Source organism: Sporosarcina sp. BP05 (assembly GCF_014282005.1).
GTDB lineage: Bacteria > Bacillota > Bacilli > Bacillales_A > Planococcaceae > Sporosarcina.
In genome coordinates this window covers 1-57,671 of the sequence record NZ_JACFTD010000017.1, presented here as the reverse complement: position 1 = coordinate 57,671, position 57,671 = coordinate 1, and the positions used below count along the sequence as shown (strand labels likewise).

Annotated in this window: 49 protein-coding genes; 34 read left to right on the top strand and 15 right to left on the bottom strand. The window is 37.7% G+C overall.

The genetic code is table 11. The features are described 5' to 3' along the window. Positions 1-202 precede the first annotated feature (202 nt). The 6 genes from H2672_RS15600 to H2672_RS15575 all read left to right on the top strand — a co-directional run bounded on the left by H2672_RS15600 (position 203) and on the right by H2672_RS15575 (position 6,904). Complete coding sequence (locus H2672_RS15600) at positions 203-1,015, top strand: serine hydrolase domain-containing protein (protein WP_186672884.1); 813 nt, start codon at positions 203-205, stop codon at positions 1,013-1,015. 27 nt (positions 1,016-1,042) lie between these two features. Continuing rightward, complete coding sequence (locus H2672_RS15595) at positions 1,043-2,077, top strand: hypothetical protein (RefSeq protein WP_186672882.1); 1,035 nt, start codon at positions 1,043-1,045, stop codon at positions 2,075-2,077. A gap of 218 nt (positions 2,078-2,295) precedes the next feature. Then, complete coding sequence (locus H2672_RS15590) at positions 2,296-2,889, top strand: class I SAM-dependent methyltransferase (protein WP_186672881.1); 594 nt, start codon at positions 2,296-2,298, stop codon at positions 2,887-2,889. A gap of 322 nt (positions 2,890-3,211) precedes the next feature. Then, positions 3,212-3,661: a hypothetical protein gene (locus tag H2672_RS15585; RefSeq protein WP_186672880.1), complete on the top strand. Its 450-nt coding sequence runs from the start codon at positions 3,212-3,214 to the stop codon at positions 3,659-3,661. A 290-nt stretch (positions 3,662-3,951) separates the two neighbouring features. Continuing rightward, positions 3,952-4,722: a metal-dependent hydrolase gene (locus H2672_RS15580; protein ID WP_186672879.1), complete on the top strand. Its 771-nt coding sequence runs from the start codon at positions 3,952-3,954 to the stop codon at positions 4,720-4,722. A 688-nt stretch (positions 4,723-5,410) separates the two neighbouring features. Continuing rightward, the gene (locus H2672_RS15575) at positions 5,411-6,904 is read left to right on the top strand and encodes an S-layer homology domain-containing protein (protein WP_186672878.1); all 1,494 of its coding nucleotides are present in this window, start codon (positions 5,411-5,413) and stop codon (positions 6,902-6,904) included. A gap of 1,035 nt (positions 6,905-7,939) precedes the next feature. On the opposite strand, the gene H2672_RS15570 is transcribed toward H2672_RS15575, so the two are convergent. Further along, positions 7,940-8,680 (bottom strand): SH3 domain-containing protein, encoded by a 741-nt coding sequence (locus H2672_RS15570; protein WP_186672877.1) that lies wholly within the window; start codon positions 8,678-8,680, stop codon positions 7,940-7,942. A gap of 666 nt (positions 8,681-9,346) precedes the next feature. Here H2672_RS15570 and uvsE point away from each other — a divergent pair. The 5 genes from uvsE (at position 9,347) to H2672_RS15545 (ending at position 17,749) form a co-directional block, all read left to right on the top strand. Further along, entirely contained in the window at positions 9,347-10,312 is a 966-nt protein-coding gene (gene uvsE / locus H2672_RS15565) for a UV DNA damage repair endonuclease UvsE (RefSeq protein ID WP_186672876.1), read from the top strand. A 164-nt stretch (positions 10,313-10,476) separates the two neighbouring features. After that, positions 10,477-13,521: an efflux RND transporter permease subunit gene (locus H2672_RS15560; protein WP_186672874.1), complete on the top strand. Its 3,045-nt coding sequence runs from the start codon at positions 10,477-10,479 to the stop codon at positions 13,519-13,521. 671 nt (positions 13,522-14,192) lie between these two features. After that, positions 14,193-15,431 carry an NADH:flavin oxidoreductase/NADH oxidase family protein gene (locus H2672_RS15555; RefSeq protein WP_186672872.1) on the top strand — a complete coding sequence of 413 codons (1,239 nt, stop codon included), beginning with the start codon at positions 14,193-14,195 and terminating at the stop codon, positions 15,429-15,431. Between the two features lie 915 nt (positions 15,432-16,346). Beyond that, positions 16,347-16,526, top strand: a complete 180-nt coding sequence (locus tag H2672_RS15550) for a hypothetical protein (protein ID WP_186672870.1) — start codon at positions 16,347-16,349, stop codon at positions 16,524-16,526. A gap of 632 nt (positions 16,527-17,158) precedes the next feature. Beyond that, positions 17,159-17,749: a hypothetical protein gene (locus tag H2672_RS15545; RefSeq protein WP_186672869.1), complete on the top strand. Its 591-nt coding sequence runs from the start codon at positions 17,159-17,161 to the stop codon at positions 17,747-17,749. Positions 17,750-18,448: 699 nt separating this feature from the next. Here H2672_RS15545 and H2672_RS15540 read toward each other — a convergent pair. The 3 genes from H2672_RS15540 to H2672_RS15530 all read right to left on the bottom strand — a co-directional run bounded on the left by H2672_RS15540 (position 18,449) and on the right by H2672_RS15530 (position 20,243). Continuing rightward, a complete protein-coding gene (locus H2672_RS15540) occupies positions 18,449-18,667 on the bottom strand; it encodes a DUF2922 domain-containing protein (protein ID WP_186672868.1) in 219 nt (72 codons plus the stop codon). Between the two features lie 112 nt (positions 18,668-18,779). Further along, positions 18,780-19,001, bottom strand: coding sequence for a DUF1659 domain-containing protein (locus tag H2672_RS15535; RefSeq protein ID WP_186672867.1), 222 nt, complete (start codon positions 18,999-19,001; stop codon positions 18,780-18,782). Between the two features lie 453 nt (positions 19,002-19,454). After that, the gene (locus H2672_RS15530) at positions 19,455-20,243 is read right to left on the bottom strand and encodes a helix-turn-helix domain-containing protein (RefSeq protein WP_186672866.1); all 789 of its coding nucleotides are present in this window, start codon (positions 20,241-20,243) and stop codon (positions 19,455-19,457) included. Between the two features lie 786 nt (positions 20,244-21,029). Between H2672_RS15530 and H2672_RS19990 the strand changes: the two genes are divergently transcribed. Both H2672_RS19990 and H2672_RS15520 read left to right on the top strand, forming a co-directional pair. Beyond that, positions 21,030-21,116 (top strand): topoisomerase DNA-binding C4 zinc finger domain-containing protein, encoded by an 87-nt coding sequence (locus H2672_RS19990; protein WP_370569676.1) that lies wholly within the window; start codon positions 21,030-21,032, stop codon positions 21,114-21,116. 363 nt (positions 21,117-21,479) lie between these two features. Continuing rightward, positions 21,480-21,680, top strand: a complete 201-nt coding sequence (locus H2672_RS15520) for a cold-shock protein (protein ID WP_025783429.1) — start codon at positions 21,480-21,482, stop codon at positions 21,678-21,680. Between the two features lie 318 nt (positions 21,681-21,998). Here the strand turns inward: H2672_RS15520 and H2672_RS15515 are convergent, their stop codons facing one another. The 3 genes from H2672_RS15515 to H2672_RS15505 all read right to left on the bottom strand — a co-directional run bounded on the left by H2672_RS15515 (position 21,999) and on the right by H2672_RS15505 (position 26,640). After that, complete coding sequence (locus H2672_RS15515; RefSeq protein ID WP_186672865.1) at positions 21,999-22,562, bottom strand: hypothetical protein; 564 nt, start codon at positions 22,560-22,562, stop codon at positions 21,999-22,001. A gap of 235 nt (positions 22,563-22,797) precedes the next feature. Next, entirely contained in the window at positions 22,798-24,741 is a 1,944-nt protein-coding gene (locus H2672_RS15510) for an alkaline phosphatase family protein (protein ID WP_370569675.1), read from the bottom strand. A 297-nt stretch (positions 24,742-25,038) separates the two neighbouring features. Continuing rightward, complete coding sequence (locus tag H2672_RS15505; protein WP_186672862.1) at positions 25,039-26,640, bottom strand: BCCT family transporter; 1,602 nt, start codon at positions 26,638-26,640, stop codon at positions 25,039-25,041. 759 nt (positions 26,641-27,399) lie between these two features. On the opposite strand from H2672_RS15505, the gene H2672_RS15500 reads away from it, so the two are divergent. Both H2672_RS15500 and H2672_RS15495 read left to right on the top strand, forming a co-directional pair. Continuing rightward, on the top strand, positions 27,400-27,720 hold the full coding sequence (locus tag H2672_RS15500) for a PadR family transcriptional regulator (RefSeq protein ID WP_186672860.1): 321 nt from the start codon (positions 27,400-27,402) through the stop codon (positions 27,718-27,720). Continuing rightward, complete coding sequence (locus H2672_RS15495; protein ID WP_186672859.1) at positions 27,713-28,912, top strand: DUF2812 domain-containing protein; 1,200 nt, start codon at positions 27,713-27,715, stop codon at positions 28,910-28,912. The genes H2672_RS15500 and H2672_RS15495 overlap by 8 nt, the downstream gene beginning before the upstream one ends. Before the next feature lie 350 nt (positions 28,913-29,262). Here the strand turns inward: H2672_RS15495 and H2672_RS15490 are convergent, their stop codons facing one another. Beyond that, positions 29,263-29,733, bottom strand: coding sequence for a peptide-methionine (S)-S-oxide reductase (locus tag H2672_RS15490; RefSeq protein WP_186672858.1), 471 nt, complete (start codon positions 29,731-29,733; stop codon positions 29,263-29,265). 1,567 nt (positions 29,734-31,300) lie between these two features. On the opposite strand from H2672_RS15490, the gene H2672_RS15485 reads away from it, so the two are divergent. From H2672_RS15485 to H2672_RS15450, 8 genes are all read left to right on the top strand, one after another. Next, a complete protein-coding gene (locus H2672_RS15485; RefSeq protein WP_186672857.1) occupies positions 31,301-32,284 on the top strand; it encodes a ring-cleaving dioxygenase in 984 nt (327 codons plus the stop codon). Between the two features lie 17 nt (positions 32,285-32,301). Then, positions 32,302-32,898: an NADPH-dependent FMN reductase gene (locus H2672_RS15480; RefSeq protein ID WP_186672856.1), complete on the top strand. Its 597-nt coding sequence runs from the start codon at positions 32,302-32,304 to the stop codon at positions 32,896-32,898. A 140-nt stretch (positions 32,899-33,038) separates the two neighbouring features. Next, on the top strand, positions 33,039-33,980 hold the full coding sequence (locus H2672_RS15475) for a ring-cleaving dioxygenase (RefSeq protein ID WP_186672855.1): 942 nt from the start codon (positions 33,039-33,041) through the stop codon (positions 33,978-33,980). A gap of 120 nt (positions 33,981-34,100) precedes the next feature. Beyond that, positions 34,101-35,039 (top strand): ring-cleaving dioxygenase, encoded by a 939-nt coding sequence (locus tag H2672_RS15470; protein ID WP_186672853.1) that lies wholly within the window; start codon positions 34,101-34,103, stop codon positions 35,037-35,039. Positions 35,040-35,059: 20 nt separating this feature from the next. Beyond that, positions 35,060-35,665 (top strand): flavin reductase family protein, encoded by a 606-nt coding sequence (locus H2672_RS15465; protein WP_186672851.1) that lies wholly within the window; start codon positions 35,060-35,062, stop codon positions 35,663-35,665. 236 nt (positions 35,666-35,901) lie between these two features. Then, the gene (locus tag H2672_RS15460) at positions 35,902-36,321 is read left to right on the top strand and encodes an organic hydroperoxide resistance protein (protein WP_186672849.1); all 420 of its coding nucleotides are present in this window, start codon (positions 35,902-35,904) and stop codon (positions 36,319-36,321) included. 14 nt (positions 36,322-36,335) lie between these two features. After that, a complete protein-coding gene (locus H2672_RS15455; RefSeq protein ID WP_186672847.1) occupies positions 36,336-36,815 on the top strand; it encodes a glutathione peroxidase in 480 nt (159 codons plus the stop codon). Further along, positions 36,812-37,261 carry a MarR family winged helix-turn-helix transcriptional regulator gene (locus H2672_RS15450; protein WP_186672846.1) on the top strand — a complete coding sequence of 150 codons (450 nt, stop codon included), beginning with the start codon at positions 36,812-36,814 and terminating at the stop codon, positions 37,259-37,261. Before H2672_RS15455 ends, H2672_RS15450 begins: the two co-directional genes overlap by 4 nt. A gap of 573 nt (positions 37,262-37,834) precedes the next feature. Here the strand turns inward: H2672_RS15450 and H2672_RS15445 are convergent. The 4 genes from H2672_RS15445 to H2672_RS15430 all read right to left on the bottom strand — a co-directional run bounded on the left by H2672_RS15445 (position 37,835) and on the right by H2672_RS15430 (position 43,370). Then, on the bottom strand, positions 37,835-39,226 hold the full coding sequence (locus H2672_RS15445; RefSeq protein ID WP_186672845.1) for a polysaccharide deacetylase family protein: 1,392 nt from the start codon (positions 39,224-39,226) through the stop codon (positions 37,835-37,837). A gap of 261 nt (positions 39,227-39,487) precedes the next feature. Beyond that, the gene (locus H2672_RS15440; protein WP_186672844.1) at positions 39,488-40,795 is read right to left on the bottom strand and encodes a Spo0B domain-containing protein; all 1,308 of its coding nucleotides are present in this window, start codon (positions 40,793-40,795) and stop codon (positions 39,488-39,490) included. Between the two features lie 903 nt (positions 40,796-41,698). Next, positions 41,699-42,397 (bottom strand): ankyrin repeat domain-containing protein, encoded by a 699-nt coding sequence (locus H2672_RS15435; RefSeq protein ID WP_186672843.1) that lies wholly within the window; start codon positions 42,395-42,397, stop codon positions 41,699-41,701. Between the two features lie 4 nt (positions 42,398-42,401). Further along, the gene (locus H2672_RS15430) at positions 42,402-43,370 is read right to left on the bottom strand and encodes a glycine-rich domain-containing protein (RefSeq protein ID WP_186672842.1); all 969 of its coding nucleotides are present in this window, start codon (positions 43,368-43,370) and stop codon (positions 42,402-42,404) included. Between the two features lie 421 nt (positions 43,371-43,791). On the opposite strand from H2672_RS15430, the gene H2672_RS15425 reads away from it, so the two are divergent. The 10 genes from H2672_RS15425 to H2672_RS15380 all read left to right on the top strand — a co-directional run bounded on the left by H2672_RS15425 (position 43,792) and on the right by H2672_RS15380 (position 54,295). Continuing rightward, entirely contained in the window at positions 43,792-44,841 is a 1,050-nt protein-coding gene (locus H2672_RS15425) for a FecCD family ABC transporter permease (RefSeq protein WP_186672894.1), read from the top strand. Positions 44,842-44,844: 3 nt separating this feature from the next. Continuing rightward, complete coding sequence (locus H2672_RS15420; RefSeq protein ID WP_186672841.1) at positions 44,845-45,606, top strand: ABC transporter ATP-binding protein; 762 nt, start codon at positions 44,845-44,847, stop codon at positions 45,604-45,606. Positions 45,607-45,616: 10 nt separating this feature from the next. After that, complete coding sequence (locus H2672_RS15415; RefSeq protein ID WP_186672839.1) at positions 45,617-46,627, top strand: ABC transporter substrate-binding protein; 1,011 nt, start codon at positions 45,617-45,619, stop codon at positions 46,625-46,627. Positions 46,628-46,930: 303 nt separating this feature from the next. Continuing rightward, positions 46,931-48,517 carry a helix-turn-helix domain-containing protein gene (locus tag H2672_RS15410; protein ID WP_186672837.1) on the top strand — a complete coding sequence of 529 codons (1,587 nt, stop codon included), beginning with the start codon at positions 46,931-46,933 and terminating at the stop codon, positions 48,515-48,517. Between the two features lie 120 nt (positions 48,518-48,637). Further along, the gene (locus H2672_RS15405) at positions 48,638-49,639 is read left to right on the top strand and encodes an ABC transporter substrate-binding protein (RefSeq protein WP_222439422.1); all 1,002 of its coding nucleotides are present in this window, start codon (positions 48,638-48,640) and stop codon (positions 49,637-49,639) included. Positions 49,640-49,939: 300 nt separating this feature from the next. Continuing rightward, a complete protein-coding gene (locus H2672_RS15400; protein WP_186672835.1) occupies positions 49,940-50,656 on the top strand; it encodes a ferredoxin reductase domain-containing protein in 717 nt (238 codons plus the stop codon). Between the two features lie 294 nt (positions 50,657-50,950). Next, complete coding sequence (locus H2672_RS15395; protein ID WP_186672833.1) at positions 50,951-52,201, top strand: amidohydrolase family protein; 1,251 nt, start codon at positions 50,951-50,953, stop codon at positions 52,199-52,201. Between the two features lie 465 nt (positions 52,202-52,666). After that, complete coding sequence (locus H2672_RS15390; RefSeq protein ID WP_186672890.1) at positions 52,667-53,032, top strand: winged helix-turn-helix transcriptional regulator; 366 nt, start codon at positions 52,667-52,669, stop codon at positions 53,030-53,032. Further along, a complete protein-coding gene (locus tag H2672_RS15385; protein ID WP_186672831.1) occupies positions 53,016-53,942 on the top strand; it encodes a DsbA family protein in 927 nt (308 codons plus the stop codon). Before H2672_RS15390 ends, H2672_RS15385 begins: the two co-directional genes overlap by 17 nt. Positions 53,943-53,986: 44 nt before the next feature. Beyond that, complete coding sequence (locus tag H2672_RS15380; RefSeq protein ID WP_186672829.1) at positions 53,987-54,295, top strand: monooxygenase; 309 nt, start codon at positions 53,987-53,989, stop codon at positions 54,293-54,295. 93 nt (positions 54,296-54,388) lie between these two features. Here the strand turns inward: H2672_RS15380 and H2672_RS15375 are convergent, their stop codons facing one another. Next, positions 54,389-54,937, bottom strand: a complete 549-nt coding sequence (locus tag H2672_RS15375; RefSeq protein WP_186672827.1) for an ECF transporter S component — start codon at positions 54,935-54,937, stop codon at positions 54,389-54,391. 219 nt (positions 54,938-55,156) lie between these two features. Here H2672_RS15375 and H2672_RS15370 point away from each other — a divergent pair, with 219 nt between their 5' ends. Then, positions 55,157-56,005: a pyridoxamine kinase gene (locus H2672_RS15370; protein WP_186672889.1), complete on the top strand. Its 849-nt coding sequence runs from the start codon at positions 55,157-55,159 to the stop codon at positions 56,003-56,005. Positions 56,006-56,360: 355 nt separating this feature from the next. Here the strand turns inward: H2672_RS15370 and H2672_RS15365 are convergent, their stop codons facing one another. Beyond that, complete coding sequence (locus tag H2672_RS15365; RefSeq protein ID WP_186672826.1) at positions 56,361-56,681, bottom strand: cupin domain-containing protein; 321 nt, start codon at positions 56,679-56,681, stop codon at positions 56,361-56,363. A gap of 361 nt (positions 56,682-57,042) precedes the next feature. After that, entirely contained in the window at positions 57,043-57,507 is a 465-nt protein-coding gene (locus H2672_RS15360; RefSeq protein ID WP_186672825.1) for a GNAT family N-acetyltransferase, read from the bottom strand. Between the last annotated feature and the right edge of the window lie 164 nt (positions 57,508-57,671).

Sequence of the window (57,671 nt, the reverse complement as noted above, 5' to 3'; positions counted from 1 at the left end):
CTTTACTTTTTGTATTATTACTTGAACGTGTGAATTGTTCGTCTTTGTGTCTCACACAGGTACCCCTTTTTGGTTGCACCGATTATTTGACACCATCCAAAATCTAATACGTCATTCAGCATGCGATACATTGGAAATCACTTTGCAATAAGATTCAATTGTCTTTATGAATGCTAATATAATTATTCTTAGGGGGTGCCGCATGAATAAAAAATTTGCCATTTTATTGATACTAGCTTTATCTTTGTTTTTTACCGAAACAATTTATGCCAATGAACTTACAACACCATCTGGAATTCCATTATCCGATGTAGAACGGTTCGTAGACGATTATGTAAATGAATATATTGGTGAAACAACTGCGGGTGCGGGCATTGTTATTTTGAAAGATAATAAAGTTGTTTTATCAAAAGGATATGGTTATGGAGATATTGAAAACCAGATTAAAATAAATCCGAATACGGCTATTTTTGAATGGGGTTCAGTTAGTAAATTGTTTGTCTGGGTGTCGGTCATGCAATTAGTCGAACAAGGAAAAATCGATTTAGATGAAGATATAAACAGCTATTTACCGCAAGGATTTTTAACAAAACTAACATATGATGTTCCTATCACTATGTTGGATTTAATGAATCACACTGCTGGATTTGAGGAGAATATTTTTGATACGGGATATGCTACCGAATACCGTGTAAAATCTTTAGAAGAAGGATTGAAAATTGCTGATCCAAACCAAGTATATCGTCCAGGTGAAGTCGTTGCTTATTCTAATTACTCAACTTCTCTAGCTGCATATATCGTTCAATTAATTACAGAACAAGACTTTAATGACTATGTTGATGAACATATATTTCAAAAATTAGGTATTCTAGATTCAACTGCCTATTTGTCTTTAGGGAGAAATGAGCAGATAACAAAAAACAAAGTAAATGGATATGAGCTTATTGAAGAAGGAAATTTCAAACTATCCACACCGTACTATATGTCCATGTATCCTAGCGGTGGAATAAATTGAACAGCGCAAGATTTAGCTAAGTTTGCAATGGCACTTATGCCACAATCCGATATTGAAAACGTTTTGTTTGAGGATGAAAATACGCTAGTTACAATGCTTTCGCAAAGTTATGCTATTAATGAAAATGTCCCTGGTATCGCACATGGTTTTTGGGAGTATGATGGAAAGTTTAAAGGATTTACGCATGGTGGAAATACAGTTTCCTTTTCAAGTAATTTTCATATCGTCCCTGAAGAAAATTTTGCAGTAATAATAGTAACGAATCAAGCTTCAGAGTCTGATATTTCCTATGGACTGACGAAGGAACTGGTTGGAGAAAAAGAGATAGATGAAGAAAAATTAGCGAACTTACCAAACTCACAAATAACAGAAGGAAAGTATCTTACTACTCGCAGAATGAAAAGTGGTTTCTTAAATTTGTATTACTATTTAATACCACTTACAGTGAAATCACTAAATGCGAATGAAATTGAAGTAAGTTTGGTAGGTATGAAAGCTAATTACGTCCAAACATATCCAAATGTTTATAAAATGACAAATGGTAGTAATATGTTTATTCTTACAAATGTTCTTTATTTTACGATGGAGAATGGTGAAGTTAAACAAATTTCTACATCGATTTCAGATTACCTTCCTTTCGATAAAAGTATATCTTGGTTAACAATAAGTGCTGTATTATTCATTTATTGTTTAGTTTACTTTATTGCTTTCCCATTCGTTTTAATCGTAATTAGTATTTTGAATTGGAGAAGAAAAAAGCCTTCTATAAAAATCAGAAAATGGATTTACCTATTAAATATTGTTGGTACAGCATTTATCGTAAATATTATTTTATTAGCAATGAGGATGTTGAGTAATAGTGATCGAGGATATTTCGAAGTATTCCCACACATAGTTGCAAATTATGTTTTAACTATTGCAAGTGTTGTTTTTATTATTTTCATTCTAGTTAATTGGAAAAAGGCAGCTTTAACGAAATTCGAGAAGGCTATTTATCTTCTATCAATCTTTACTATTGTTATATTAATCTTTTTACTTATATCATGGCAGTTTTATTCTTAAGTAATGCTAATTTCAGGTAATTTCAGGGACCTGTGCGTGGCACTATTCAGTAAATAAAATTCTATAATAATGCAAAGTAAATCAAAGCCTATACGGTTTTTCTATACTTTTGTATAGTTACTTGAATGCATGAATTGTGTGTCATTGTGTCTGACACAGGTACATTTTAATAGTTCCTTACACACGCACTATACAAAACACAAAAAGGCGCTGATTAAATGGGAAGTTGGTTTCCGCAGCTTTACGATTTGGCGATGAGGCCATTAGAAGCGACAAGATTTAAAAAAATAAGAACTGAGCTTGTGCGTGAAGCAGGGGGAAACGTTTTGGAGATTGGCTCTGGGACAGGGGTAAATTTCCCGTATTATGGGTTTGCTACTCAAGTTACTGCAATTGAACCAAATCCTTTGATGAGTGAGCGGGGGAAGCGGCGTCTGGAGCAAGCAAATATGCCAATCGATGTATTGGAAGCTAGTGCTGAATCATTACCTTTTGTGGATGATACATTTGACACAGTTATCGCAACGCTTGTATTTTGTACGATTCCAAATCCGTCAAAAGCGTTGGAAGAAATCCGGCGTGTTAGTAAACCGGGTGCTAAAATTATGTTTTTTGAGCATGTACGTATGAAACAGCCTGTATTCGGAAAAACGCAAGACATCCTGAATCCTTTATGGACTAAAATCTGTGATGGTTGTCATTTAAACCGTGATACGTTATCAATGATAGAGCTAGCAGGTATCGAGGTGACACATGTAGAATCACTCTATCAGAAATTGTTCTTATCAATTAAGGGCTTGAATATAAAGTGACTTGTACATTCTTGTAACCCGTTCAGTTGAAAGGTACAAAAATCAAAATAACAGATCAAATCACAAGGTTTTTAACGCTAGATAGTATAAAATAAAATTTGAAATAGCACCTCAATTCGTAAGTTCTCCGACAAAGGGAATGACAGCGGGTTTAGGTGCTTTTTATTTACTCTGTTTTCCGCGTTCATCTCACTATATTAAAAGGGGATTCTGAATAAAAAGATAAATATGATACAATTAGCAAAATACACATTTGGAATTATTGGAAAATAGATTACGGTATAATTTTTGATTGGAAGACGTTGTTATATTATTGAGGGGGGTGATAAACATTAAGAATAAATATTTTTATTTATTTGCGATAATACTTATTATTGTACTGCTTTTTATCATTATCAGATGGAATGACTATCGCGAAAAAGAGTTAGTAGATGTGATGGATGCTGAGGATATAGTGGAAGTTCATTATAGAAATTTACCGCTTGAAAGTCATGCTGGCGAGTTCGATAGGTCAATTAGTGATTCTGAGTCTATTCAAGAATTAGTGGACTTTTTTAGTCAATATAGAGTAAAGAAAGTCGGATTAAGGAATTTCACAACCAAATATCCTAATGAACAATTTATTTTTAAACTTGAGTATGCAGATAAACGAATTACCATTGATTCGCTTATTGAAAAAGATGTAGTCCTTCTGATTCATGACCAATATGAGATTACAAATGGACCGTTTGACTACAAATGGATTGAAGACTTTATAGAAAGGCATGAATAAGCTAGCATTGGATCAAAGATCAACACTGCCCCTATGGGTGGTGTATTTTCTTTTTCATCTCCATTCACCTTTGAATTAACCACTGAATCAGCAGTGTTTTTAACGAAAAATGAACACCTTACAATAATTATTGTAAGGTGTTCATTTCATCTGCATTCGTTGGCTAGTAGATTCCGTCGAGATTGACTATTTCGGAATTAAGTGAAGAGAGGGTCGCAACATTCTAACAGGCTTACGTAATGCATATACATTACCGTCTAGAAACTATTATTTTTATGGAGGTAGAGGGTGTGAAAATTTTACGCTTGGGCCATGCGATGTACGTATTTAAAAGCAAAAAAAACTATCTTATTGATCCATTCTTTGATTTAAATCCCGGATGCCCTAAAGAGTTTAATGATGAACGATTCTTTCAGTCCATAGATGGGGTTTTTCTGACTCATGGTCATTTTGACCATACGAGTGGTTTACAAAAAATACTGGATTCGAATCCGGACATACTAGTTGTCGCACAGTATGAGTTGGCACTAATTCTTCTGCAACAAGGAGTTAAAAATGTTTATCCGATAAATATAGGCGGATCAATACAACTAGAGGATGTCAAAGTAACAATGGTCCCAGCAAAACATAGTTCATCTTATAAGGAAACAGAAGGAACCCCCATCTATGCAGGTGAAGCGGCAGGTTACATTTTTGATTTCAAAGATAGTCACACGCTCTATCATTCAGGTGATACTGCTGTTACGTATGATATTAAAATCATTCAAGATTTATATAAACCAACTATCGCAATCCTTTCTTCATCTGGTCAATTCACAATGGGGCCACAAGAAGCCGCATATGTTGTTAAAAACTTTTTAAATGTAGAGTACGTAATTCCGAGTCATACATTTCCTACGAAAGAAACAGCTCCCGAGCCCGCAGCACTTGAGAGCCTATTGGCTGCTTTTCCAATCATAGAAAATATGATAGATAAAGATCGGGATTTAGAAAAGGCATTAAAAGACTATCCTAAAACAAAAGTGGTCATCCTGGGATATGGCGAAGAACGGGAATTTTGAAAGTAGCGATTGGTACCAGAATCCAGAACAATCCCCAAATTCAATGGGAAGCCGGTGCCTTTTACTAGCTTTTATTAGTATGCATACTGGTTACACTATGCACGAAACCATTCTGAGAATGCATTCTAATTATAACTATATAAAAAAGATCGGACATGTAAGCAAATGTCTGATCTTTTTTGTATAGTTATGTGGATGATTTTATTGCTTGTCTGTTAGTGATGGCTGCCTGTGCACCACACACTCAATTGGAATAATGCCATTCTGTTGAATAAGCATAGATACGAAATAAAAGTCCTCTGCCTGAGCAATCGGTCGGAGGGCTTTTGGTTTATAAGTGGAAATGCGTGCCTATGAACCATGCATTTCAAACGCAATTCTGGGTTTTTCCTTCCATGAAATGAAACAAAACAAAACCGATTGTTGAAACAAACATAAAGTTTCGTGCACATGCACCACTCACTTCTGTACTTGTTCAACTAACGAATGGGAATTCATACTTTTTTTGTCGAGATTTTCGCTTCAGGCGACCACTTCCGACAGTGCAAGGGGCCGAAAAGGATACTATGCATAAAAGAGAATTTAAAAGTTTTGAAACTTTTCTCCGTTTCCTCCGTCTATACAGTGCCAAATTCAGACGTAGCCGGTATGGAACTGGTTTGTCTTAGAATAGAAGGGGAGAGATTAGATGAAGAGAAAAATCATGACAGCGCTTGGCGCATTACTATTAGCGTGCAGCTTACCGTTATCCAGCTCAGCGGCAGACAAGCAACTGTTTAAAGATGTGCCGCCGACGAAGCATTTCGCGGAATCGGTGAATGAGCTGGCTGAGCGAAATGTTATCGGTGGGTATCCGGATGGTACTTTCAAGCCGAGCAACTCGATTACGAGAGGGCAGGCTGCGGCAATAATTGCCAAGATGATCAAGCTTGATACGGACAATGTGAAGAATCCTAATTTCAAAGATGTGTCAACAGCGAACGGCTATTACAAAGCGATCGCTGCGATGGCGGAAAAAGGGATTATCGGCGGCTATGCGGACGGACGATACGGTCCGAATGATCCAATCAAGCGAGGGCAGATGGCTTCAATTTTGGTGAAGGCGTTTGATTTGCCGCGTGACGGGGATATCGGCAATCCGTTCAAGGATGTTCCGGGCTATGGATCCCATGACGACAACATTCTGATCATTTATAAGCTCGGCATTACGACGGGAACGACGCCTAGCACATTTAGCCCGAATGCGGCGATTACGAGAGGGCAAGCGGCGAAGATGATCACAGCGACTGAAGATGCGAAGCCGTCGAATTTGGTGACGCTCGAACCAAGTGATTTTGGATGGGATCTCATCACAAACATCACAGCGGATGAAATCAATTCCGGGTTATTCAAAGCGGTTTTGATTAAAGGGAAAGAAGGATATACAGAAGATAAAGTCCAGCTGATTCCGTTGAAGGAAGGGAAAGGAGCCATCGTTTTCCACGGAAGAACTTCCAGAACAGCGGAATTGGAACACCGCAAGAATTACGTGCATATCAAAAAAGAAAACGGCGAGCTGAAGTTGACGTTGGAAAAGATGGAGGATCATCTGCCGACAGTAGCAGAGTTATATATGCTATACGGAGAGTTCGGACAAAGGACTGATGTTTCAGGAGATGTCCGAAATGTATCTCTCGCTACGATGGACGGGAAACTGCTTAATGACAACATGACGTTCAAAGTATGCGATTATTCCATTTGCATTGATATCGATAAGCCGGGCGAGTATATTGCCACTGTCCGCTTTGCTGATGGGAAGGTAGTGCTTTACGGAATCGAAGCCAAGGTAGCCGAGAACAAAATCTACTATACGATGCGCACATTGAAGGAGCAGCCGACATTTTCATATGGTGAAGAGGATAAATACGATATCGGAAAGTACAACATCTGGCCTGAGAATTATGAGCAGATTGCCGACGTTACGAGAGAGCCGGGTACAAATAGGTTCCACTACACCGGCAAAAAAGCAGGCACTGTTATGATTGATTATGTGAATAAAATCGACAAAGGTGTATCTTGCGAAGGACCTAATAACACAGGTGACTGTCATAGACATCTTATGACCGGCATAGGGGTATCTGTCGAACAGATTGGGTCGATCATCCATGTAAGTGGTCGGGGATTAATGGAGCCGGATCTTTAAGAGGAGTAAGTGACAATGAATTTTAGGAACACACTAGCGTTGCAAAGCAGTAAAATAATGTAAAACAAAGGATTGGAATCAGAAATAAAGTTAAATTAATTCGAAAAAAAGAGCTCCTACTGTAAAATGAAACTGACGACTAATCAGTTATCTACTTTACAGAAAGGAGCTTTCTTATGAAAAGTGTAGACGAAGAATTAGTCTTTCGTCAATATTTATCTCTATTGCCCGTTAATATTTTGGCTTGTCCACTGATGAATTATGATGCAAAAAAGTTAACTGACTTTTCCTAGGTGAAAATCTTAATTATGGCCAACTTATGTAAGTAGGCAACCAGGATTAAGTGGAAAGTCACGGAATCCAAGATGAATTGGATCAGTTAGGAAAATAGCCTGTGAAATGTGGTCCGTTCCACAGGTATTGTCATTGCTAACTTGGAGATGGGCTCTATTAAATGTCACCAAGTACTTCTATATCGTTGACTCTTCGACTAATGGAATCTATCATCATTTCTTCTTTTTTAAATTTTTCATAGCCGGTATGCTTTTATCCACTATTTTTTCGAACTCAACAAACACGAAATATCTGTTTTCCCCCATTTCCTGAACATTGATCACTTTTCCATTACGTCCTTTAATTCTCACATTCTCATTAACGGAAGGTATGATTCTTGACGCCTTGTTTAGTACATAGGTTTTACTTTCGTAAAAATGAATGGAATACATATTCTTGTCCCCTTTATTTGTATTTTGAAGGTCGAATCTATTTATTTTATGATGGTGGCAGGGAATTAGAACTAAATTTCAAGTAACTGTGCGTGACACTATTTAGTGAACACAATGCAATTGTATGATAATACAAATAAATCAATAGCTATGCGGTTTTTCTTTATTTTTTAAACAATTATGCGGATGTGTGAATTGTTCGTCTTTTTGTCTGACACAGTGCCTCTTTTTAGGTACTCCAAATATAATATACAAACACAAAATCGCTGCCACGAGAATAGCTCAGGACAACGATTTTTTTGAAACGCATTTATTTCACTGCTTTTACAGATACCAACTCTGTAATTACCCTTCCGTTGCCGCTTGTACTTTTAATTATTCCAATTCCTTTCGCAAGGTATTCTCGGGAGCCATTCGAGTAACGGAGGATGACGACATTCCTGAAGCTTCCGGCTTTCACTGTAATCGTTTTCGTTGTACTTTCTACTAGGACTTTCTGATCAATCGGATAATCCAATTGTGTAGTGTGCGTTCCTTGTTTCAGTGGATAGGGAACGTTCACAAAGATGAAGTCCGAACTTGATACGCCCATCATCAGTCCCTCATTGTCCTCAATATACGTATAGTTAGATAAGTCAGGATAAAGATGACTCTTCTTATTGTAAAGATACGTAAAATCATCTTCTTTTTCCACATAGAACGTCTCTTTTTCGTTACTAATGAAAGAGGGTTCATAGGTAAGAATTAGTCCATTAATTGGCGTCAGCCCTTTCATTACAATAGTAGGGGCAGCTTTCGGACTTATCTTGGATAAAGCCGATGTGTAAATATATCCTTTGTTTTTTCCGGCTTGCACATAAGACCATCCATTCGATGAAGATAAGACAGTCACAGTCGAATGGTTTTTAATGGTATCCAACCTAACAGCATTTTGTTGTGGCTTTGCGCGTAGAAAAATATCTCCTTTCGCACTTACAACCATTTCTGTTGTCTTTACCGCCGCCGCTATCTGTGAAGGAAGTGCATAGGAACAACTGAGTAACAATAACATAATTGCCAATACCAGTTTTCTGATTTAAATCACCCCTGAAAGTAGTTACGTATACGCAAGTCTATGGGGCAAGTAATTTAAGTAGAACTGGTAGTTGCGTCAGAAAAAATATGTAGTGTCAGTACTGATTGGGAAGAGGAACTGATGATTCTTAGACATGGTTACCTACGTGAAAGTTTTGTGAGTACCTGTGGGATGCACAATTGAGACGCGACTTCGAATTGATAGAGTTTTAAGTACGCTGTGTATAAAACTAAAAAAGCCTAACTCCACGGTTAAACTGTAATTTTAGGAACCTACAATGAACAAATCAGAAAAATGACAGCAATTGTATAAAAAATGCAACGTCTGTTAAACCAATGTTTAGAACGATTTCACTTGTATTTTTATAACAATTTTTGAATTTTAATTATTTAACATCGCACCAATACAATTAGTTCATTGAGATAGCGCTTCTCGTCAATTACTTGACGAGTGGGGATATCTTCGGATTCGTATCTACAAAAAGAGAATCTATATGAACTGGATCACAAATTTGGATTTGATTTTCCTGCTTATACTACCTGTGCAATCTACTTGAAAAGCAAGAAGGATAGTTTAATCGTAAGGGCATAGCAATGTCTACTGTCACCACATTAGCTTCATACTGATGGATGAGGTGGTAAAATGACGATTGTACGACTAGGATATGTTGCGATGAGTATGGAACTGAAGAATGCTTCTCCATCTAAAACAATGACGTTTGCTCAGTTTCAAAAGATCGGGGATCGTGAGGCGGCGATTCGCAAATTGGAAAGGATTGCGCTGGCTAATCTTGAAAATACACATAGATTGCTGAAACATAATGTATTTAATGGAATTCATTTTTATCGCTTAACCTCTCGACTAATTCCATTGGCGAACCATGGAGAACTTCCTAATTGGGATTATATGGAGCCTCTAAAAACGAAATTGGACGAAATTGGGGAGTTTGTTAGAAAACATCAGCTAAGAATTGATTTTCATCCGGATCATTTTGTTGTTCTGAATTCCTTTAAAAAAGAGGTGTTGGAGAATTCATTAAAAACCTTAACTATGCATTATTTATTGTTAAAGGGGATGAACATCGATCCTACTCATCGTTGTGTGCTTCATGTCGGTGGCAACTATAAAGAAACAGAAAAGTCTTTGGACCGATTTGTTGCAAATTGGGTTGATTTCCCAAAGCATATTCAACAGATGATCATGCTCGAAAATGATGATACTTCATTTACACTGGACGATACGCTTTATGTATGTGAAAAGTTAGGAATTCCGCTTGTATTTGATTTTCATCATCATCTGGCTCACCATCGTCATGAAAAGTGGGAAGATAATTGGGACCGTGTAGTAGCAACATGGAAGGACTCGCCCCTCCCAATCAAAATGCATATCTCTAGTCCAAAAAGTGAGGACGCATTCCGTCACCATTCAGATTATGTGGATGTGGACATGTTTTTCAGTTTTTTAAAGGAAATCAAAGGTTCGGTTCCTCAAATCGATTGTATGATTGAGGCAAAAAAGAAGGATGAAGCTCTTTTTAACGTTATTAAAGAGGTTAAAAATAGGGACGATGTTGAGATGATTGATGGGTCGTCGTTTTATTTGAAGTAATAGTATAAAGTGATTTTCATAAAAAGCAGGACTCGATGGTATCGGGATTCCTGCTTTTGTATTTTAGAGTTTCCTAAATTGTGATTGATGGTAGGATATGGCATGATAAAGGATAGTAATAGCGTTGCGTTGACACAATTAGATTATAGTAGGGAGGAACACCATTGATTTATCTATTAAAAAGGAGTAAATTATTCATTTTCCTAATTTTCATCCTTATGTTAGTTGGAACTTATACGTTTTTAACGCTGCCGAAGCGGGAAATACCTGAAACCCCTGTCAATCTTGTGATGGTATCTGCTATTCTTCCGGGGGCTGAACCTATGGAGGTAGAAAGAACAGTAACAAATCCACTCGAGCGAGCAGTTAAGAAAGTAGACGGAATCAATACAATGAATTCTGTTTCAGCGAATTCCGTATCAATCATTACACTGTCATTAAATGATGGAATCGACAATGAACAGACAATCAGTAAGTTGCAGCAAGAAGTGCAGAGTTCAGTTAGTGAATTACCTGAGAACGCACAAAGACCTGAAGTGAAAAAACTCGATTTAGCGTTTCCGCTTGTATCATACATGTTTACTGGAGACGATAAAGCACTTGCAGACTTGGAGACATCGTTTGCTACGCTATCAGATGATATCCAGACAATAGAGGGAGTTGCAGGAACAACAGTAAAAGGGTTTACGGAAAAGCAACTAATGATTACGCTCGACCCTAAAAAACTGGCTGAAAATCGACTGCAACCCTTTGATGTACTCGGTGTGTTGCAACAAGCCAATCAACCCCTCTCTCTTGGCACCCACGATGACGGTAAGGAACGTGTCGTCTTGACAGTGAAACAGGATGAGGGAATTGAAAAACTAAAACAATTACAAATTGGAAATGCCGCTGTGCCGTTGGCTAAATTAGCTGATATTGGAGACGTAGCAAAAGATGCGAAAGATATTGTCACGTTTGACGGGCAATCTGCAATTTCTTATACGATTTTCCTTCAGCCAGGGCAAGATATCCCTTCTATGGATAAAACCATTGCGAAGAAGATGGATCGGTTTATTGTAGACCTTCCTAGTGAAATAACGGCCCACACATACGAATCCCAAGCAAACAACGTGAACACAATATTCAATAGTCTATATATTTCACTACTTATCGCAGTCATTGCGGTACTGGTTGTGACAACTGCTGGGCTAACACTGTTCGGTTCGTTTGTAGTCGCATTGACAGTTCTTGCATCTGTACTTGTTGGCCTCATTCCAATTCCGTATATGGGAGTCGACTTGAACCAGATTTCAGTCATTGGGCTCATAATCGCAATTGGGATTCTAGTCGATGATAGCATCGTTGTGAATGACAATATTCAGCGACGTTATAAGTTGGGTGATTCACCACTAAATGGTGCTATAAATGGTGTTAAAGAAGTCTATACATCAATTATTTCTTCCAGTTTAGCGATTGTTGTAACGTTTTCACCGTTACTTTTACTATCTGGTGGAAATGGTGCATTCATCAAAGCACTCCCAAGTATCTTAATCACGACAATTATTGCATCGACTGTACTATCTGTCACGCTTGTTCCAATGCTCCAGTTCATCAAGACTACAAGGAGCAATAAAAAGGTGCCAGATACGCCAGGATTTTTAGGGAAACCTTTAGAAAAAATCGCGGTATTCTACTCAGAAAAAGTATTGCGTTCAGTATTGAAGCGTCCTTTATTCGTCGGTATAGGTGGTCTGGTCATAGCAACTGGATTGCTATTCTTAGCACTTCTAACACCGTTTGAATTCTTCCCAGCTGCAGACAAAGAGGAAGTAACGGTGAATGTCCGACTGGCAGCAGGGACGACGATTGACGAAACAAATAATATAATTCAAAAGATGATTGACGACGTTTCAGATGAAGATGAAAACGTAAAAGAAACAGCCATTTTCATAGGTAGTGGATTACCTAATCTGTTTGCTGCTTCTATGAATAACACAGGTGAAAATACCGGGCAGGCCGTGTTCCGCATTAAAAAAGACAACACGAGTGCCACTGAATTCATTGACAAGTGGGAACCGGAATTACGGAAACGCTACAGTGATGCGGAAATCTTTTTCGGTACAATTGTCCAAGGACCGCCTGTCGGAGCACCGGTTACCGTAACAATTAAGGGCGATGACATCGATCAACTCGCTCAGCTACGTGATGACTTGAAAGCTCGCTTGCTTGAAAAGGGCGCGGATATCGTCACGGATAACTTAGGGGAACCTGTTCCAGCTATCCAGTACATCCCGAATCGCCAAGCACTTGAGGATAATGGGATTTCCTTGAACTTAGTAACGAATCAGCTACAATTGCTTACGCAAGGCGTACCGTTATTTAAGTTATACGAAGGCGATATATCAAAACAAATCGTGTTAAAGGAAAAAGGGATAAATGAGGGGGAACCTGTAGATCTTTCAGAAATTGTCGTGCCTTCCATGACGACTCAAGGTCCACCGAAACTCGTACCACTGGATGAGTTGCTCACTTCAGAGAAAACATCGTTACTCACACAAATCCCTCATGAAAAAGGGGAACGGGCGATTACGTTAAAAGCGTATGGCGATGCAGATGGATTCAAGGATGATATGTTGGATGCTGCTGAAGAAAATAGAAAAGACTTACCTGAAGGCTACACGATCTCTACTGGTGGGGAGAATTCTGATCAGCAGGCATTCTTCGCTGAGATCGGTATTCTATTCTTAGTAGTCTTGTTACTTGTTTACTTGGTCATTGCATTCCAATTCAAATCGTTCAGTCTGCCGTTCCTTGTGTTATTCGCGGTGTACCTTGGTATTTCTGGCGCGATTCTAGGATTGTTCATCACACAGACACCCCTAAGCTTTCTTGGCGTCATGGGGATTGTCTCGTTGACCGGTATTGTTGTGAGGAATGCGGTTGTGTTAATCGACTTTGTGGAAACGCGCCGTCTTCAAGGCAATATGGATGTCATAGAAGCAATTGTCGAGTCAGGATACGTGCGAATCAAACCAATCATTTTGACATCGCTAACGTCAATTGTAGCCTTGATTCCAGTTGCTGTATCGGGTGATCCATTGTTTGAAGCACTTGCAATTACGATCATTGCTGGGCTAGCATTCTCAAGTCTATTTACATTAGTGATGATTCCATCGTTGTATCTGGTGTACTACAAACTAATCGGGCATAAGGCAGAACGTGTATAATCAAATGGAAAAACCACAGCGAATTTGCTGTGGTTTTTCCATTTGCTTTATTCAGTTTTCACATTTGTTTGTTCGTCACTTTGCAACCCGTTCCTCATAAAGTCATCACTAAGCAGTATGTGCTCTTTGTAGCACCTCCTTGGTATGCTCCAGGCAAAATCCTTTATCCCACAAATGAGCGCTATGTTTGGGGAACAAAGACATACTCTGCTAGTGCACATAATGGTCGAAACGCGCCTTAAAACCAGCTTTGTGCCGTAGCTAACAGTTATGTTGATTTTTATCTTGTAAATTTTTTTGAATTAGTGAACCATATAGATTATCCAAGAACAAAACAGTCCCTTCAGAAGATCCAACAAGATCATAAACAACATGCAATATTGATTGCTAATTAAGTTGCATTCAGCGGTCTTTTCTTGTGTGTCGCTTTATCATTGGAATGTGAATTTAGTAACTAAACTTAATTAAATAGATGGCATCATCTAAACGCATATATTTCAAATAACATTGATAACCAAGCTCTATTGTCCAAATCGTACCTTCACCCAAAAATTTATCATTCTAAATTTTAGGTACCTACTCAGTGATGCAATATAATTGTATGATAATACAAAATAAATCAATACTTATGCGTTTTCTACATATCTGAAATAGTAAGGGGACAGACTAAAATGAATCAATCAACGTCCGTTTTGGGTAATTCTTTACAACTTCCAAATGGAACAATCATTAAGAATAGAATTTTTAAATCCGCGATGAGTGAAGCATTGGGAACGGCTCATCAAAATCCAAGTGAATCATTGGTTCCTTTATATAAAACCTGGGCTGAGGGGGGGGCGGGTATTGTCATGACAGGTAACGTTATGATAGATCGAAATTCTTTAGGAGAGCCGAATAACGTTGCTGTGGAAGATGAACGTGATTTAAGTATGCTAATGAAGTGGGCGAAAGCGGGAACTGAAAATGGGACTCACCTTTGGATGCAGCTCAATCATCCAGGGAAGCAATCACCCAAAATGATATCAAAAGAACCTGTAGCACCAAGTGCGGTTCCTCTTACAGGAAGTTTAAAACATTTCTTTAACCAACCACGTGCTCTTCGGGTGTCTGAAATTGAAGATTTGATTAACCGATTTGGAGAAGCGGCAAGAATTGCGAAAAAAGCAGGCTTTACAGGTGTTCAAATCCATGCAGCACACGGTTACCTTTTCAACCAGTTTTTATCCCCCTACCACAATCAACGTACAGATGAATGGGGAGGAACCTTAGCAAATCGTATGAGGTTTTTGGAAGAAACGTATAAAGAAATCCGGAAACAAGTCGGGAGATCATTTCCAATCGGTATTAAACTTAACTCAGCTGATTTTCAAAAGGGTGGATTCACTGAAGACGAGTCTATGGAAGTTCTTCAGAAAATGTCCGAAATAGGGGTTGATCTCATTGAAATTTCTGGGGGCAATTACGAGAATCCGATAATGATGGGCGCAGATGTAAAAGAAACAACAAAAAAAAGAGAAGCGTATTTTATAGACTATGCAAAAAAGGCTCAGGAATTAATCACTACTCCAATTGTAGTCACAGGCGGCTTTCGTTCTCAAAAAGGGATGGAAGAAGCTATTGCGAACGGAGAAATTGATATGGTTGGAATTGCAAGACCTTTTGCCTTAGTGCCGGACTTGGCAAATAGAATATTTAATGGTAGTTATGAAACCGTTCGTGCAAAACCAATCCGAACGGGGATTAAACAAATAGACAAGAGCGCATCCTTGTTAGAAATTGGTTGGTATGAACAGCAGTTAGCAAGAATGGGGAAATCTAAATCTCCAAACCCTGACCATAATGTTTGGTTATCTTTAATACAAAATCTTCTAGGGAATGGTCGTAGTGTCTTCTTAAGAAGAAGAGCATAATTTTGGGAACCTGTGCGAGAAATTATTCAGTGAATACAAAACGATTGTATAGTCATTCGAAATAATTCAAAAACTTCAAGGTTCTTCTTTACTTTTTGTGTAATCATTTGAATACTTCGCCTTTGAGTCTGACACAGGTACCTCATTTTAATAAATCTTGAATTGGATGCGATTGCTTTAAAAATGATTGCATCCATATCGCAATCGGATGCGAAACGTTGGCAAGTAATATAAAAGCTAAACCAATATAATAAAGTAGAAGAGAGGAGTAGCAATTTAACGGGTTCTCTTCAGGGCTGCAAACAGAGAAATAACACACTGTTTAGCATATTGAATCACAGAAAACAGTGTGCAATGAGCATCGCATTTAGCGGTGCTTTTTCATTTCTTAAGCTCAAGAAGAGTCCCCTTTTTTAGGAATACATTGGGATATCCTTGATATAGTTATGGGGAGGGATTTAAATAAGGAGGCTATAGCATAGTTCGTTGAATTCATAACCCTCGGAAAAATGAAACCTTTCAAGCCTTATAAGCGTATCTATAATATAACTATGCTTGTGCCACAATCTGGCCAGATCGTGAAAAGTAGGACAAAAAACGAACTCGAATTTTTTATAGGGGGACATTTATGATCAAAAAAGCAAGATTTATTTTGTTGTTAATTGGTATCTTACTATCTCTAATAGGCATGCCTTATTTATTGGGATACTCATCTAATGACATTTTAAAATATCCTTTGTATTTAGGATTGGTATTAACTGTTGTGTTTTTCTACCCTATAAAATTACTGAATAGAAAATAGTGTTATTAAAGTAATCGGGGCGATTCTTGAAGAAGAATTTGCCCTCTTTTAGCAACAGAGCCAGGTTGTTGAGTATAAACTAAAGAGAGTTTTTACTGTGGAGGTATTAGATATTGAAAAGACCATTTGGAATTAGATTGGATGGTTGTCTTTATGCAACTAGTGGAGAAGATTTAAGTGAAGAAGAGTTTTCGAATGCTTTTATAGAATTTATTGAAGAAAGAGGATTATATTTCGGTGGTGGGCTGTACCAGATTGACGAAGAGGGAAATTTTATATCAGGTGTTGAGTAGAATATCTCGCAATCGGGTGCGATTGTAGCGTAAGCGATTGCGTTCATATCACACAATCGGGCCAGATGATTGAATTGGGATTTGCTGGGATGCAAATCATTACTGTTAAAAGAAGTTGTCATTTTAATTTATATGTTGAAAAAGTTACCTGTAAAAAAATTGAAAAGCAGTGAAAGTGGTGAGTTTTTATGAATTTATTAAGGGTAGAAGGAATTAGATATATTATATTTTGTGTTAGTATGTTGATTCTAGCGTTTGTAGATTTTCTGAATATGAGTGCTTTTTTTGTTCTTGGAGCTGGTTTCGTTTTCCTGAATTATATATTAGGAAAAAGAGGTTTTAATAAAGATTACAGTAATATTTACTTTAATTTATTTTATGTCGCATTTACTATTTTCACTGTTTTGTTAATAAATATAACAGTAGGATGGAGTTAAATTAAAATCTTTTTAGAAGAGTGAAGATGTTTTAGTCACATGAAATCGCTATAAATCGCCAATAGCTCAAATTTAATTATTCTGCAAACGGGCGCGATTGTTTAATAAGTGTCTCTTTTTTCTTCTTCAACTAATCGGGTGCGCCTAATGCATAAGGACTGGGCTACAATCGGACCATATACTGGAGAGATTAAAATGAAAAATGCCTTATTGATATTACTTTTACTATTTTTATCAGTAGTTTTAACCGCTTGTGAAAATGAAAGTCAAGAGTTAGAAAAGAAAGAGGAATTAAATCACGTTGTTAAACCAGAAAGTATACAGGAAGTGGAAGGTCCAATAATTGTTCTTGAAAACGAACAAAACCTTCTTCCAACCTTTCAGAGTATTGCTTCTCCTTCTATATCCCTTTTATCTTCTAATGGGGATGTGATATTCCCATCATTTGACCATTCCTATGGTGATGTGTGTTGGAACGATTGTGACGAATTTTATCATTACAATTACCCGACTATTCATAGTGGCGACGTTGTGGCAGGTAATCAGCTTCAAATTGATTGGAGTACGTTAAAACCACAACCAACAGAAATTCATTTCATACACATAGATAACAGAGATGATTATGATAAGAAAGAATTAAGTAGGGAACAAAAGACTCCTGAAAATACACCGCTAAAAATTACAATTGACGAAGAAATAATTGGAAGTCAATATGCACTAGAATTTATCTGGATAGATGGGGGATCGGTTAAGGGAAAAAGTATAATAAATTTCAAACTAGAATAGTGAATTTAAAAATCCACTTCCCTTCGATTTAACATTGCATTATCAATTGTTTTAAAATGATATTTTCCTCTTACAATAATTATTGTGTATACCTTTAACGGGTGCTTTAATCGTACAGCGTTGTGCAAGAATAGGGTGCGATTGTGGCACAAAAATTATTTTGAGAACCTGTGCGCGACACTATTCAGTGAATACAAAGCGATTGTATGATGGTACAAGATAAATCAATCCCTGTGCGGTTTTTCTATACTTTTTGAATAATTATTTGAATGTGTAAGTAGTTCGTCTTTGTGTCTGACACAGGTATCTCTTTTAATTTTTGCAGATGGTTGCTTACGTGGAGAAGCGATGCGAAAGTACTTTATCCTTTAAAACTTTTAGAAAGAATGGACAGAAAAGTTTTATCGTACATATCATTGAGTGACCCTAGTGTAAAAATGCTAGGGTCACTTTTTTTACCTTATAATTGTTGTAGTGAAAGAAATTAGTGTTAGCTAACTGTGCGCGACGCTACTCAGAAAATACAATGCAATTCTACAATAATACAAAGTAAACCATTACCTAAGCGTTCTCTTCACTTATTGTGTAATTAATTGAATGTGTGAATTGCCAGGCATTTCGTATGAGCACAGGTACCTCTTACTAATATGAGAAAACGGTCCCCAGTCCGAGAACTGGTGAACCGGTCGTTGCTGCTCGTTAGCCGTTTACAAGTTCTGTTACATTGCGCTCGATAACCCGAGCGCTACCTGCCGTTGCGAGTGGAGCGCCGTTGATTTCAAATACGTTCGCAGCAATGATCTCCTGCATCGCCGCTTCTATGCTTTGCGGCGTCAAATCTGCACGGGGTTCATCCACGGTCAAACTGACCTTTTTCCCGCTTGCTGTGTTGAAGTTCAATTGTAGTGTTTTAGCCATGTTCTATCCCTCCCTTTCTATTGTCTAGACTCCGGGCACCACGTCGCTAGATTGACTTATGCCTGTGGCGTCTAGCGGGCGCCTTGCTATTCCTGATTAGTTAATTTGTTACTCAATCAATCAAACTCGATGTTTCCACGATATCCGCTCCGATGAACGGCAAAGTTGAAAGCTGACCAAGTTGTTCCAGCGCTTTGTACAAGTTCTCAGCTGGTGCATTTTCCTTGATGTTGCGGTACGTCTTCGCTTTGCGGATAATCTTTCCGTCCTCTGTCAAACCACCGTCGAAGAAAACGCGACCCGCCGCTTGTTGAAATTCAATTGTTGCTGCCATTGTATTTCACCTCCTTTCACCCTTTATATAGAGTGATGGGGAAGGAAAGGGGACAGTGTTTTTAAAAATGATTGGTGTTGAAGTGGTGGAGCACTGTACACCACACAATTCAAACGCAATTCTGGGTTGTTCCTTCCACGAAACAAATCCGGTTGATGAAACCGACGTGAAAGTTTCGTGCACCCCACACTACTCTATTTTAATACTCTTATACTCTTAGGTTATTGCTAGGGGCATTTTGCCCTCTGTAGAGGAGGCAATTTGCACTTCCACTTGGGCTGATTTTGCGGTCGTCGATGGTGCATTTTGAACCGTCTGATATTGCAACTTTGTAAAATTAATACGGTAGCATTTCGTGTTGTCCATTTTCGACAAAGTATCTAATTTTTATGATGTAATTGCATCATTTTTTGGTTGCTTATTGTTAGCGCAGGCAGCCAAACAATAATATTATTATCGATAGAATAACCCCTCAACGGCTACATCATAATCCATGAAAGCCTTGCTAAATAAAGCCTTGCCAATAATTTCACGGAAAACACCTGAATAATAGCCGGGCAGGTTCCGGACCTTTTTCTGTTTCGTTGTTTGAACGGCAATACGAAGTGCTTGCATAGCTAATTGCTCGAACAGTTCTCCTTTGTCTTTATGAATACTGAATTTCAGCATTTGCAGGGACTGGTGCCGGTAGATGCCGTAAAAGTTTCTTGCCAATTTACTGTCCCCGATTGTTGAAGAAAGAAGCGATTTCATTTTACCGAAAAGTGTAGTAGGCACAATTTCCGGAGGAGACGTTCTTTTAATGTCTTTAGTATTTATCGCTTTAGAAAGAAAAGCTTCGTTTTGCGGTTTTGAAGGTTCTACCTTACTGGCAGAAGGTTTTTCATCATCCTTCGGGGTGTTCATTTTCGACTGGTCACTAGTAGGTTTAATGACGTAAATGTTAGCGCCTAGACCGCTCATAACAGGGCGGATATAGTGAATGCGTTCGATAATTCCGAGCTTTTCTAATTTGCGAATGGCGCGTCGTACAGTCGCGTTGGATTTCAAAATAGCCTTTTCAATTGTTTCGTGTTTCAAATGTGCAGCGCCATATTTAACGGAGTAGCGACGGATCATATCAAGAACAGCCCGCTCAGTTTGGTTCATAGCGTCCCAATTCGTGAGTACATGTTGTCTTGTCGCCGCGTCTAGATCGTGTTTGTTTGTGAAGTGAGCGTACTCAGAAAGGTAAGTTGTCATAAAGAATATCCCCTTTATTTTTTATATAGAAGGAAAGTGGGGGAAAGGGGACAATTTGGTGAAAAAACTTTTTATTTTTTTTTGAGATGCTGGGAAGCAAATTAAAATATGGTTGGCTGGATTCAAATTATTAGACAAATAATAAAAAAGTTGAAAGAAAATAGAGTATTAAAGGTTGTGCAACAAACAGGGAAGTCTCATAAGCGCAAAGAAAAGAGACAACCAAAACAATGTTTGTGGTTGCCTTCTATTTTGTTTTATGTTTGTCGGAGCTAAACGGCGCATCCCACTCTTATAGGTTAATTTACTTCCTAATTTGACAAGGATTCTGCGCTTTAAATGATGGCTACCTGTGCGTCGTGCAATTCTGGTACAATTCTGATTTGTTCCTTCCCTGAAGCAAATCTGATTGTTGAAACAAACATTAAAGTTTGGTGTACAGGCACCTCACAATTATACTTTTAAATTCAATAAGAGTTTCACAACAGCGCATGTTATCCAGTTCCCTGAACTTCTAACAACAATTAGCCAGTACAAGGAGCAACACATTAGTGAGGATACCGTGAAGGGGATCAATGAAAAGCTCGCGGAACTTTTGGCTCTAGTTAAAAATGACAGGAAACTTTTCAAGGCTGAGCACATGCAATCGATTCGAAAAGCGAAAGATGCTAAACAGACGGGACGTTCACATATGAGCCATGCGAAAAAGATGTCCAAGCATGATGCCTCGCTAATACATACTGCTTGTCCGGAGTGTAATGGGCGGTTGACCCTGAAGACAGGTAGATACGGAAATTTTATGGTTGCAGTAATTATCCTGATTGCCGGTATACGAAGAGTGTGAATGTGGATCAGCAGCGGCGGAGAGTTTGATATTGTAAGTTATCAAGTTTAGATAAATTGAAACTCAAACGAGATTGGGCATAACAAGTATAATTAGGTCTTTAAATTTAGGTTCCTATTCAGTAAATGCAACTCAATTTAATAATACAAAGTAATTCAATACCTATGCGAATATTCTTTCCCTTTTGTATAATTACTTGAATGTGTGAACTGTTCGTCTTTGTGTCTGACACAGATACCCATTTTATTTGCTTTTTTAACATATATCTGTTATTCTAAAGAAGAATTATTTTTGTTCGTTTTCAGATTGAGAAAAGATTTTGTTTTTCGTCTAAGTATTTGAGCAAGGATAGTAATACATTGTGTGGATATCCGCACTAGGAGGCAACAATTATGGAACAAGGTACAGTTAAGTGGTTTAATGCAGAAAAAGGTTTTGGTTTCATCGAGCGTGAAGCAGGAGAAGACGTATTCGTACATTTCTCAGCAATCCAAAGCGAAGGTTTCAAATCTTTAGACGAAGGTCAAAGTGTAACATTTGAAATTGAACAAGGACAACGTGGCCTACAAGCTACAAACGTTCAAAAAGCTTAATAATAGCTAGAAAAAGACCCTATATGTAGGGTCTTTTTTTATTTGTTTGAATTAGTTTTAGGCACCCTCGTGCGCGGAACTGTTCAGCAAATACAATGCAATTCTATAATAATACAGATTAAATCAATAGCTATGCGATTTTTATTTATATCCTAAATAATTACTAAGCCGTAAATATTGTACCTCTTTTCTATACCGGAAAGTATCTAATGAAAAGGGGGTTTTCGAGCCCATCTCACTAGTTTTTTATGAAAGTAAGTGGTTAATCAACTGAAGCGCAAATATGCATACTGTCATGCAAGTTTGGTTAGCAGATAGTTAAGCCTTAGTTTTTCTAAAACGCATCCAAACAAAAATGCCAACTAATCCTGCAACAACTAGTGCCCCGGTGTATAAGTAGTACTGCTTAGCATTCTTATCTGGAGTTTTTTCGTTTTGTTCAGGAACTGTGCCTGGACCAATCAATGTAATATCGTCAGTAGCATTCGCTAGCACAGCAGTCCTGTCACAAAGCGTAGTTGAAAGTACGGACTTTCCATCCATATCCCAATTATGAGCATACACCAAATACTCTTTTCCAATCGTAAAGTCTATGCCACAACCTGCTGAATCATTTCCTGTGAAAACGGAAATATCCGCGTTGTCGACACCTTTCCATACTTCCGCCACTTTGAAACGAACTGTTTTTCCGCTTTCCCCATCCACACCCTTACCTTTTTCTATTGTCATTACTTCTCCACTAAAAACAGCAGTTGCTTCGCTTAGTGCTATATCTGCGGGTGGTAGAACCATACAGGAACAAGCCGCCGCAGGCAAAGGTCTATAAAATACTACAAATAGTACCAGTAAGCAAAATGCAATTACACCCAATCTCTTTTCCATAAGATCTCTCCTCTGCACTCTATTTATGATTAGTTCGTTTCGCGGGGGAATAAGTTCCAATACATCTACTTGAATTCGTGCTTTATTTTGAGACACGGGTCCATTACTACCATTAATAATCAATGCACTACTTTCTTACTATACATACGTATAAATAATGCCTGCTCCCAACACTAATTGGGGGCAGGCACTTTAGTTTAAGGTATCAAAACGTATAGAATATGACTACTAATCACTAATTCCTATCAGCCTCAATCATTTCCGCAATAACCTTCCCATCAATGAAATCAGGTGCTTTAATATCCATCAACTGATACAAGGTAGGGGCGATGTCTAGTGTGGATACTTTTTCTGTAATCTTCACTTTTGAATAAGTACCGCCTGTCACATACAAAATAGGGCGTAATTCCATCCGCTCCGGATCGCCACCGTGACTTCCGCGGTCCGCTGCTATTTTGACTGCAGATCCGAAATCATCTTGGCCGATGTAATAGCCTTGCTTCGCAATAAGCAATACGTCACCCGCCTGTTCGTGTTGAAGAATTTCCATGTCCTGATCCCCTGCTGCAACTACTTTTTCAAAGGGGCTCTCTTTCGATCCAACCAACACTTGAAATAAAGATCGTTCATCATCATTATGGCTATTTTCACGCTGCCTATGATATAAATACTTGACTCTGTTAATAAAAGAGGGCTCTGTCGCTTTGAATTCTGTAAAGATATCCATAATTTCCTTTTGAACGTCGGGGAAATCCTCTTCAGAGACGATACCGTTCCGTTCTCTATCCTTTAAATTAATGTAAATATGTGCAATGGCACCACTTGCGACAGCGAATGCTTTGGATTTTTTAGAATCCACTTTGCCGTCTTTATCTAGTTGTAAAAGACCGGCTTGCTCAAGTTCATGATTTGGCGAAATCATTGTGTGAACGGGTTCCATACCGTGATCCGAAACGATTAAAAGTCGATCATTGTCGGTCATTGTCTTTAAAACAGTGCCAATTGTTCGGTCGGCGAGCTTATAGGACCAAGTAACGTACGCCATAAACTTTTCTGACTTTTTCTTCGTATAACCCGGCTGCCTTGGATCTACCAATAAGTATTTATGCTCTTCATGGTCAATTTGGGGATAATAAAAGAAAAGTATATCGGGTTTGTATTGTTCTTTAATATAAAGGGATACATCAGTTGTCCACTTCGCAAAACGTTCATGGATGACCTCGTATTCGTGGCGTGTAATCCAACGCTTTTCAAGTGCCTTATCATCGTACTCAACGGGAAGAAATCCAAACTTCGATGCAATATTTTTTTGAAATTGTTCCGGTCCATGTAGGACTGCTGACGTGACAGCGGTCCTATAAAGTTTAACGTCTTTGAGCGTGGGATCCACATCTTTTAGCTTGAATGACAAGCCGGCAAGGTGATTCGTATTGATGGGAAATGAAATTGAACCCCAATCGTTTTCTGAAATCGTATCAATCAAAAGGCCGTTTTTCTTCGTATAAAAATAAAAAGTATCATAGTCCGTTTTTTTGTTGTCCGTAGAATCTAAGGCTAAAATATAGATTTCCTGATCAACTGTTTCTTTAAGTTTCAGTGTAAGGGTTGCTTCTTTTACAGGACTAAAACTTTTGGGAAGTTCTGTCCACTCAGTAGGTAACTTGAATTTAAGTTTATCCAAAGCGCTATCAGCCCAAGTTGTGCCATAATAAACGGCGTATGTGGCTTTATTTCCCTCCATAGGATTCGAACCTGGAAAGAGAACAGTAGCCGTTGTTTTTCCTTGTTCCCTTGCTTCAGCCCAAATCGGTGTAGCATCAAGTGGTGAGAAAAATGCGCTTTTATTATCAGCTAAATCCATGTTGGGCATACGCAGGTGATTACTAATCATGCCCGTAATTCCAGGCTTTGCTCCAGTGGAGATCGCCGCGTGGGAAGCCGCCGTTAAAGAAGGGTAAATCGTTCGAATATCCTCAGCCACAAGGCCGTTATTTTGCACCTTCTTAAAGTTCGGCAGCACTCCTTCTTCTATGTAGTTTTCTGTAAAATCGTGACGCATTCCGTCAAATGAAATGACCATATATGTAGGGCTATCCAGATTATTTGCAGAAGATGAATGCGGAAAAATTAGCTGCGTGACTAAAACTAGTATAATGAATGAAGTTAATTTCACGCTCACTTTCAAAGTTATGCACCCCCTTTCGTTGTAAGTAGATTCCTAGTGCCTATACCCTTTATTGGAAAAGGCAAAACCTATGAGAAACGAGTAAAGTAGTGATCCTATTGACCAGTACACGAAGTGCTAAAGCTTTGTGGGACGAAAGAATAGAGGGATATTTACCAGGAGAAAATCCGCCAAAGATGCAATTTTGGCGGCTGAAACTTTCTATAGGTTTGCTCTTTTTTACTAGTCTCTTTTACAGAACCTTGAGTTGTCATAATTCAACCGTGAACAGGCACATTAGTTTGGAGTGAATTACTTCTTCTGCTGGTTCCTTCTCTTAGAAGATGGCGGTATTGGCCTATCCGTTCCAGCTTTTTTCTTCACTTGTCGTTCAACCTGTTCAAAACTTCTTATATCTACGGGTCGAACTGTAATAGGTTCTTTTTTTAACAATTTACTCATTCCGAATACAAGCAGAAGAAGGAGTACTGTGAATGGTAATGCTGCCACAAGTGATGCCGATTGCAGCGCTTCCAGACCTCCTGCATACAATAATACTGCCGCAATGGCGGACATGAGGAATCCCCAAACCATTTTAACAACTAATGGAGGGAGTAGACTTCCGTTCGTTGTCATGCTGGCAAGGATGTATGTTGCCGAATCCGCGGAAGTCACTAGGAATGTAAATATCAAGAGAATCGCCAACGCGGACATGAGTCCCGTGAATGGCATATGTTGAAACGTTTCAAAAATTGCAGATGTGACATCTGCGTCGACAGCTTCAGCAATTTTTGTGCCGTTATTCAAATCGCTGTAAAGCGCAGTTCCACCCAGTGTAGCAATCCACATACATGCAAACACTGGCGGCAGAACCATTACGCCAATGATGAATTCCCGAATCGTTCTTCCTTTCGATACGCGTGCAACGAATGCACCTACGAAAGGGGACCATGCAATCGTCCATGCCCAATAAAATATCGTCCAATCCCGTATCCAGGTGCCTCCTTGATAGGGCTGTAATCGAAAGCTATATTGGATAAAGTTTGTTATATAATCACCAATCGCCAATGTAAAACTTTCTAAAATGAATACTTTCGGGCCTACAATGAAAAAGAATGCCAGCATTGCAATGGCTAGACCCAAATTAAAGTTCCCTAAATATCGAATGCCTTTATTCAAACCACTTAAAGAAGACAGCATATAGGATATGAAGACGACTAAAATGATAATTAGCTGAACACTAAACGAGCTCTTTATGTTGAAAACGGACTCAAGTCCGCCGCTCATTTGCAAAATGCCAAGACCCAGTGACGTTGCAATTCCCATGACAGTCGCAATAACCGCGAAGGAATCGATTCCAATCTTCACTTTCTTGTTTTTTCCTAGTAACGGTTCCAAAGCGGTTGAAATGAGTCCATCCTTTTTCTTGCGGAACTGTAAAAAACCAATGACTAAACCCACGATACCAAAAATGGCCCATTGGGATATACCCCAGTGAAAAAACGAATACCCCATTGCAATACGTCCAGCCTGTTCAGATTGAGACTCTATGCCACGGATCGGAGAAGTGAAATAATGACTCATCGGTTCTGCAACACCCCAGAAAACAAGTCCGACTCCGAATCCGGCTGAAAATAGCATGCCAATCCACGTGAAAAATGGAAAGTCTGGACGTTCCTCATCTCCTCCAATCCTAATTGCTCCGTATTTACTAATTGCTAGACCAGCTAAAAATACAACTATGATGAAAACCGAGAGTAAGTAGAACCACCCGAAGTTTATCGTTGTAAAATCGTATAATACATCTGCTACATGTCGGAACTTAACTGGTATTGTAGCACCTAATACTACAAGCACAAAAATTACTGACGCCGAAATTGAAAATACTGGATTCTTCCAAAACTTCTTGTCCAAAGATAATCGCCCCTTATTAGATCCTTAATAATGCTATACCCTAAATTACTAGCATTAAAAGCACATTTACTATAATTTTAGAACCAATAAGAATGATGCAATTCAGACAATTCACTAGTGTGACAGGTTTCACTATACGTCAGGCACCTATGCACAACGATATTCCGACAATTTAATACAACTACATATTTAAATTTAGGTACCTGAAGTGTAGCAGTTGTGTTCCACTGTGAATGTCTTTGTCGAACGCACGGTAGATATTTTTTCCGTGTGTAGTGAAATGCAAAACTCCTCGAGAATTCTATAAAAATAGGGCAGGAAACAAGGCGAAATAGTAGCGCGCAATACATCCGGACCGCGTTGAACCGGTTCGTAAAATACGAATTTCTAACAAATGAATCAACCAGGCAAAATAGGTTCATAACCATTGTCATCTGGAACTCTTACTAAAAAAGCCGTAGCCTCCTAGCTGAGCAACTAACAGACGACCAACATGGCCATCATAAACAACTAACAACTACTAAGTACTATAAGAAAGGAAATAATATAAGAAAAGCTACTTTCTTTCAGAAAAACTGTGTCGTGGTGTGGGTATCACTGGTACTACTTTTTAACTCGTAATTTGCTATGAACAAAACTAAACATCATTTTATATTTACAAAAGATACTTCATGAAGTACTATTACGCTAAACGATATATCGTTACACGTAATACCGCGTGGCATAATAACTTAAAATGTGAAAGTAGGAATGTTAGTAATGGCATATAATGGGGGACCGATGACTGAAGCTATGTATTATGTACTGCTAGCATTAATGCATCCCAACTATGGGTATCAGCTGATGCAAGCAATTACAGAAGTTTCGAATGGCAGATTAAAGATGGGACCGGGGACACTTTACGGAGTACTCTCACGGATGCAAAAAGACGGCCTTATTTCATTAGCAGAAGATGATGGTAGAAGAAAGACCTATCAAATTACATCAGAAGGGGAGCATGCATTAAAGACAGAGTATAGTCGATTAAAATCCTTAATCCAAGACGGAAATATGTTAGAGATAGGTGATGAGAATGAATAAGATTGTTCGTAAACTTCGTCCAAGTGATTATTGGCGAATCGGTGAACATGAAAGCTGGTTTCAAGATATGGCTGCAAAGGGATTCCATCTAAAAAAGATGGGGTTACGTTTTGTTCATTTTGTTAAAGGTGAACCGGAAAAAATGAGGTACAGAATCGATATATCATTAAATAAGAGGATTACACCAGAACAGATTGAGATGTATGCGGATAGTGGATGGGATTATGTGACAGGCCATCAATATTTTCAAGTGTACGCATCACCTGTTGAACGCGGTGCACCAGAGCTACATACAGACCCTGCCGAGCAATCTTTTACATTAAAGGCACTGGGCAAAAAATTAGTCTTTAATGCTGTTATGGTTGTTGTCGCGTTACTTTTTACGATTGGCATGTTAGCAGCAATTTGGTTTCTTGATGGAACACCGACCTTTGTTTTGGTTGATGGGTTAGTTATTCAACAAACGCTTTTATTTATTCTATTTGTATATCCGTCCTATATTTCACTACAAGCAGCCATATCCATTCATGCTTTACGAAAAGATCTGATTGAAGGAAAATCGATTAATCATCATGCCCCATGGAAGAAGCACTTTCGATTAAATTCGGTTATCACATTCCTATTTACAATCGTTGCTGGATTGAGTGCCATCGTTCCAATCGGGCAGCTTATAAAAAGTAATACAGCAACATTGCCAGAAGAAAATCTTGACTTACCAATCGTCAGATTAGCAGATGTAGAGCAGAATCCTGCTTTGGTTCGGGGAGAAGCTTACTATATGGGAGACGATGTTGATTGGAGCAACCGCTATACGTATAATTGGAGTCCGTTAGCACCAATCAAATATGAATCAGATGAACACGGAGTTGTTCCCGGAAAAATGTGGGGGGACGGGAGTGGTGAATATTCACCGAGTATTAGAACAATGGTTTACCAGTTACGTGTACCAACTTTAGCAGATAATCTAATTGCTGATTTAATAAAAAGATATAATTATGAATATAGCGATGATGATTTTGTTGAAACAAAGCATGCAGACCTCAATCTTTTAATCGTTCATGAGGAAGATGATTTTAAAGAAGTATTTGCTTCGAAAGGAAAAGCTGTCATATATGTTCGTTATTATGGGTATGCGGATATAAATCCAGTAATAGAAAACATAGTGGATAAGATTAAATTTATAGCGGAGTAATCATAGGGATCGAATGTTTATTGGATGAAAAGTACTTTAACAGTATAAAGGAAAATTAATTTAAAAGAATTACTGGATACGTTGATTGTAGAATTATTCAAAAGTTAAATAACATTATTTTACCCCCATCATCAATCAGAATGGGGGTATGCTTGTTTGATGAATAAATAATAAATAACTTAATTTCAGCTAGTTGCGGGGCACTATTCAGTGAATACTAAAAAATTGTATGATAATGTAAAATAAATCAATCAATACCTATGCGATTTATTTTTCTTTTTGTATATTATTTTGAGTGTGTGAATTATTCGTCTTTCCGGTCTGACACAAGTACGCCTTTTTATTCACCCTTATTTATACTTATTTACTATTTCCTCTGGAATATGACAATAATCATTTGGACATCTAGCTAACCTATCTTGATGTTCTTCTGCACTTCTTACATAGTTTGTAAGAGGTAATACTTCAACAACTATATGGTCATAATCATTTCTCTCACTAAGAAACGCCTTCGCCTCTTTTATGTGTTCAGGTTTTTCACTATATACGCCTGTTCTGTATTTCTCGCCAACATCCTGTCCTTGTTTATTCAAACTGTAGGGATCAATAATTTCAAATAAATACCCCATTAATTCCCTGATTGTTACAACTGTCGGATCAAATCCAGTTTTTACACATTCGGCGTACCCATCATAATCACCCTCAAGTGTATGACTTGTTCCATTAGCTCTTCCTGCTTCTGTAAACTTTACTCCAGGTAACGTTTTTATAAAAGCTTGTACTCCCCATAAACATCCGCCTGCAAAATATACTTTTTCCATATTGACCCTCCTCTTTTTTTAAAAAACCAGAAAATTTATTCCAAATAAATAGAAGGGAATAACTGTAGTCACTAAGTCTACTACTCATTAAAATAATGACAAATTTTCTTATTCCGCATTATAGCCCGTTTACAGAAGATTTATATTACCTCAAATTAATCAATTTTGTATAGCAAGTATAACATTCCCATTTTTGAAAAGTATATTTTTTATTCTTGATCATCTAGAAGGTATGAGGTGGTAAAGCCTTTGTCACTAGGTGGTAATAAACATGTCATGAGTAGTACCTATTGTTCTTTGTAATCAAGACAAACATACACTTCCGCATTTGCATATAAATTAGTAAAAAGGCAGGCGGTCATGATATGGAAAAAAACAAGCATCTATTCCTAAGGCTAAGTCCCCGGGATCTAGATGGTATCTTATGCGACAACTACGGACTATGTCGATGGATGAGCTACTTGATGGGGAAGACAAGCTTAGTGCTTCAAGGAATGAACAAAGCATAGGTCTGCCAATAAAGTAGAGTAGGGGAATCAAAGAAAAAGCATGATCCTTGGATTAAAGGACCATGCTTTTTCCAATCCCCAATAAAAATGGGGTGCACTCGGAAAATTTGATAGTTTTAAATTACGCAAACTGTTCTTTCTGACGATTATTCGAAGTTCTTTCGTCTATCCAGTTCGTTACTTCTGACTCGATTAGCCCATTTGGCCCTACAGTCGCAAGATGTTAGGTACGCGAACTGTATGTTAAAGTCAGTAATTCAATTGCACTAAAAACAAAAAATGGACCGTTTACTGCTTGATAACACATACTGATTTGGAACCAACGTACAGGGTTCTTAACAAATGTACCGCTCGTCAGTAAAGCAAATTTTCCGCCAAGGCTGTGCAGTTCATCCTCAGAATCGCTCGTAGGTTACTCGTCTACGCGTTTCATCCTTCGGTAGTTCCGCCTTGTAATCTAAGTATACCCAGTAGGAGATTATGATAAACCACTTTAAACCAAAAATATAAAAACATTTTCTGTTTTAAACTTTTTAGGTAGCTGCGCGCAGAACTATTCAGTAAATACAACTTAAGTCTATACCAATAAAAGTTAAATCAATAGCTATGCGGTTATTTTTTTAATCTGTCTACCTAATGGGGACCATATCAGTTTAAGACTAATCGATTCTTTTTTCAACCGGAAACTCTAATTGTTCCTGCAAACTTGCGAGGGACGACTACGCTTTTTTTGGATCATCTAAGTTAATAGCAAGGTTTGCCTACAAATACTAACATTTATAAATAAAGTATTGACATTTGCGGTGTATCCATGTTAAATTTAGCTTGAATTCAAGATACTTTGATTCAAGGCATTTAGATTTAATGCTATAGAAGAGTGATGCGATTGGAAATTGCTACAATTAGCTGTTCCTCTCAATCGACTCATGAAGTGATTAGAAAAGATACAGCTAAATATAAATTGAATCCAACAGAGTCACGTAAGATTTAATTTTTTTTGATTAAGTATCTCGAATTAAAGATGTTTTAATTTGAGATAACAAATAGGAGGAAACGTAATGAACCATTTAAAAGGAATTCACCATGTAACAGCTATTACAAGTAGTGCAGAAAAGAACTATGAGTTTTTCACATACGTATTAGGAATGCGTTTAGTAAAGAAAACAGTCAATCAAGATGATATTCAAACATATCACTTATTCTTTGCGGATGATAAAGGCTCTGCGGGTACAGATATGACATTTTTCGATTTCCCTGGTATTCCAAAAGGAACACATGGCACGAACGAGATTTATAAAACAGCTTTCCGTGTGCCGACAGACGCAGCACTTGATTACTGGGTGAAGCGTTTTGATAAGTATAAAGTAATAAATACTGGTATTGAAGAAGTTTTCGGTAAGAAAACTATTTCATTTGTAGACTTTGATGACCAACAATATATGTTGGTTTCCGATGAATTCAACGAGGGTATTGAATCAGGAACACCTTGGCTCAATGGGCCTGTACCATTGGAATTTGCAATTACAGGATTAGGACCGATTCATGTTCGTATCGCACAATTTGATTATTTAAAAGAAGTATTTGAGAAAGTAATGTTAATGCGTGAAATCGCACAAGAAGGTTCACTGCATTTATTTGAAATGGGTGAAGGTGGGAACGGTGCACAAGTAATTGTGGAACATAATACGATTTTTCCGGAAGGTCGCCAAGGCTACGGAACAGTTCATCATGCTGCCTTCCGCGTAGAAGATACGAAAGTATTATATGAATGGATTGAACATATGGAAGCTGCTGGTTTCGGTACTTCTGGGTATGTGGATCGATTCTTCTTTGAATCTTTATATGCACGCGTAGCACCAGGCGTCCTTTTTGAATGGGCAACAGATGGTCCTGGCTTTATGGGAGATGAGCCTTATGAAACGGTAGGGGAAATTTTATCATTACCACCTTTCCTTGAAGGGAATCGAGAACAAATTGAGGCATCAGTGAGACCAATCAACACGGTGCGTAGCGCGATTAAAATAGAAAAAGAGTACTTATAAGGGGTGAAATAGAAAAAATGGGGTTTTTTAATAAACTAATTGGAATACGACAAGAGGAGGAAAAACCAATGACAAAATCAAACATAGGTATTATTTTAGGATCAACACGTGAAGGACGCGTTAGTCCACAAGTAGGGGCGTGGGTAAAAGAATTAGCAGATAAACGTGGGGATGCAAACTATACGATTATCGATATTGCAGAATACAAATTACCACTTTTAGGTGAAGCTGGCGGCGACGCATCAGGTGCGGCAGCATGGTCAGAAATCGTTACAAAACAAGACGGATTCGTATTTATCGTTCAAGAATATAATCACTCTATAACAGGAGCACTAAAAAATGCGTTGGATTACTTACGTGTGGAGTGGAACAACAAAGCGGCTGGTATAGTGTCATACGGTTCGGTAGGTGGAGCTCGTGCAACAGAACATTTACGTGGTATTTTAAGTGAATTACTGATAGCACATGTTCGTGTACACCCAGCATTATCATTATTTACAGACTTTGAAAATGGTACAGTCTTCAAACCAGCTGCTGTACAAGCAGAATCAGTAAACCAAATGTTAGACCAAGTGATACCTTGGACAACTGCATTAAATACAGTACGTAAGTAATAAAACGTATGTAAATCTCTACATATCACAAAATGTGCAAGAGCACATTTTGTGATATTAATAAATAAGTTCTGAGCAAAATGATATCTAGTGGAATGAAGGTTTTGCTGAGAATTTATACAGGAAGGGAAGATACTAGGATGAATAAGATTGCGGGCCATCACCATATTTCCATGATTACAAAAAAGGGACAACAAAACAATCAGTTTTATCAACAAGTACTCGGACTTCGCAGAGTGAAAAAAACAGTCAATCAAGATGATCCAAGTATGTATCATCTGTTCTATGGGGATTTAACTGGCAGTGTTGGAACAGAATTGTCCTTCTTTGAAATCCCGATGGCAGGAAGCACAAGGAGAGGAACGAATTCCATTACTCGGATTGGGTTACTTGTTCGAACTTATGAAAGTTTATTGTATTGGAGGCAAAGATTTGAATTACTTGATGTAAAGCACGGGGAATTAACCAAGTACGCAGGACGTGACGCACTCCATTTTGAAGATAATGAGGGTTTACGTCTAGTCCTTTTAAATAATAATGACGACGAGGTTCCGGCATTATGGCGGACATGGGACGGTTCAACTGTTGTAGAGCAACATCGTATTCTTGGAATGGGCGCAGTGGAAATGACCGTGCAATCTTTAGATAGCCTAGCGAATACATTAGAAAACTTATTTGGCTATGAACTAGCCTTTCGTAAAGAAAAAGAAGCTATCTACCAGTCAGTAAAAGGGCAGTCTTTTGGTGAGATTGTCATTGTGGAGAAGGGCGGTCCGAAAGAAAAGCCAGGGAAAGGCAGTGTGCATCATATAGCTATCCGGGTAAAAGATGGCGATGAGTTGCGCAAGTGGAATCAGCGTATTCAAGACTTCGGTTTTGAAGTGAATAAAATAACAGATCGTTACTATTTTGAGAGTTTATATTTTAAAGAAGAAAATGGGATTTTATTTGAGTTAGCTACAGACGGACCGGGCTTTACGGTGGATTCTACCATTGAATCACTGGGTAAAGAGTTAGACTTACCGCCGTTTTTAGAAAGCAAGCGGCTTGAAATCGAGGCGAAATTAGAACCCATTGAGTAAAGGCAGGAAGAAGTTGACCAAGTGATAACGATAGGAAAAGAAAAGTGGTCGATGTTTTCGTGGTTATCGTAAACAGCCCGGTGCATCTGTTAAATTCATTGAATAGAGGAGGAAATAATAATGAAAAAACAAACAGCAGGAATTCATCATATTACAGCAATCGTAGGTCATCCACAGGAAAATATTGATTTTTATGCAGGTGTATTGGGTTTACGTTTAGTTAAACAAACAGTTAACTTTGATGATCCAGGCACTTACCATCTATATTTTGGCGATGAAGGAGGAAAGCCGGGAACAATTATTACATTTTTCCCTTGGGCAGATGCCTATCAAGGACAAATTGGAGACGGACAAGTTGGCGTGACAACGTATGTAGTCCCAACTGGAGCATTAGGTTTTTGGGTCAACCGTCTTGATAAATTTGCGATTTCATATAAAAAAGCAGAGCGTTTTGGAGAGCAAGTGATTCAATTTGATGATCCGCATGGCTTGCATTTAGAGCTTGTTGCACGTGCAGAAGGTGAACAAAACAACTGGACATTTGGCGGAGTAACGCCCGAAGTCGCAATTAAAGGATTTGGTGGCGCAACACTTTACTCAAGCAGACCAGAAGAAACTGCTAAAACATTAACGAATGTAATGGGACTTGAATTGGTTGGTACGGAAGGTGACTATACTCGCTTTAAAGCTTCAGCTACTATAGGCAATATCATAGATTTAAAAATGGTGACTGGTGTTCGTGGCACGATGGGTGTTGGCACGGTTCACCATATTGCATGGCGTGCTCAGGATGATGTAGATCATCTTGAATGGCAACAACATGCGATGAATCTGGGTCAACATGTAACTGAATTGAAAGATCGTAATTATTTCAACGCACTATACTTCCGTGAATCGGGTGAAATATTATTTGAAATTGCAACAGACCCACCAGGATTTGCACATGATGAAACACTTGAAACAATGGGGACTCATTTGATGTTACCTGGACGATATGAACAACAACGTGAGCAATTAGTTAATGCACTTATTCCTATTCAAGTGCGTCCAATCGACTAATAAAGGGGCTGAACAACAAATTGATTTCCATTAATCCAAAACAAAATAGTGAGCGGGATAATTATAAACTGCTCATTGGCACTATAATTCCTAGACCCATTGCTTTTGTTACTACACAATCTGAGGATGGTATCGTTAATGGTGCCCCATTTAGTTATTTTAATATAGTTTCATCCAACCCTCCGATGGTTTCACTAGCTATCCAAAGACCTAATGACCATCTAAAAGATACTGCTCGCAATATTTATAATAATCGTCAATTTGTAGTGCATATTGTGGACGAGGACAATGTGGCGAAGATCAACGAAACCGCAGCCTCATTACCTGCAACTGAAAGTGAAATCGAATTGGCGAATCTAACGCTTGTGCAAAGTGAAAATGTATCTGTACCGGGAGTGAAGGAAGCTAAAGTTCGAATGGAATGCAGACTTGTACAAGCTATTCCTTTAGGTGGAGAAGGACCTGGCAGTGATTTGTTTATTGGTGAAGTTGTTCGGTTTCATGTGGATGAAGCAATTTATGAAGATGGACGAATCGACACTAGAGGTTTAAATGCGGTCAGTCGCTTAGCAGGCTCTAATTACGCGGCAATTGGTGATATTTTTTCTATTGAAAGACCTAAGTAGTGGGTGGAATCTTTCAATAAATAAATTCAGGTACCCAATAGCCTTGCGTTATAGTGAATAAAATTAATTACGACCTTTATAAGTATAGTAATCTATATGATTATACAATAAAATGCTCCTTCTGTAGAATACATGTACCTGTTTTAAATAGATGGGCGCTTTATATTTGCATTCTTTATTTGAATCGTGTACGATTTGATTGTACGCGATTCAAATAAAGAAAAAGGAGTTTTGACATGAAACCACTTTATGAAACGACGATTATTAACACAGGCGGCCGCAATGGGTATGTCTATTCACCGGACAATATATTTAATTTGGATGTTGCAAAACAAGCAGCATTAGGGGGAGATGTCACAACTGCAACGAATCCTGAGCAGCTATTTGCTGCGGGCTACAGCGCATGCTTTAACAGTGCGCTTGAGTTACAGTTGGATAAAGGGAAAGTTGACTTTTTAAGCAGTGAAGTCATAGCGACTGTTTCTCTTTATCCAGATAAAGAAGATAAAGGTGTTAAAATTGGCGTCAAGCTCGAAGTAACAATTGAGGGCGTTGACCATACCATCGCGGAAGAATATGTGAATAAAGCGCACCATTACTGTCCGTACTCTAAAGCACTTAATGGAAACGTTGATGTTGAAATAATCATTAAATAAAGGGGGGCTTTAAAATGGTATCAGTTTATGGTTTTGAAGTGAAAAAAACAAATGGGGAAATCGTAACACTGAAAGAATATGAAGGTAAGCCTTTAGTTATTGTGAATACAGCTAGTAAATGTGGACTTACCCCCCAATATGGCGGATTGCAGTCACTTTATGAAAAGTACAAAGATCAAGGGCTGACAGTTTTGGGATTTCCATGCGACCAATTTAATAATCAAGAGTTTGATGATATAAACGAAACAACAGAATTCTGCCAAGTGAATTATGGTGTCACGTTCCCCATTTTTGCAAAGATTGACGTGAACGGTGACAAAGCGGATCCACTTTTCACTCACTTAACGACAGAGAAAAAAGGGTTATTTACGAAAAAAATTAAGTGGAATTTTACGAAGTTTTTAGTGAATCAGCATGGAGAGGTTATTGAGCGATATTCGCCACAAACTGAACCTGGAAAAATTGAAGAAGATTTGAAGAAGATTTTATCGTGAAGGACTTTCTGTCATTAAACAACCAGCTTTGTTTCGCTATATACGAAACTGCCGGAGAGTTTAATAAGCTATATACAAGTGTGCTGCAGCCGTTTGGTTTGACGTATCCGCAATATTTGGTGCTTTTAGCGTTATGGGAAAAAGATGAAGTATCGATGAAAGAACTCGGTACACGGCTAGGCCTGGGAACAGGAACGCTAACACCGATGATTTCACGTATGCAGGAAAACGGCTGGGTACGAAAAGAACGCTCAAAAGAAGATGAACGAAAAGTATTTATTTATTTAGAGGAAAAAGCGCACCGCGATAAGAGTCCTATTACGAAACGAATCGCAGAAGAAATCCAACTTTGCGACATCAGCTTGACTGAATATGATGAGCTGATGACGCGGCTGAATGAACTAGATCAAAAACTGAAAGATCGGTCAAAATCTACTGGTGCGTAAAGTGTAGGGGTAGGGAGCCTTAGTAGCATCCGCCCAAATACTATTCATTGGCTACGGTATGCACGAGATATTGAGTAACTATTTTAAGGGAATTAAAATAGTTACTTGTACAAATGGTATTAGAGATTTTTGCTTGTTTCAGTATTTATACTGAACAAGCTTTTTTGATGTCATTTTTAGGTATCTGTGCATGGAAAACTCGAATACTTCACTTCAATTACATATTTATGAGGAGTGGATTAGGAATTTACTGCAATATCTAATCCCATTTTTATGCAATTGTGTTAGTCGTTTGTTTCGTGGCACTATCCAGTAAGTACAACTCAAGTCTATAATAATACTAAGTAAATCAATATCTGTTCTGTTTTTTTAAGTTTTTTTTATAATTACTTGAATGTGTATATTGATCATAATTGTTTCTGACACAGTGGTGCCTCTTTTAGTATAGCGGTTACAACAAGCCCGTTCAGTAATCCATTTTGTTTCGGATGTTGATGGGACAGGTATCAATTTGTACTTCTGAAAACAAAACCCCCTGAACATCAAGTTTCAGTTCAGGGGGGGAGTAACTGATTATTTTAAATCTGAAACTTTGACGAAGGTATAGCCTTCACTTTGCAAGTAGGCTAAAACTGCGTCTAGGCCGTCTGCTGTCGATTGATGGATATCATGCATAAGGATGGTACTTCCGTCTTTTGTCGCACTTTTAATTTTAGCAAGAAGTTGGTTTGGATCACGGTCTTTCCAGTCAAGTGAATCGACATTCCATAAGATGACAGGTAAGTTTGTTTGGCTACGAACAGCCTCGTTTACAGCGCCATAAGGCGGCCTGAACTCAGTTACTTTCTGACCAGTAATATTTTCAATAATGGCAGATGTCTTGTCGATTTCATTGTGCACCTTTTCTGCGCCTAACTTTGTCAAATCAAGATGACTCCATGTATGATTTCCAAGCTCGTGGCCCGCTTCCTGTACTTTTTTTGCGATATCTGGGTTTTTTTCAACCATGCTGCCAAGCATGAAAAATGTTGCTACTGCATCGTATTTATTCAACGTCTCAAGAATTTGCATCGTCACTTTCGGGTGGGGTCCATCGTCGAATGTGAGGGCAACTTTTTTAATGCCGTTGTCATGCTCGTCTTTGGTGATTGTATTTTCATCAGTATCTTCAATTACCAATTGGAATTCCTCGGAAAGTATGTTGTTTAGTTCACTCAACGGAATTGCTATAACCGGTGGACCGACTTTTCCTGCTGCCAATTCATATTCATCAAAATAAAAAATCAGAGATTCATCTGTGATTGCGAAATTATCGAAGTTGGCCCAGATTGGTTCCGTCTGGATATGAACTTCTTCTGGAAAAAGGTAGTCTGCGATCACTGGATCATTGTATATTGCTTCACGTACTAGTGTAGAAAGAATCTCAAGGTGTTTCGAATTGTGTCCGAGTACATCCGAGATTGTTAAACTTCCTCCTGTATCAGGATTCAAATGGAATGATTGAATCCTAGTCTGTTCGTTAGGCTTGCCAGTTGAACGGCTGTCGGTCAGAACAAAAGAATAGTTGCCTGAACGATGGGTAAGAATATCTAAAGAAATGTTCATTTTTCTATTCAATTTACTGCCATTATGTTTAGTTAAGTAACCTTGCTTGGCATCTTTTATGTAACTAGCAATAGCTTTATTGAAAGAACTATGTAAACTTTTTGGATATTGAATGGAAAATGGTGTATATAAGTCATTCGAAGTTTCAGTACTAATTTTAATAGCTGGATAATTTGAGTCAGTAGTATCGACAACAACCGGAACCTGTGTTGTAGCTTGTTTATTATAAGGGTGCGAAGCAGTCTCCTTCTTAGAAGTTAGTGAAATTAAACTTATAGCGGATACGGTTAGTGCGATGATAACAATTGAAAATGTAACGTCAATCCAGAAGGAACGACGATTTCGATGCGTTTTTTTCAAGTTGAAAACTCCTTTACTGTTTATAGAAAGTTAGACGGGTGAGTCTCGTTAATAGTTTTAAAAAATTATATATTTTTGTCGAAATTTATCAGTAAATATACTTTGATAATATGCCACTAGCGTTACATGAACGTGAACGAGTGTTATGTCTACTAGACATGAAAACAGTTGAATGACTATTCGAATTAAGAACCCAAATAACGAGAAAAATGAGTAAACTCCCTACAACTAGTAGTAGGGAGTTTACTCTTACTTTAAAACTTACTTTAAAGGGATTTCGACAAGGGCTATAGTCTCAATTTTATTTATTGAATCAATTGAGAATTTACCATTATATCTATTCACAACTTCCTTCACAATAAATAAACCTTGCCCCCTTATCTTCCCTTGTTCTGCTTTTTTTGTTGAATATCCTTGTTTTAAAATCTGTTCATTCTCAATAATTTTAGGCCCAGTATTCGTAATCTTAAATACATACTTCGTAACATCCGTATTACAGCTAATTGCTATTTCACGTTCAGCTTCAGGTAATGCAATTGTTGCATCAATTGCATTATCAATCAAATTCGACAGTATTATGATTAAGTCTGTTGTTTTTATTTTATCGAATGCATCATGAGAAACTTCGAAATTCATATCAATATGATAGTTTTCTGCAGCCAGTTTCTTTGTTTGCAATAGGATTGAAAGACCAGGATGATCTATATTTAACTTTAAAGATTCTATTGCCAGAACTTCTTTAGACAATGATGATAGGTATTGCTGCGCCTGCTTTGATTCCCCTAGTTGAAGTAGTCCGTGTAAAACCTGAATATGATTGGTGAAATCATGTCTTATAGAAGATATAGAAGTGATTAACGTTTTAAGTTCAGCTTGGTATGTATTTTCTGTATACCCGACTTCTTTTGCCACCTCTTTTTGATACCATCTTTGCAATAATAAGAAGGATCCGATAGCGAACAAAATAAAGACACCATTAAAGACGAAGAGAAGGATATTGTTTTTCAGTACTTTCCCTTTAATTTCATTAAGTGTATCAACACTAATATCGATACCTAAGTATCCCATGACCTTTCCTGCTTCATCCTTTATAGGTACTCCGACAGAAAGATAAGAGCCATGATCGGGATCGTCAATTACATTTGTAACATATGTATTTCCTTCAAAGGCTCTTTTGACCTGCTTTTCGGGTACTGTACAAACCACTCCAATACTATAGCTATCTTCTAACTCCTTGGGTAATCCACCTATCATTACGTTCGATACTTTTGGATTATCGATTTCCAATGTATAAACAATTAATGCACCCAGTTTTTGTCTTGCATCAACTAAGTAGTTTGTTAATTCCCAATAATAGTCGTTTTTTACGGGATTATTCAAAAATTTCCGATACGTTTCTTTATCTATCGCAGCCGCAATGGATTCTGCTGCTACAAGATTTTGATTGCCGATTGACTCTTCAACCGTCTTTTTCATCTTCACGTAAGAGGTAAAGACATTTAAACTTGTAAACAACAATAACAAGCTAGTAGATACTACTAAAATTAGTTTTATTTTACGATTTTTCATATAAACTGTACTTCCTCATCTTTTTTAATTGAAAGTTATGCCTATGAAATTAAGAACTTTCTTTTCAATACCAGCATTAAACTATCATATTTACTTGTTGACATTGCTTGTATATCCTACTGTACTATAATCACAAAGTCCAATATAAGCATTCGTCGCATGGGCCTTGGAACCATGTAAGCGCTTGTTACTAGGTCTAATAGCGCAGATAGTGAGATTCCCGTCGAGAAAGAACTTGCCATTCACTCGTAGCGAGACTTGGAGGGCTACTGGTAACATTATACTTTAAGCGTAGATGGTTAGGTAGCGGGCCGAAAGCCATATTGTTGAAGGATTGAGCTACATAATGTTAGTAAATCGAGAGGGCTGATGCCTTACCTGAGGCAGAAAGCTACATTTTCCCATCGTTAAAGGAAAGAAGGATAAAACCTCTTTGGAATGCGAGCGCGAACTAGTTTATTGTAGGTTGGCATTAATGTCATCATCTTGTGTCATCAACTAAATTCTTTGTATTAATCATAGCATAACCTTCATTAATTGGAGAAATCAGGGGGATAGATCGAGTGGATGGGGGAGGATTCTCCGAAGAATGTCGAGATACGTTATCCAATGGTTAAAACGATTTCATGAGCATTTTGACGAGAGTATTCAGTTACAGCGTGTGTATGAATTAGGGTTTCTAAAAGCGAACTTGTGCAGGATGTTTTGTGCTTGAATTTCTAGAAAACACTTAACTTATAATAAATTACCACCATTTTTGATTACATGGAAAAAACTGAGTTATAAAAATAAGCGCACCATTTTGGTGCGCTGTATTTCGAAAAAAAGCACAAAGAATTGCAAAGGATATTGCAGACGCGAACCTGATTTGACGTGGAGCATCTACGTGGTCGTTGTGTATTGTTACATTGCACCAGCATCCAATAATAGTTGCTCAATCTCTTTGAACCCTTTTTTTCGTGCATGTTGTAGAGGGGAGACATTATTTTTATCAGGAATAGTTATATCTGCACCGTTATCTATAAGTAATTGTACAGTTTCCTGTTGTACTTTGTTGCCATTATTTAAAATGATTGCTTCTATTAAGGCTGTCCAACCGAGATTGTTTACATGATTAACATCAATATCAGTTGAAGCTAGAAGTTCTTTGATCACGTCGAGATATCCATGTTCGGAAGCGGGGATGAGAGCAGTACCTCCATATCGGTTGGTAATAGTCGGGTCTGCACCGGCTTCGATTGTTAACTTTAGAATGTCTAAGTATCCCTCTGCGCCAGCATACAAGAGAGGATTGTTTTTCATGTCATCTTGGATATTGATGTCTGCACCGGCTTTAATTAAGGCTTCTGCTGTGGCAACGTCATTATTATACGTAGCTAACATAATGGCAGTACGACCGTTTTCATCTTGTACGTTAATATTTGCCCCTTTAGTAATCAGTTTACTTACGGTATTCGTCTCTTTAAGTTCAACCGCATTAAGTAATTCTTGGTTCAAAGTATTTTCCACCTTTTTCTGTTCGGTGGGCATATTCTTCCCACCTGGAACGCAACCTTGCACAATAAGAATACTTCCTACCAGCATAATCAACCACTTCTTCATATTATTACGAAGAACACCCACTACACGAGCTACAACTACTCCCAGAATCAGAGTCCCCCCCGTCCGAAGGTGAACTTGGCGTAGCTCCGGCGTCTGTTCCCACTTCAAACGAATTCACATTAGTGACAATCTCGTTCCATTCTTCTTTATAATCGAAGTCAGCTGCAAAGCCTGGAGATCCGTCTACGGAAGTACCATCCACCTTTTTCTTCTTTAATTGAACTGTGTCATCGTCATATAAGGCGAATAGTGAGGTACCATACCAATAGCCGTCTTTTCGTTTAATTCGCTTTCCTTGGTTTCCATTTGTCTTCATCGCTTGTTGTCGTGCAAATTTGAGAAAGGTAGCCAATATATATGTCGAGGAGGCATTGGATGAGTGACGCCCAAATGACTCAATTAATCCTTTTGGATCATTCACTATACGCTCTATCCATTTTGCGTGTTCTTTCTTTTTTTGCATGAATTTTCCCCATAAATGCGAGCGGGAAGTAACGTTGAAAAAAGAAAGATATAACATGTCAAACCAAGCACGTTCAATTGGAAGAAGTGTTGGCGTTTCATGAGGGTGATGTTCAATCTGTTCACCAATAAAGTCTAAACAGAATTGATTATACAGTTCCTCTTCTTCTAAAAAGAAGTGCCAAATATCGTCTACATTTTTGGAGAACATCGGAAGTCTTTTTGAGATGCCTGCTAACAAAAGAAATTTCTTGAGTTCATACCACCGTTCTCGCAGTTCGACATCTGTTAGAGTGTGTTTTTTATTCTTTACGCGCACATTTACAGTTTTCTCAATCTTCATTGACCAGGCTCGATTGAATTGACGGAAAAATTGTTTTGTCTCTATGTCTGCCCATGGCGGAGCAGTCAATTTCTTTGAATAGAAGTATGTTCGACTCTTCATTACAAAAAAAAGGTGTGGACATACAATAACAAGAATAATTCCTACAAATATTAAGTATAGTTCCATTTACTTTTCCCCCTTGCGTAATGCTGCTCTATTGTGTAAGAAGTGAATATAGAGCCATTCTATTTATAGTGATTTTACCATAAAATGCATTTGTTTGTTTACTCGGGTGCGTTAATTGTTAATTTCAGGTAGCACAGTGGTCGACCCCGTGTAAACAATCATTAAAGAAGAACCTTTCATTGAATTGATGAAGGGTTTTTCATTTTTTAATACCTTGGTTTTTGGTTAGCGCAAAAGTTTAAATAAAGTACCTTATGTATGATTTCATGGGATTAACAAATTATTTTATAATTATGTTGTTGTTTTTCTCCTGAATATGTTTTACAATCAAGTAGTAATTGATAATGATAATCGTTATCAATTAAATTGGTAGTTGTATGGAGGTGAAATTTTGAATGAAAAGGATCTAAGCAAAATAGGGATGGGCAAACGGTATTATGTCTTTATTTTTCTTCTAATAGGCATCATTTTGCTATCGGCTGTCTATTCAGTATCAATTGGACAAGTGAATATTCCTTTCACGCAGTCTATGGATATAGTATTGCATGCATTAACAAATGGAAGAATTGGATCACTAGATCATGTCCAAAGCGAATCCTATTTGAATATTATTTTACAGGTGAGGATGCCACGTGTTATTTTCGCACTGCTTATCGGCATAGGGCTTGCATTATGTGGAACGGTTATGCAAGCAGTCGTGCAAAATCCACTTGCTGACCCATACATACTTGGTATTTCATCGGGAGCATCACTAGGTGCAACTTTTGCAATTCTTGTTGGATTTGGGAGTAGCGCATTTTTGTCGCAGTTTGGAGTGGCATTCGGAGCCTTTTTGGGTGCGATGATAACATCAATGGCAGTACTTATTTTATCGAGCATCGGCGGTAAGGCAACATCTGTGAAACTCGTATTATCAGGGGTTGTAATTGGTGCATTGTGTAGCTCCTTCGCTAGCTTAATTATCTATTTTGCCAATAATGCAGAAGGGATTAAAACCGTTACATTTTGGTCAATGGGAAGTCTAGCTTCAGCAAGTTGGGATAAAACGCCCATTTTAGCTATTGTTGTTCTGCTTGGAGCAGCGCTATTTCTCTTCCAACATCGCGTGTTAAACACGATGCTGCTAGGTGACGAATCTGCTATTACACTAGGGATCAACTTAAGTGCATTCCGAAAATTTTATATGATCGTCACTGCTCTTGTTACTGGGACAATGGTCGCCTATTCAGGAATGATAGGCTTTGTTGGTTTAATTATTCCACATATCACAAGGGGGATCTTCGGAGCAGATCATAAGCGTTTAATGCTCGGAACGCTGCTTTTAGGAGGACTTTTCATGATTTGGGCCGATATTTTGTCAAGAACATTAATACATAATGTTGAATTGCCGATCGGAATCATTACCTCTGTTATAGGATCTCCATTATTTATCTACATGATTGTAAAAAGAGGATACAACTTTGGAGGGTAGACAATGGAATTGATTGCAAAGGGAATCGATATTAGTATAGGGAAAAAAGAGATTGTGAAAAACATTTCAATCCTTGTGAAAAAACAACAATTTGTAGGGCTGATTGGACCAAATGGTTGTGGAAAATCAACCCTGTTAAAGAGTATCTATAAGAGTCTTGTACCTCAAAAAGGAATGGTTTTTTTAGATGACATTGATGTACTAAAAAGTTCAGAGAAAAAGATTTCACAGCGATTAGGTGTAGTAGGGCAATTTAATGAAATGAGTTTTGATTTGTCTGTCCAGCAAATGGTGATGTTAGGCAGAACACCACATAAAAAAATGTTGGAGTCAGACAACAAAGAGGATTTTGTGATTGTGGAGGAAGCTTTGAAACGAACAAATTTACTAGATTACAAACATCGTGGTTTCTTATCGTTGTCTGGAGGAGAAAAGCAAAGGGTTATTTTAGCGAGAACCATTGCCCAACAGCCAAAAATTATGGTGTTAGATGAACCTACAAACCACTTAGATATACGCTATCAGCTTGAAATTTTATCATGTGTTAAAAATTTGAACATTGGTGTATTAGCAGCACTCCATGATTTAGAAATGGCAGCACATTACTGTGACTACCTGTATGCCATAAAAGATGGAGAAGTCTATGCACATGGAACACCAGATGAGGTCTTAACGCCAGCTACAATAGAAGCATTATATCAAATTAAATGTCAAACATATACCAATCCTGTTACAAATGGATTAGGTTTTGCATATGGCATATAGGAGGAGCACCATGAAAAGAAAATTATTACTTGGTATCGGTTTAGCTGCACTTCTAACATTAACTGCTTGTGGAGATTCGAGTAAAGGTACTTCAAAGGAAGCCGAAGCGAAAGGGCATTACCCGTTAACGATTCAAAACTATACGAAAGCTGAAGGCGGAACAACTTGGGATAAGAAAGACCAAGTATTTGATGCAGCACCAGAAAGAATCATGGCTAATACGCGTCCAGCAGCAGAACTATTATTGCATTTAGGCTTAGGCGATAAAATCGTTGGGGTAGGGGCAAACTTTGGAGCTCCTGACAAATCAGTAGAGGAAGAATACTCGAAATTACCTATACTAAGTGATGAATATGTCGGCAAAGAGGTGACATTAGGGACCAATCCAGATTTAGTTTTTGGTCGAGGCGGCTTATTTGATAATGCGGATTGGGGTGTAGGTACAGTAGATACACTCAATGATATGGATATTAATACGTACGTAATAGAGTCATCTGTTACGGGCGGAACGTATGATTCTATTTATAAAGATATTGAAAACATCGGTAAAATTTTTAGTGTCCAAGATAAAGCGGACAGCTTTATAAAAGAGCTAAAAGACAAACAAACATCGATTATTTCAAAATTAGAAAGCATTCAAGACCATAAAACATTTGCTTATTTGCATACAAATGATCCAAATGAGATTTATGTATATCCAGCAGGCGATGAAACATTCTTTAACGATGCCTTTAATATGGTCAAGCTAGATAACATATTTAAGAAGGAGACTGCTGATGTAAGTATTGAAACGCTTATTGAGGCTGATCCAGATGTATTAATCTTACCGGAATGGGTTGATGCAGACCTTGAAAAAGTGAAAGAAGGGATCTATGCAAATCCGAAATTATCAAGTATGAAGGCCATCAAAAATAAGCAGATTTATGTAGTAGATTACAATTATATGTTTGGCTATGGTTATAACACGATTGATGGAATGGAACTATTAGCGAAAGAAATATATCCAGACTTGTTTAAATAAAATGTGATAGGTGCCAGTTTCGAAAGGAAATGTAAATGTTCTAATGCTGGCGTCAAATTTGAGGTACTAAATTGCTCTAATAAACCACTACAATAGCATGATAATAGAATTAAGACCAGACAAGTTGGCGAATGTCTGGTCTTTTTGTATGTTTATTCGCATGGTAAATTGTTTGTCTTTGCGTCAAGCACAGGTAGCCTTCACTATGGATAGTATTTATTATGACAAAGGTAATCACTTTTATTGATAGCTAGTTTATAAAAATAAATCACTTACACAGCGGAGAAAAGGGAGAGTTGGGTTTTGAAAACAACTTATGATACTGCATTATCTTTTGTGTCTTGCAAGAAACATGCATTTAAAATTGGATTTCAATTAAAGAAGTTAACTATGCAAACGAAGGGATTATTTTATATTACTAGCGGCAGCGGGATAGTGAGCATCAATGGGGTAAAACATCATATTAAACCTGGTACTAGCATTTTTCTAGATTCTAGCGTAGCGATAGAAGTTGGTGCAACGATCATGAACGAAGTCCACTTCTATTATTTACAGTATACAAATCTACCTGCATCTAACCTAGATAATATGAACTCTTTTAAAATGATAATCTTACAAATCATGTCGCAGGCAAGAGTACTGTCTTTGTTAGAAAAAATAAGTGATAAAGTTAGTATTGACCCATATATATCATGGTTAAGGAAACAAGCATTGCTCTACGAATTGCTGTATGTGATTTCTAAAAACAAGGCATTAGAAGAAAAGAATGAAAATGGCCCAATTAAGCTCACAATTGATTATATGAATAAGCATTATGAAGAACAGCTAATAATTGGTGATCTTGCTCGTTTAACATTTATGACACAGAGTTCCTTTTGTCGCGCATTTAAACGTGAGACCGGATTAACGCCAAGTGGGTACTTACGAGAATTACGAATAGAACAAGCAAAAAATATGCTAAAAACGTCCATATATTCGATTAAAGATGTTGCACGTACTGTCGGAATTGCAGACGAATTATATTTTAGTCGTTTATTTAAAAACTCAGAAGGTATATCACCTACAATTTACCGTAAGAAGTATGAACCAAGAATTGCGATTTTTAGTAATCTTTTTCTACAAGATCATTTACTAGCCCTTGGGATTAAACCTGTTGCAGCTCCTTGTTTTCCGACAGAATGTCCAACCGAAACTGGATTTCCCAAATACTTAGAAAGTCAATTGCAGGGGACAAAAAGATTAAATGCCGAGATTCCATTAGATCTAAACGATGGATTGACGATGGAACCTCATTATATTCTAAAACAAAATGATAGGAATAATTGTAGTACTACTAATAATGAGGTTCATATTCATAAAAATACAAAAGTTCTCCATTTTGATGGATTTCTTAACTGGAAAGATTATCAAAGATATATTGCAAAAGTAGTGGGAAGAGAAGAATTAGCGGAAAATGTTATAAACGATATTGAAAAAGTAGAGCAGATAGCCAAAGATAAATTAAGAAAGATTACAGTAAGTGGTAAATGGGCAATTATTCGTGTCTTGAAAGATAGTTTGCTTGTCCATGGTGTGACGGGTCATCCTATAAGTGATTTGTTTTATGAAGGTTTGGGATTCAAATGTGATGAAAGATTAACCTATTCGAGTTGTAGGAATTATTCATTAGTTGAAATGGTTGAGCTTAATCCTGACAAAATAATTATTCTTTGGAGTGCGCAGGAGTCAGTAGATAATTTAGTTGAAAATCCATTATGGCTGGAATTACAAGCAGTAAAGAAAAACCAAATTTACATTCCTACTAGTTTTGCATGGGATCCGTGGGGACCATCTGGTAGGAGAAACATTATAAATGACTGTGTGAAGTATTTTCATACACATTATTTGTGAGGACAAACCTATCCATACCCATAAGGCAAAACTGTCTATAGATAAATAAATGGCGACTTGATAAAATATTAAGTGAGATTGATAATCATTATCAGTCATAATACTAGGGAGGTTATCAATTTGTTAAATGAAATAAAGATTAAATTAGGAAAGAGTATTTTTATTTTCTCGATTTTATCAATAATTGTGCTCGCTCTTAGTGGATGTGGGGATCAAACGACTAATACGGACAGTACCAAGGAAACTCCAGTAGTAAGTGAAGCTTCAGCAGAAAGTGATGCTGTAGAAGCGGAAGAAGTTCGGGAAATTCAGCATGCAATCGGGGTTACAAAAATTAAGGGTACACCACAACGTGTTGTAATCTTAACGAATGAAGGAACAGAAGCATTACTAGCATTAGGAATTAAACCAGTTGGTGCGGTTAGATCATGGACTGGAGAACCTTGGTATGATCATATTAAAGACGAGATGGCCGGTGTCCAGGAGCTTGGTTTTGAAAACGAGCCTAATTTTGAAGCTATTCTTGAATTAAACCCGGACTTAATTATTGGAAATAAAGTAAGGCACGAAGAAGCGTACGATCAATTAAGCAAAATTGCACCAACTGTGTTTTCTGAAGATTTATCAGGGCAATGGAAGATCAACTTTGAACTGTATGCAGAGACATTAAATAAAAAAGCTGAAAGTGAGATGATCATGAAAGCATTTGATGATCGTGTTGCTCAGGCAAAAGTAAAATTAGGCGATAAGGAAAAAATGAAAGTATCCGTCGTAAGATTCTCTGCTAAAGATGTCCGCATATACCAGAAGGACACATTTAGTGGGGTACTGCTTGAACAACTGGGTGTGGGCCGTCCAGAATCTCAGGATGTAGATAATTTTATGGAAACGGTTTCCGAAGAGGCAATGGAAACGATGGATGGAGATATTATGTTTTACTGGGTTACGGAAGCAGATGTATATGATAAGGCTAATCAATGGTTGGAAAATCCAGTATTTAAAAGCTTAAATGTCTCAAAAACAAATCAAGTATTTGAAGTGAATGAAACAATCTGGAACACGGCAGGTGGTATTAAAGCAGCAAATTTATTACTAGATGATTTAGTAGAACGACTAAATTAATAATAGAATGAAGACCGGGCAAATTTAGCGACTGTCTGGTCTTTTTTTGTATATGTATTCACGTACATGAATTGCTTTTCTTTGTGTTAAGCGCAGTACTCTTTGCTATTTTTCTTCCAGTTTCACTGAAAAATTGGCCGAAACTATGAATAATTCAGGTGCAAGATTTTCTTTAAATTTTTTAGTGAATTAAATTCGCGTAAATCATATTAAATAATCAATTTATTTAATTGATAATCATTATCACTTATTGTATGTTAGATAGTAACAATAAATATAATTGAGTAAGGAGAATATAAAATGCAAATATACTGGACTAAAATAAATAAGATTATTGAAGAAACGCCTGAGGTAAAAACGTACCTACTCGACTGTCCGAAAGACTTTACATGGGAAGAAGGTTCCCACACCCACTTCGCTCTGAAAGGTTTTAATGCCGGAGATAAACCAAACCGCAGCCTGATTCGCCACATGTCAATCTCGACTTTACCGCACGAAAATTCAATCGGTATTACAACACGCATCAGAGAGCAGTGCTCTGAATTTAAAACAGTTTTAAGAAATCTTGGAGTCGGCGATGAAGTTGCACTATTTAAAACTCATTCGAATGTTCCGCTTAAAAGAGAACACAAAAATGTTTACCTGCTGTCATCAGGTGTCGGCCTGGCAACATTCAGACCGCTTGTACTGGATTATTTCGAACGTGCTGACAACGTCAATCAAATCCATTCCCTTAACATCGATTCATCAAAAGATTTCTTATTCACTACTATTTTTGAATCCGCACCAGACAAGAATTTCACATCACAGTTCGTAGATAACCGTAAAGACTACTATGAAGAAGTGAAGACTCTTGCTGCAGACAAGAATGGACTCTTCTATGTTGTGGGTAGCGATGAATTCCTAGTGCAGAACATAAAGGTACTGCGTGAGCAGGGCATCAAGCCTGAACAGATTATGCTCGACAAGCGTGAACATGCACTGCCTGAGTTTTTATCGTTTGATTTGTCAATTTAAGCGAGACGCTATATTTTCTTGGTAAATATTAAGTAGATGTTCCATTAACCGGGCGCTGATTCTGGAATAAAGGATCTGCGCCTATTCAGTAATAGGGTCATTTTGCGAAGTAAATGTGAGTAATTTTAGGTATCTCTCACTATTTTTAAGCACATTTAGCAAAGGTATAATATTTAAAATAACGAAGGATAAACAAGCCTAATTCCTCTTTCTTTCATGTTGTCTTTGATATGATGGCTAAGATTGCAATATAACAATGCATCATATTAGAATGAGTAAAGGAGTGATGTATGAATGAAAAAATTTATTAATGCGAATATCTATGGGGATCCAGAATCCCATGAATTTTTAGTGGAAAACGGTCAGTTTAAAGCAATCGGTAATGATTTAAACCACACAGGTGAAGTGATCGATTTACAAGGTTGTTTGGTGTTGCCCCCTTATGTTGACCCTCATTTACACTTAGATTATATCTTTTCAGGGCTAGGAGAAGGAAATGCGAATGTTTCGGGTACGTTATTTGAAGGGATACAGCGTTGGAGTGATAATAAGAAATCATTGACTGAAGAAATGGTGCGTGGACGTGCGATTAAAGGAATTCAAAAAGAATTGAGTAAAGGCGTTCAATTCATTCGTACCCATGTAGATATTACTGATCCTAATTTAACAGGGATGAAAGCTTTAATTAAACTGCGCGAAGAATTAAAAGATATCGTTACATTACAACTTGTAGCATTTCCTCAGGAAGGGTTCTTCAGATACGAAGGTGCAGAACGTTTAATGGAAGAAGCACTTAAAATGGGTGCTGACGTAGTAGGAGGAATTCCACACTTTGAAATTTCATATGAACATGGTGTTGAATCTCTGAAGCGCATTGTCGATATGGCAATAAAAAATAATGTGATGATTGATATTCACTGTGATGAAAACGATGATCCAAATAGTCGGTTTTTAGAAGTGTTAAATGCGCTTGTTATGGAAAAAAACTATGGTGAATATACAACAGCAAGTCATACATGTAGCTTCGGTTCAGTTGATAACAGTTATGCAAATAAAATGTTAGGTTTATTTAAAGAATCAAAAATCAACTTTATTTCTTGTCCAACTGAAAACGCACATTTACAAGGACGTGGCGACAGTTATCCTAAACGTCGTGGCTTAACACGAGTAAAAGAGTTATTAAATAACGGAAATAACGTCGCGTTTGCTCAAGATTCAATTGCCGATTACTGGTATCCATTAGGCAATGGAAATATGATGAATATTTTAGACAATGGTATCCATTTAGCACATTATACACATATTGATGAAATCAATAAGGCGTTCAACCTAATCACATACCACGGTGCAAACCTTATGAGAGTTAACGATGAGTATGGAATTGAAGTGGGAAAACCAGCTAACTTTATCGTTTTAGATGCACAAGATACTTATGAAGCAATTCGTGAGCGTGCAGAAGTAATTGCGTCAATTCGCAATGGTAACTATCTGTTTAGACGTGAACCACGAAAAAATGAAATAGAAATAGATTTCTTAAAACAATAATAAGATTCCTTGATCGACGCTAACTATTTTAATCGTAATCGTCAAATAACGGCCACCCATATAACAGGTGGCCGTTATTTGACGATTGCTTTTCTATTTCTTTTGTCTATATGTACCCTAACCGATTTTTGACTTCCGTTGCTGCTAGTTTCGGCTCTTCCTCTTTTTAAAACCTCTTTATTTGATTTGTCTAGGTTTATTGGTGATAGGGTAGTTCGGCAATAATCGGGAATAGCTAGTATGTATACTAGGTAAGGCTGCTCAGTAAACTATCCTCCTCCGATTTTGTATCAAATGGTGCTTTTGTTAGATGCTTAAGACTGAAAAACAGTTTTGGGTTGTTCCATCCATATCTCTTGATACGAACATGTTTGTTTGAATGGCAGAAACCTTATGTGTAATCTTTATACTTGATATACTAATTATACTTGTTTATACTTAAAGTAATAGTTGGAGGTGTTCATTATTAAAGTATGTCCTTATTTAGAATCCAGCTTCGAGATTTTGGGAAGGCGTTGGAATGGGCTCATTATTCATTACTTATCGAATTGTCCCAATTTCACTGCTCATTTTTCGCAAATGAAGCGCGATTTAAACGATATTACCCCTCGGTCACTTTCGTTGAAATTGACCGAGCTTACTGAATGTGACTTAGTGGAAAAAATAGTAACAGCAGGAACTCCCGTTATAATTACGTATCATCTAACTGAAAAAGGACAACAACTTGCAATTGCCCTACAGCCAATACAAGCGTGGGCACAACAAAATATTGAACTTGATTTGTCCAATCACCATAAAGAAAAGGGGAATATAAATGGAAACGAAAAATAACATGATTTGTGATTTAGAAACTGGCATATGTGGGCCAGGTGGGGACGACACTGCCACAATGGAGTTTATCGATTTGTCGACACAGAAAAAAAAGGTTGAACTTTATTACGTAACGGATCCAATCTGTTCGCATTGCTGGGCATTAGAACCGGTCCTTCGAAAGTTTGTCGATCAGTACGGGCACTATTTTAATATGCACACGCTTATGGGCGGGTTGCTTGAAAATTGGGATGGCTTCACAGACGCGAGCAATGGCATTTCTAGTCCATCAGATGTTGCTGGTCATTGGAGAGAAGTCGGTGAACACTCCCGCATGCCGATTGATGGAACTGTTTGGTACGATAATCCAATCGAGTCGTCTTTTATCCCTTCCCGAGTGTATAAGGTAATTCAAGAAAAAAGTCCTGAGCTAGCAAACACATTTTTAAGACGTGCACGAGAAGAGGTTTTTGCTTTTAATAAAAACATCGCACAAGATGAAATTTTAATTAATCTTGTCAATCAAGTTGGGCTTGATGGAGAAGAAATCCTTAATCAATCAAAGCTTCCAGAAGCAAATACGTCATTACATGAAGACTTCCAACTCGTCCGTGAGTTAGGTGTCCGCGGATTCCCAACAATCGTCATGGTAAATGAAGAGCAAAAAGGGGTTCGAATCGTGGGTGCCCGGACTTTTGAGGAATACACGAATGCACTCCAACAATTACTACCAAATGAAACGTTAAATTCGAAGCAATTAACCAATTTAGAACAATTACTAGGCAAAGAAAAATTATTATTTTCACGCGAAATTGAAGAATATTATTCAATTGAGGAAAAAGATGTGACTCCATTTATTCAAAAGAAATTGTCACAAGATGTTTATGAAACAAATGAAATCCTTGGCGAGAAATACATTCAAGTAAAATAACTGTGGTAGGCCAGTAAGTATTAAAATGAAAAAGGAGACTTGAAATGACTTATTTATTACAAGTAGATTTCAAAATGGAAGGTCCATTTGGAGAAGAAATGTCAAAAGGCTTTGCAGAATTGGCTCAAAGCATTAATGATGAGCCAGGTATGATCTGGAAAGTTTGGACAGAAGATGCGGCGGCAAAAGAAGCTGGAGGCGTCTATTTATTCGAAACAAAAGAAACGGCCCAAGCCTATTTAGAAATGCACTCGGCTCGGTTAACGTCTTTCGGGATTCAAGCTATTCGTGGCAAGATTTTCGAGATTAATGTGCCATTATCTATGATTAACAATGGTCCAATCGAAAAATAAATAATAATAACAACAAAATCGACTTTCCAATGGAGAGTCGATTTTGTTGTATACGATATAGAAAGAGGTGATGGCGTGTTTCTGTTGTACGTATTAAAATTTCTTTCTAAAGTATGATGTTTTTTTCAGCGCAATACATACTGGAATCGCGATAAGCAAACCTACAACGTTTTGGATGATGTCTCCAGGAATTGATGCCAAAGGAGCAATCCAACTTTTGGACATAATCGCTTGCCCGATATAGTATACTGCAATCATCACGGGCATTGAAACAACTGCTCCCAAAATGTTTAACCCAATGTTGTCGCCTCTATGGCCCTTAGACCAAGCGATTTTACCGACAATTAGGCCTTGTATTGCGCGGGAAATAATTGTCGTTGGTGCCCAAATAGCCCAGCCACCTAAGATATCGAATAAGCCCATCCCGATTGCTCCAGCAAGTGCCCCTTTTTTAGGACCGAATAAAATCGCTGCGATGAAAAGCACAGATGTCCCTAAGTGAATCAGTCCACCTTGCCCAAATGGTAATTTAATATTAATCATTGTTGCGGTGAAAATAAGTGCTGCTAAAATTGCGGTAATGACTAAATCAAATGTTTTCGTTCGTGGTTTTGTATAGACTTGATTTTGTATATGTTGCATCTGCATCTTCCTCACTTTAATGAATTTTTTAATTGCTTTAACTTTAGCAAAGTGCTGACTATTGTTAAAGTGCCAATTTCATTAAAATGTAAGGGGTCAGATTGTTTTGTCTGCAAAGTAATAGTTATTTCAATCTCTATTAATTGGTGCATTTTCGTCATTGCCTTATTATGATACGATGAAGAGAGTATAAGTAGGATTAGTTAGGTGGCGAATAGGATTAAAAAAGTTGCTGTAATTCAGGATATGTCATCCTTTGGGAAATGCTCGTTAACGGCTGCAATACCTGTTCTATCAGTGATGGGTGTTCAGGCAGTGCCATTGCCAACTGCGATTTTAACGGCGCAGACTGGGTATCCAAGCTTTTATTGTGAGGATTTAACGTCAACAATGGACTATTTTGTTGAGGAATGGAGAAAGCTTGGTGCAACTTTTGATGGCATTCATACAGGCTTTGTAACAGGAAAAGAGCAAATTGATAACATATTTCAGTTTTTAAACGTGTTTCATTCGAGTGAAACGAAGCTGCTTGTTGATCCGGTAATGGGCGACACGGGCGAGGTATATAAAATGTTTACAGGCGAGTTGCTTGATCGTATGAGGGATTTAGTGAAGTGCGCTGACATTATTACGCCAAATATTACAGAGTGTTGCTTGCTTACAGGGGTGTCGTATGACAAGCTTCAGAGCTATCAAAATGAGTCGGATTATATTCAGGTGCTAGAGGAGGCGGGCCATCAGCTACAGCATGTAACAGGGGCGAACGTCATAATTACTGGTTTGAATCCGCCTCCAGCAGATGCGAACAAGCGCTATGTAGGCAATATGTATGTCGATGCAAATCATTCCTATTATCGTATGAGGGATTATAACGGCGAGAGCTATTCGGGAACGGGTGATTTGTTTGCATCAGTCATTATGGGTGGTATGATGCGGGGCCAGGATTTAGTGGAGTCAATGAAGCTTGCGGAGGCGTTTTTAGCCGCTGCGATTGAAGCAACGTCAAAGGAGCAAGTTCCGCGCGAGGCGGGCGTGAATTTCGAACGTTTTTTGCGAATGTTGCTTTAGTTGGTTGACAGTTACCTGCAAAATTCGGACAAGGTACTGAATCCTTTCTGAATTGATGGTTTGACTGTCACCTATGATGACATACAATATGGTATGACAATACGTACAAGAGCAGTATACTTCCTTGGAATGAGGAGGTATACTGCTTTTTGCGTATTCAAAGAAAATGGAGCGGAGATGGTTCATACAAGATTGTTAGGTACACTGTGCACCAATATATTTTGACTATTCTCCGTGAATACATATTTATGAACTAGAGATTAGATTAGGTACTGATAATCAAATCTCTATTGTTTTTTATACAATTGGGTGAATTTTTTGTTGCACAGGCACACACATAATTAAAATTACCTTGTTATTCATCGGCTTTGTTCAAAATGACATAGATACTCGTTTTTTCGGTGCTAGTATTTTTGAAAGCAATCATCAAGTTTCCATTACAGTGAATAAGTTCATCTTTCATGATTGTCATTTCTTGGTCATCTATTGTAAACTCACCATTCCCTTGAATCGCGAGAGCTGTTAAATTCATACCAGGATGCTTATGAGCAGGCATTTCTTGACCTGGAAAGAAGTTTAACACGAATGCGACGCTATCCGCTTTTGTATAGATATTTTTCTTGGTAAATCGTTTTTCATCAAACTCTTGATAATCTAACAGGGATTTTTTCTCCATATTAATCCTCCTCTTAATCTCTTCTCACCTCCATCATAATGCAGTATAAAGAAAATTCAATATAAGATGATTCAATTTTTGGTGCAGAATTTGGAATTGAAATTATTGGTTTGTGCCCACTAGCCTAAAATTTCAGGTGACTGCGCGGCACTATTCAGTGAATACAACACAATTGTATAATGATACCGAGTAAATCAATGACTATGAGATTTTTATTTAATTTCTGCATAAGTACTCGATTGTGTGAGCTTTTCGTCTTTGTCTCTGACACAGGTACCTCTTTTACGATTGTTGAAACAAACATTAAAGTTTCTTGCACAGGCACCACACAATAGAGTATTTAGACTTGAGTGTTACCTTATCAAATTGTTTTTGCCATTGTTATATTCGTAATTTCATAACCCATTTTTTCATATAAGCCACGTGCGATTTTGTTATGACCAAAAACGTGTAGACCAATTTTATTCATACCTAACTTTTTAGCAATTATTTCAACTTCTTTCATTGCTTTCTTGCCATACCCCAGCCCTCGATATTGTTCAAAAATTACAAAATCATATATAAAACCTTCATTAGGATTTGAAGGCGCTTTTTGTAAAACCCAAATCATTCCAACTAAGATATTGTTGTGAAAGATAGAGAATAAATGATTATTCTCGGTCTTCTCATCTTTAGGTAGTTCTTGTTCAAATGATTGCCTAGATAAGTCAAACGCTTCGTCTTCGCTCCAATTTCCGGAAGCAATCTTGTCTTTTGCATAGTCTTCAATCGCATAACTGATATATTGTTTGAACTCCTCTTGGTTCATAGGTTGTAATGTAATCAATTTATTTTCCTCCAGTCAACTTAATAATACTGTTTTCAAAATCCCCCAACCATTTTAGTCTATAATTCAATATACTCAAATGTTATTGCTTCATAATCTGGCCCGTTTCAGGCACAGCGCTTCTTCGGCAACTGCGCCAAATAGTGAAGTTATTTATATACTTC

What these genes read in the sequence shown, in the direction of transcription:
- H2672_RS15600 (WP_186672884.1), top strand. Translation starts at nt 203, where the DNA reads ATGAATAAAAAATTTGCCATTTTATTGATACTAGCTTTATCTTTGTTT.
- H2672_RS15595 (WP_186672882.1), top strand. Translation starts at nt 1,043, where the DNA reads ATGGCACTTATGCCACAATCCGATATTGAAAACGTTTTGTTTGAGGAT.
- H2672_RS15590 (WP_186672881.1), top strand. Translation starts at nt 2,296, where the DNA reads ATGGGAAGTTGGTTTCCGCAGCTTTACGATTTGGCGATGAGGCCATTA.
- H2672_RS15575 (WP_186672878.1), top strand. Translation starts at nt 5,411, where the DNA reads ATGAAGAGAAAAATCATGACAGCGCTTGGCGCATTACTATTAGCGTGC.
- H2672_RS15570 (WP_186672877.1), bottom strand. Translation starts at nt 8,680, where the DNA reads ATGTTATTGTTACTCAGTTGTTCCTATGCACTTCCTTCACAGATAGCG.
- uvsE (WP_186672876.1), top strand. Translation starts at nt 9,347, where the DNA reads ATGACGATTGTACGACTAGGATATGTTGCGATGAGTATGGAACTGAAG.
- H2672_RS15555 (WP_186672872.1), top strand. Translation starts at nt 14,193, where the DNA reads ATGAATCAATCAACGTCCGTTTTGGGTAATTCTTTACAACTTCCAAAT.
- H2672_RS15545 (WP_186672869.1), top strand. Translation starts at nt 17,159, where the DNA reads ATGAAAAATGCCTTATTGATATTACTTTTACTATTTTTATCAGTAGTT.
- H2672_RS15540 (WP_186672868.1), bottom strand. Translation starts at nt 18,667, where the DNA reads ATGGCTAAAACACTACAATTGAACTTCAACACAGCAAGCGGGAAAAAG.
- H2672_RS15535 (WP_186672867.1), bottom strand. Translation starts at nt 19,001, where the DNA reads ATGGCAGCAACAATTGAATTTCAACAAGCGGCGGGTCGCGTTTTCTTC.
- H2672_RS15530 (WP_186672866.1), bottom strand. Translation starts at nt 20,243, where the DNA reads ATGACAACTTACCTTTCTGAGTACGCTCACTTCACAAACAAACACGAT.
- H2672_RS15520 (WP_025783429.1), top strand. Translation starts at nt 21,480, where the DNA reads ATGGAACAAGGTACAGTTAAGTGGTTTAATGCAGAAAAAGGTTTTGGT.
- H2672_RS15515 (WP_186672865.1), bottom strand. Translation starts at nt 22,562, where the DNA reads ATGGAAAAGAGATTGGGTGTAATTGCATTTTGCTTACTGGTACTATTT.
- H2672_RS15500 (WP_186672860.1), top strand. Translation starts at nt 27,400, where the DNA reads ATGGCATATAATGGGGGACCGATGACTGAAGCTATGTATTATGTACTG.
- H2672_RS15495 (WP_186672859.1), top strand. Translation starts at nt 27,713, where the DNA reads ATGAATAAGATTGTTCGTAAACTTCGTCCAAGTGATTATTGGCGAATC.
- H2672_RS15490 (WP_186672858.1), bottom strand. Translation starts at nt 29,733, where the DNA reads ATGGAAAAAGTATATTTTGCAGGCGGATGTTTATGGGGAGTACAAGCT.
- H2672_RS15485 (WP_186672857.1), top strand. Translation starts at nt 31,301, where the DNA reads ATGAACCATTTAAAAGGAATTCACCATGTAACAGCTATTACAAGTAGT.
- H2672_RS15480 (WP_186672856.1), top strand. Translation starts at nt 32,302, where the DNA reads ATGGGGTTTTTTAATAAACTAATTGGAATACGACAAGAGGAGGAAAAA.
- H2672_RS15475 (WP_186672855.1), top strand. Translation starts at nt 33,039, where the DNA reads ATGAATAAGATTGCGGGCCATCACCATATTTCCATGATTACAAAAAAG.
- H2672_RS15470 (WP_186672853.1), top strand. Translation starts at nt 34,101, where the DNA reads ATGAAAAAACAAACAGCAGGAATTCATCATATTACAGCAATCGTAGGT.
- H2672_RS15460 (WP_186672849.1), top strand. Translation starts at nt 35,902, where the DNA reads ATGAAACCACTTTATGAAACGACGATTATTAACACAGGCGGCCGCAAT.
- H2672_RS15455 (WP_186672847.1), top strand. Translation starts at nt 36,336, where the DNA reads ATGGTATCAGTTTATGGTTTTGAAGTGAAAAAAACAAATGGGGAAATC.
- H2672_RS15440 (WP_186672844.1), bottom strand. Translation starts at nt 40,795, where the DNA reads ATGAAAAATCGTAAAATAAAACTAATTTTAGTAGTATCTACTAGCTTG.
- H2672_RS15435 (WP_186672843.1), bottom strand. Translation starts at nt 42,397, where the DNA reads ATGAAGAAGTGGTTGATTATGCTGGTAGGAAGTATTCTTATTGTGCAA.
- H2672_RS15430 (WP_186672842.1), bottom strand. Translation starts at nt 43,370, where the DNA reads ATGGAACTATACTTAATATTTGTAGGAATTATTCTTGTTATTGTATGT.
- H2672_RS15425 (WP_186672894.1), top strand. Translation starts at nt 43,792, where the DNA reads ATGGGCAAACGGTATTATGTCTTTATTTTTCTTCTAATAGGCATCATT.
- H2672_RS15420 (WP_186672841.1), top strand. Translation starts at nt 44,845, where the DNA reads ATGGAATTGATTGCAAAGGGAATCGATATTAGTATAGGGAAAAAAGAG.
- H2672_RS15415 (WP_186672839.1), top strand. Translation starts at nt 45,617, where the DNA reads ATGAAAAGAAAATTATTACTTGGTATCGGTTTAGCTGCACTTCTAACA.
- H2672_RS15400 (WP_186672835.1), top strand. Translation starts at nt 49,940, where the DNA reads ATGCAAATATACTGGACTAAAATAAATAAGATTATTGAAGAAACGCCT.
- H2672_RS15395 (WP_186672833.1), top strand. Translation starts at nt 50,951, where the DNA reads ATGAAAAAATTTATTAATGCGAATATCTATGGGGATCCAGAATCCCAT.
- H2672_RS15385 (WP_186672831.1), top strand. Translation starts at nt 53,016, where the DNA reads ATGGAAACGAAAAATAACATGATTTGTGATTTAGAAACTGGCATATGT.
- H2672_RS15380 (WP_186672829.1), top strand. Translation starts at nt 53,987, where the DNA reads ATGACTTATTTATTACAAGTAGATTTCAAAATGGAAGGTCCATTTGGA.
- H2672_RS15375 (WP_186672827.1), bottom strand. Translation starts at nt 54,937, where the DNA reads ATGCAACATATACAAAATCAAGTCTATACAAAACCACGAACGAAAACA.
- H2672_RS15365 (WP_186672826.1), bottom strand. Translation starts at nt 56,681, where the DNA reads ATGGAGAAAAAATCCCTGTTAGATTATCAAGAGTTTGATGAAAAACGA.